This is a genomic window from Labrys sp. (in: a-proteobacteria), assembly GCF_047605565.1.
Classification (GTDB): Bacteria; Pseudomonadota; Alphaproteobacteria; order Rhizobiales; family Labraceae; genus Labrys; species Labrys neptuniae.
On sequence record NZ_JASGFM010000023.1, the window covers coordinates 57672 to 107812 of the forward strand.

The 50141-nt window shown below is 64.1% G+C and carries 52 protein-coding genes, 1 tRNA gene and 1 pseudogene; 23 read left to right on the forward strand and 31 right to left on the reverse strand.

Annotation, left to right across the window (positions count from 1 at the left end):
- The first annotated feature begins 45 nt into the window (after positions 1–45).
- The 6 genes from QM672_RS19850 to QM672_RS19875 all read left to right on the forward strand — a co-directional run bounded on the left by QM672_RS19850 (position 46) and on the right by QM672_RS19875 (position 5220).
- Positions 46–936, forward strand: coding sequence for an ABC transporter permease (locus tag QM672_RS19850; RefSeq protein WP_415084630.1), 891 nt, complete (start codon positions 46–48; stop codon positions 934–936).
- A complete protein-coding gene (locus QM672_RS19855; protein WP_415084632.1) occupies positions 933–1769 on the forward strand; it encodes an ABC transporter permease in 837 nt (278 codons plus the stop codon). The genes QM672_RS19850 and QM672_RS19855 overlap by 4 nt, the downstream gene beginning before the upstream one ends.
- A 12-nt stretch (positions 1770–1781) precedes the next feature.
- On the forward strand, positions 1782–2873 hold the full coding sequence (locus QM672_RS19860; RefSeq protein ID WP_415084634.1) for an ABC transporter ATP-binding protein: 1092 nt from the start codon (positions 1782–1784) through the stop codon (positions 2871–2873).
- Positions 2874–2921: 48 nt separating this feature from the next.
- Positions 2922–3713 carry a transporter substrate-binding domain-containing protein gene (locus QM672_RS19865; protein ID WP_415084636.1) on the forward strand — a complete coding sequence of 264 codons (792 nt, stop codon included), beginning with the start codon at positions 2922–2924 and terminating at the stop codon, positions 3711–3713.
- Positions 3714–3913: 200 nt separating this feature from the next.
- The gene (locus QM672_RS19870) at positions 3914–4582 is read left to right on the forward strand and encodes an amino acid ABC transporter permease (protein WP_415084638.1); all 669 of its coding nucleotides are present in this window, start codon (positions 3914–3916) and stop codon (positions 4580–4582) included.
- Entirely contained in the window at positions 4579–5220 is a 642-nt protein-coding gene (locus tag QM672_RS19875; RefSeq protein WP_311940062.1) for an amino acid ABC transporter permease, read from the forward strand. Before QM672_RS19870 ends, QM672_RS19875 begins: the two co-directional genes overlap by 4 nt.
- 27 nt (positions 5221–5247) lie before the next feature.
- On the opposite strand, the gene QM672_RS19880 is transcribed toward QM672_RS19875, so the two are convergent.
- Both QM672_RS19880 and QM672_RS19885 read right to left on the reverse strand, forming a co-directional pair.
- Positions 5248–6021: a siderophore-interacting protein gene (locus tag QM672_RS19880; protein ID WP_415084641.1), complete on the reverse strand. Its 774-nt coding sequence runs from the start codon at positions 6019–6021 to the stop codon at positions 5248–5250.
- 24 nt (positions 6022–6045) lie between these two features.
- Positions 6046–7485: an MFS transporter gene (locus QM672_RS19885; protein ID WP_415084643.1), complete on the reverse strand. Its 1440-nt coding sequence runs from the start codon at positions 7483–7485 to the stop codon at positions 6046–6048.
- A 153-nt stretch (positions 7486–7638) separates the two neighbouring features.
- Between QM672_RS19885 and QM672_RS19890 the strand changes: the two genes are divergently transcribed.
- Positions 7639–8550, forward strand: a complete 912-nt coding sequence (locus QM672_RS19890) for a LysR family transcriptional regulator (protein ID WP_415084645.1) — start codon at positions 7639–7641, stop codon at positions 8548–8550.
- Between the two features lie 60 nt (positions 8551–8610).
- On the opposite strand, the gene QM672_RS19895 is transcribed toward QM672_RS19890, so the two are convergent.
- From QM672_RS19895 to QM672_RS19905, 3 genes are all read right to left on the reverse strand, one after another.
- The gene (locus QM672_RS19895) at positions 8611–8874 is read right to left on the reverse strand and encodes a hypothetical protein (protein WP_311940055.1); all 264 of its coding nucleotides are present in this window, start codon (positions 8872–8874) and stop codon (positions 8611–8613) included.
- A 1-nt stretch (position 8875) separates the two neighbouring features.
- The gene (locus QM672_RS19900; RefSeq protein ID WP_376717723.1) at positions 8876–9886 is read right to left on the reverse strand and encodes a WD40 repeat domain-containing protein; all 1011 of its coding nucleotides are present in this window, start codon (positions 9884–9886) and stop codon (positions 8876–8878) included.
- 188 nt (positions 9887–10074) lie between these two features.
- Complete coding sequence (locus tag QM672_RS19905) at positions 10075–11136, reverse strand: GTP-binding protein (RefSeq protein WP_311940052.1); 1062 nt, start codon at positions 11134–11136, stop codon at positions 10075–10077.
- 311 nt (positions 11137–11447) lie between these two features.
- On the opposite strand from QM672_RS19905, the gene QM672_RS19910 reads away from it, so the two are divergent.
- Positions 11448–12905 carry a hypothetical protein gene (locus QM672_RS19910; RefSeq protein WP_415084648.1) on the forward strand — a complete coding sequence of 486 codons (1458 nt, stop codon included), beginning with the start codon at positions 11448–11450 and terminating at the stop codon, positions 12903–12905.
- Between the two features lie 170 nt (positions 12906–13075).
- Here QM672_RS19910 and QM672_RS19915 read toward each other — a convergent pair whose 3' ends face one another.
- From QM672_RS19915 to QM672_RS19950, 8 genes are all read right to left on the reverse strand, one after another.
- Entirely contained in the window at positions 13076–13945 is an 870-nt protein-coding gene (locus QM672_RS19915; protein ID WP_311940048.1) for a tetratricopeptide repeat protein, read from the reverse strand.
- Between the two features lie 452 nt (positions 13946–14397).
- On the reverse strand, positions 14398–14631 hold the full coding sequence (gene rpsU, locus QM672_RS19920) for a 30S ribosomal protein S21 (protein WP_068285423.1): 234 nt from the start codon (positions 14629–14631) through the stop codon (positions 14398–14400).
- Positions 14632–14781: 150 nt separating this feature from the next.
- Complete coding sequence (locus tag QM672_RS19925) at positions 14782–15864, reverse strand: 5-(carboxyamino)imidazole ribonucleotide synthase (RefSeq protein ID WP_415084651.1); 1083 nt, start codon at positions 15862–15864, stop codon at positions 14782–14784.
- Positions 15861–16385, reverse strand: coding sequence for a 5-(carboxyamino)imidazole ribonucleotide mutase (purE, locus tag QM672_RS19930; RefSeq protein WP_311940044.1), 525 nt, complete (start codon positions 16383–16385; stop codon positions 15861–15863). The genes QM672_RS19925 and purE overlap by 4 nt, the downstream gene beginning before the upstream one ends.
- 85 nt (positions 16386–16470) lie before the next feature.
- On the reverse strand, positions 16471–17655 hold the full coding sequence (locus tag QM672_RS19935) for an AAA family ATPase (RefSeq protein WP_394312992.1): 1185 nt from the start codon (positions 17653–17655) through the stop codon (positions 16471–16473).
- Positions 17656–17794: 139 nt separating this feature from the next.
- Positions 17795–18286: a hypothetical protein gene (locus QM672_RS19940; protein WP_394312993.1), complete on the reverse strand. Its 492-nt coding sequence runs from the start codon at positions 18284–18286 to the stop codon at positions 17795–17797.
- On the reverse strand, positions 18283–18498 hold the full coding sequence (locus tag QM672_RS19945) for a GrpB family protein (protein ID WP_415084654.1): 216 nt from the start codon (positions 18496–18498) through the stop codon (positions 18283–18285). Before QM672_RS19945 ends, QM672_RS19940 begins: the two co-directional genes overlap by 4 nt.
- 76 nt (positions 18499–18574) lie before the next feature.
- Positions 18575–20170 (reverse strand): glucan biosynthesis protein, encoded by a 1596-nt coding sequence (locus QM672_RS19950; protein ID WP_415084656.1) that lies wholly within the window; start codon positions 20168–20170, stop codon positions 18575–18577.
- Positions 20171–20336: 166 nt separating this feature from the next.
- Between QM672_RS19950 and QM672_RS19955 the strand changes: the two genes are divergently transcribed.
- Positions 20337–20912, forward strand: coding sequence for a DNA-3-methyladenine glycosylase (locus QM672_RS19955; protein ID WP_311940040.1), 576 nt, complete (start codon positions 20337–20339; stop codon positions 20910–20912).
- An 84-nt stretch (positions 20913–20996) separates the two neighbouring features.
- Here QM672_RS19955 and QM672_RS19960 read toward each other — a convergent pair whose 3' ends face one another.
- The gene (locus QM672_RS19960) at positions 20997–21665 is read right to left on the reverse strand and encodes a FecR domain-containing protein (protein WP_415084658.1); all 669 of its coding nucleotides are present in this window, start codon (positions 21663–21665) and stop codon (positions 20997–20999) included.
- 624 nt (positions 21666–22289) lie between these two features.
- On the opposite strand from QM672_RS19960, the gene QM672_RS19965 reads away from it, so the two are divergent.
- A complete protein-coding gene (locus tag QM672_RS19965; RefSeq protein ID WP_068285434.1) occupies positions 22290–22589 on the forward strand; it encodes a hypothetical protein in 300 nt (99 codons plus the stop codon).
- A gap of 161 nt (positions 22590–22750) precedes the next feature.
- Here the strand turns inward: QM672_RS19965 and QM672_RS19970 are convergent.
- Positions 22751–22826, reverse strand: a tRNA-Glu gene (locus QM672_RS19970).
- A gap of 221 nt (positions 22827–23047) precedes the next feature.
- Between QM672_RS19970 and QM672_RS19975 the strand changes: the two genes are divergently transcribed.
- On the forward strand, positions 23048–24094 hold the full coding sequence (locus QM672_RS19975) for an RluA family pseudouridine synthase (RefSeq protein WP_311940036.1): 1047 nt from the start codon (positions 23048–23050) through the stop codon (positions 24092–24094).
- Between the two features lie 7 nt (positions 24095–24101).
- Here QM672_RS19975 and QM672_RS19980 read toward each other — a convergent pair whose 3' ends face one another.
- Positions 24102–24500, reverse strand: coding sequence for a hypothetical protein (locus tag QM672_RS19980; protein WP_311940034.1), 399 nt, complete (start codon positions 24498–24500; stop codon positions 24102–24104).
- On the reverse strand, positions 24497–24862 hold the full coding sequence (locus QM672_RS19985) for a DUF883 family protein (protein ID WP_311940032.1): 366 nt from the start codon (positions 24860–24862) through the stop codon (positions 24497–24499). The genes QM672_RS19980 and QM672_RS19985 overlap by 4 nt, the downstream gene beginning before the upstream one ends.
- A gap of 536 nt (positions 24863–25398) precedes the next feature.
- Here QM672_RS19985 and rpoH point away from each other — a divergent pair.
- Together rpoH and rnk are read left to right on the forward strand one after the other, a co-directional pair.
- Positions 25399–26286, forward strand: a complete 888-nt coding sequence (gene rpoH / locus QM672_RS19990; RefSeq protein WP_311940031.1) for an RNA polymerase sigma factor RpoH — start codon at positions 25399–25401, stop codon at positions 26284–26286.
- Between the two features lie 506 nt (positions 26287–26792).
- A complete protein-coding gene (gene rnk, locus QM672_RS19995) occupies positions 26793–27194 on the forward strand; it encodes a nucleoside diphosphate kinase regulator (protein ID WP_367625431.1) in 402 nt (133 codons plus the stop codon).
- 16 nt (positions 27195–27210) lie between these two features.
- On the opposite strand, the gene QM672_RS20000 is transcribed toward rnk, so the two are convergent.
- Positions 27211–28521 carry a hypothetical protein gene (locus tag QM672_RS20000; RefSeq protein ID WP_311940027.1) on the reverse strand — a complete coding sequence of 437 codons (1311 nt, stop codon included), beginning with the start codon at positions 28519–28521 and terminating at the stop codon, positions 27211–27213.
- A gap of 306 nt (positions 28522–28827) precedes the next feature.
- Positions 28828–30117, reverse strand: a complete 1290-nt coding sequence (locus QM672_RS20005; RefSeq protein ID WP_068285624.1) for an adenylosuccinate synthase — start codon at positions 30115–30117, stop codon at positions 28828–28830.
- Positions 30118–30568: 451 nt separating this feature from the next.
- On the opposite strand from QM672_RS20005, the gene QM672_RS20010 reads away from it, so the two are divergent.
- The 4 genes from QM672_RS20010 (at position 30569) to QM672_RS20025 (ending at position 34465) form a co-directional block, all read left to right on the forward strand.
- Positions 30569–31612 carry an ABC transporter substrate-binding protein gene (locus tag QM672_RS20010; RefSeq protein WP_311940152.1) on the forward strand — a complete coding sequence of 348 codons (1044 nt, stop codon included), beginning with the start codon at positions 30569–30571 and terminating at the stop codon, positions 31610–31612.
- A gap of 71 nt (positions 31613–31683) precedes the next feature.
- On the forward strand, positions 31684–32583 hold the full coding sequence (locus QM672_RS20015) for an ABC transporter permease (RefSeq protein WP_376717722.1): 900 nt from the start codon (positions 31684–31686) through the stop codon (positions 32581–32583).
- Positions 32580–33365, forward strand: coding sequence for an ABC transporter permease (locus tag QM672_RS20020; RefSeq protein WP_311940024.1), 786 nt, complete (start codon positions 32580–32582; stop codon positions 33363–33365). Before QM672_RS20015 ends, QM672_RS20020 begins: the two co-directional genes overlap by 4 nt.
- A gap of 20 nt (positions 33366–33385) precedes the next feature.
- Positions 33386–34465 carry an ABC transporter ATP-binding protein gene (locus QM672_RS20025; protein ID WP_311940023.1) on the forward strand — a complete coding sequence of 360 codons (1080 nt, stop codon included), beginning with the start codon at positions 33386–33388 and terminating at the stop codon, positions 34463–34465.
- A 144-nt stretch (positions 34466–34609) separates the two neighbouring features.
- Here the strand turns inward: QM672_RS20025 and QM672_RS20030 are convergent, their stop codons facing one another.
- The 3 genes from QM672_RS20030 to QM672_RS20040 form a co-directional block, all read right to left on the reverse strand.
- Entirely contained in the window at positions 34610–35434 is an 825-nt protein-coding gene (locus QM672_RS20030; RefSeq protein ID WP_415084664.1) for a creatininase family protein, read from the reverse strand.
- 81 nt (positions 35435–35515) lie between these two features.
- Positions 35516–36691, reverse strand: a complete 1176-nt coding sequence (locus QM672_RS20035; RefSeq protein ID WP_415084666.1) for a DUF6600 domain-containing protein — start codon at positions 36689–36691, stop codon at positions 35516–35518.
- A 172-nt stretch (positions 36692–36863) separates the two neighbouring features.
- Entirely contained in the window at positions 36864–37043 is a 180-nt protein-coding gene (locus QM672_RS20040) for a YdcH family protein (protein WP_068285636.1), read from the reverse strand.
- 367 nt (positions 37044–37410) lie between these two features.
- Here QM672_RS20040 and QM672_RS20045 point away from each other — a divergent pair, with 367 nt between their 5' ends.
- Positions 37411–37635, forward strand: coding sequence for a YdcH family protein (locus QM672_RS20045; RefSeq protein WP_068285637.1), 225 nt, complete (start codon positions 37411–37413; stop codon positions 37633–37635).
- Positions 37636–37714: 79 nt separating this feature from the next.
- Here the strand turns inward: QM672_RS20045 and gcvA are convergent, their stop codons facing one another.
- A complete protein-coding gene (gene gcvA / locus QM672_RS20050; RefSeq protein WP_311940016.1) occupies positions 37715–38635 on the reverse strand; it encodes a transcriptional regulator GcvA in 921 nt (306 codons plus the stop codon).
- 130 nt (positions 38636–38765) lie between these two features.
- Between gcvA and QM672_RS20055 the strand changes: the two genes are divergently transcribed.
- The gene (locus QM672_RS20055; protein WP_415084669.1) at positions 38766–39056 is read left to right on the forward strand and encodes a hypothetical protein; all 291 of its coding nucleotides are present in this window, start codon (positions 38766–38768) and stop codon (positions 39054–39056) included.
- Positions 39057–39276: 220 nt separating this feature from the next.
- On the opposite strand, the gene QM672_RS20060 is transcribed toward QM672_RS20055, so the two are convergent.
- Positions 39277–39996: a DUF1013 domain-containing protein gene (locus QM672_RS20060; RefSeq protein ID WP_322434799.1), complete on the reverse strand. Its 720-nt coding sequence runs from the start codon at positions 39994–39996 to the stop codon at positions 39277–39279.
- A gap of 198 nt (positions 39997–40194) precedes the next feature.
- Between QM672_RS20060 and QM672_RS20065 the strand changes: the two genes are divergently transcribed.
- Both QM672_RS20065 and QM672_RS20070 read left to right on the forward strand, forming a co-directional pair.
- On the forward strand, positions 40195–41124 hold the full coding sequence (locus QM672_RS20065) for a DUF1444 family protein (protein WP_415084671.1): 930 nt from the start codon (positions 40195–40197) through the stop codon (positions 41122–41124).
- Between the two features lie 19 nt (positions 41125–41143).
- The gene (locus tag QM672_RS20070; protein WP_394313013.1) at positions 41144–41335 is read left to right on the forward strand and encodes a DUF1192 domain-containing protein; all 192 of its coding nucleotides are present in this window, start codon (positions 41144–41146) and stop codon (positions 41333–41335) included.
- On the opposite strand, the gene QM672_RS20075 is transcribed toward QM672_RS20070, so the two are convergent.
- Positions 41325–41954 (reverse strand): TetR/AcrR family transcriptional regulator, encoded by a 630-nt coding sequence (locus tag QM672_RS20075; protein WP_415084673.1) that lies wholly within the window; start codon positions 41952–41954, stop codon positions 41325–41327. The genes QM672_RS20070 and QM672_RS20075 overlap by 11 nt on opposite strands.
- A gap of 132 nt (positions 41955–42086) precedes the next feature.
- Here QM672_RS20075 and QM672_RS20080 point away from each other — a divergent pair, with 132 nt between their 5' ends.
- Positions 42087–43295 (forward strand): MFS transporter, encoded by a 1209-nt coding sequence (locus QM672_RS20080; RefSeq protein WP_415084675.1) that lies wholly within the window; start codon positions 42087–42089, stop codon positions 43293–43295.
- A 303-nt stretch (positions 43296–43598) separates the two neighbouring features.
- On the opposite strand, the gene rpmE is transcribed toward QM672_RS20080, so the two are convergent.
- Entirely contained in the window at positions 43599–43826 is a 228-nt protein-coding gene (gene rpmE, locus QM672_RS20085) for a 50S ribosomal protein L31 (protein ID WP_068285651.1), read from the reverse strand.
- Positions 43827–43973: 147 nt separating this feature from the next.
- Positions 43974–45347, reverse strand: coding sequence for a magnesium transporter (gene mgtE, locus QM672_RS20090; RefSeq protein ID WP_311940002.1), 1374 nt, complete (start codon positions 45345–45347; stop codon positions 43974–43976).
- Between the two features lie 333 nt (positions 45348–45680).
- Between mgtE and QM672_RS20095 the strand changes: the two genes are divergently transcribed.
- On the forward strand, positions 45681–47483 hold the full coding sequence (locus tag QM672_RS20095) for an ABC transporter transmembrane domain-containing protein (protein WP_311940000.1): 1803 nt from the start codon (positions 45681–45683) through the stop codon (positions 47481–47483).
- A gap of 10 nt (positions 47484–47493) precedes the next feature.
- Here QM672_RS20095 and QM672_RS20100 read toward each other — a convergent pair whose 3' ends face one another.
- From QM672_RS20100 to QM672_RS20115, 4 genes and pseudogenes are all read right to left on the reverse strand, one after another.
- On the reverse strand, positions 47494–47958 hold the full coding sequence (locus QM672_RS20100; protein ID WP_415084678.1) for a DUF6644 family protein: 465 nt from the start codon (positions 47956–47958) through the stop codon (positions 47494–47496).
- Positions 47959–47973: 15 nt separating this feature from the next.
- Complete coding sequence (locus QM672_RS20105) at positions 47974–48369, reverse strand: DUF6152 family protein (RefSeq protein WP_311939997.1); 396 nt, start codon at positions 48367–48369, stop codon at positions 47974–47976.
- A gap of 127 nt (positions 48370–48496) precedes the next feature.
- The gene (locus QM672_RS20110) at positions 48497–48913 is read right to left on the reverse strand and encodes a hypothetical protein (RefSeq protein ID WP_367625440.1); all 417 of its coding nucleotides are present in this window, start codon (positions 48911–48913) and stop codon (positions 48497–48499) included.
- A gap of 301 nt (positions 48914–49214) precedes the next feature.
- Positions 49215–50141 (reverse strand): annotated as a pseudogene (locus QM672_RS20115) (cell division protein FtsH); the annotation flags it as partial.

Sequence of the window (50141 nt, forward strand, 5' to 3'; positions counted from 1 at the left end):
CCCTGACCTCCGGATTGCCCGCTCCGTCTGCAGGAGGATTTCGCCTTGTCGGCCCCAGCCCTTTTGACGGCCAGCCCCACGACGTCATCGCCCAATCGTGGCGCGATACTGCTGCTCGTGCCGGCGCTCGCAGTCTTTGCCCTGATCTTCGTCGCACCGCTGATCGACCTCGCTTTGGAGAGCTTCCGTCAATTCGTGCCGGGACGCATCGGTTCGGCGGCGGATTCGCCCTTCGTACTCGACAATTATCGCGAGCTGGCCAGCCCGTCCTTCGCGGGTGTGCTGGTGGAGACCTTCCGCATCAGCGTCGCTGCCTCGCTCGTCGGCCTCATCATCGCCTTCCCGATCGCCTATGGCATCGTGCGCCGCTTCTCGCCGCGCGGGCGGGTTGCCTGCATCGGCCTGATGATCACGCTGGTGCTGCTCTCCATGCTGGTGCGTACCTATGCGCTGGAGCTGACCTTCGGCTCGGTCGGCATTATCAGGCCTCTTCTGACCCTGCTCGGCATCGCGCCCACCAGCCGCTGGTATATCGAGACCCTGGTCGGGGCAGGGCTGTTGCATGCGGTGATCCCGATCAGCGTGCTGACCTTGATGGGCACGGTGCAGAATCTCGACCCGCGCCTGATCGATGCCGCCCAGTCCCTGGGGGCGCCGGCCTGGCGCGCCCATCTCGACATCACCCTGCGGCGCAGCCTGCCGGCGCTGGTGTCGTCCTTCCTGGTCTCGCTGACCTTCTCGATCAGCGCCTTCGTCATTCCGATGGTGCTCGGCAAGGGGCGGGTGCTGTTCATCTCCAACGTGATCTACAACCGCTTTAGCGACGTCTCCAACTATCCCAGCGGCGCCGCCGTCTCGATCACCATGCTGATCCTGACCCTGATCGTCGTCTATCTGGTCTCGCTCGTGCAGCATGGCCGGAGGAAAAGCGCATGACCGCCGACGGCAATGCCAAAGTGTGGGGCGATCGCCTCGCCATTACCGGCACCAACATGGTGATCGGGCTCGGCCTGGTCTTCCTGATCGTGCCGCTGTTGGTGGCGGGGCTGCTCGCCTTCGACGCCCGCGACTATCTCGGGCCACTGCCGCCGCCAGGCCTGTCGCTGCACTGGTTCGAAAAGCTGTTCTCGCAGGATTATGTCGTTGATGGCCTGACCACCAGCCTCGAGATCGCCGTGCTGGCGACCGTCATCAACGTGGTGATCGGCACCGCGGCCGCCGTGGGGCTCGATCGCGGCGAGTTCCGCGGCAAGGGCGTGATCATGGGGGCCTTCCTGTCGCCGCTGATCGTGCCGGCTGTGGTGACGGGTTTCGCCCTGCTGCTGTTCCTCTCCAAGATCGGCGTGGTCAGCGGCTTTCCGCGCCTGCTGGCCGGGCACATCATCATCACGCTGCCCTATGCCCTGCGCGCCACTTTGGCGAGCCTGGTCGGCCGCGACAAGCGCCTGACCGAGGCTGCCCTGATCCTGGGGGCCACGGAGAAGCAGGCCTTCTGGAGCGTCACCCTGCCCTTGATCCGCACCGGCATCGTCACCGGCGCCGTCTTTACTTTCGCGATCTCGATGGATGACGTCGCCGTCAGCCTCTTCCTTACCGATCCCACCACCTACACGCTGCCGGTGGCGCTGGTGAGCAATATGCGGGCCTCCTTCGACCTTACCATCGCGGCCGCCGCCGTGCTGCTGGTTGGCATCACCGCCATCCTCATCATCATCCTCGAACGCCTCGTCGGTTTCGACCGGCTGATCGGGCAGGGCATGTTCAGGTAACAGGAGCCAGACATGGCGAACTCCGTGGAATTCATCAATGCCGTCAAGCATTTCGGCGATGTGACGGCGGTCGACGGCGTTTCCTTCTCGATCGCCGGTGGCGAGACCGTCGCCCTGCTCGGCCCGAGCGGCTGCGGCAAGACCACCATCCTGCGCATCATCGCCGGTTTCGAACGACCCGATTCCGGCGTGGTGCGCATCGCCGGCGAGGACGTCACCCGGCTCCGGCCCTATCAGCGCAATGTCGGCCTCCTGTTCCAGCATTATGCGCTGTTCCCGCACATGACCATCGCCGAGAACGTCGCCTATGGGCTGCGCTACCGGGGCTGCCCGCGCAACGAGATCGACGACCGTGTCGCCCAGATGCTGGAGCTGGTGCGCCTGCCGGATTTCGGCCATCGCAAGCCCCATCAGCTTTCAGGCGGCCAGCAGCAGCGCGTCGCCCTGGCGCGCGCCCTGGCCACGCGCCCCGGCCTGGTCCTGCTCGACGAGCCGCTCTCCGCCCTCGACGCCAAATTGCGCCAGGAATTGCGGGCCGAGCTCAAGCAGGTGCTCGCCGCCGTCGACGCCACCACCATCGTGGTCACCCACGACCAGGAGGAGGCGATGAGCCTGGGCGAGCGCGTCTTCGTGATGAAGAGCGGCACGATCGTGCAGGAAGGGCCGCCGAACGAGGTCTATGGCCAGCCCCGCTCGCGCTTCGTGGCCGAGTTCATGGGCCGGGCGAACTGGTTCCGCGGCCGCCTGGAAGCCCATGGCAACGGCCTTGCCGCCTTTGTCGGCGCCAATGGCATGAAGCTCGTGGTCTCGACACCGCATGACACCGCCGGTCGGAGCGAGGTCGATCTGTGCGTGCGGCCTGAGAGTATCGACCTGATGCCCCTGCAGGCCGCCGCCACCTCCGGCGAGCGCAACCGCATCCCGGGCCAGGTGCTCGAGGTGACGCCGCTCGGTGCCATGCGGCAGATCCTGGTCGAACTGCAGGGCGGCGGGCAGGTCCTGGCCGTCCAGCCCAACCGCGGCAGCGACCTGCATGGCCTCGGCCAGCCGGTCATCGTCGGGCTGCCGGCCGAAGGCTGCGTGGTCGTGCCGGTTGCAGCCTGAGACGTTTCCTCCAACCAGAACAAACCATCCAAGGAAAGGACTGACATCATGATCCTACGCAGTCTCCTGCGGGCCGCCACCCTGACGGCCACTCTGCTTGCTGCGACCGTCGCGGCCAAGGCCGACGCTCTCGACGACATCACCAAGGCCGGCGTGATCAATGTCGGCGTCTTCGCCGACTTCCCGCCCTTCTCCTCGGTCAATCCGGACATGAGCCTGAAGGGCTATGATATCGACGTCGCGCAGATCCTCGCCGACGGACTGAAGGTCAAGCTCAACCTGGTCAGCGTGACCGGCCAGAACCGCATTCCCTTCCTGACCGAAAAGCGCGTCGACCTCCTGATGAGCGTCGGCTACAGCGCCGAGCGCGAGAAGGTGGTCGACTATGTCTCGGCCTACGCGCCCTATTATATCGCCGTGATCGGCCCGCAGGCCCTCAAGGTCAGCGGCAAGGAAGACCTGGCCGACAAGTCCATCGCCGTCAATCGCGGCACGCTGGAGGACACCTCCCTGACGGCAGTGGTGCCTGCATCGGCCGATGTCCGCCGCTTCGACAACTATAACTCGGTGATTCAGGCCTTCCTCTCCGGCCAGGCCCAGGTGATGGTGGTGGGCAACGATGTCGGCTCGCAGGTACTGGCCAAGCGGGTGGACCTCAAGCCCGAGCAGAAGTTCCAGCTTTTGTCCTCGCCCGACCATATCGCCATCAATAAGAACGAACCCCGCCTCAAGCAGGCCCTCAATGACGCCGTCGCCAAGCTGCTGGCGGATGGCAAGCTCAACGAGATCTCGGTGAAGTGGCTGCAGAAGCCGTTGGACCCCAAGGATCTCAAGGACTGATGCCAAGGCAGATGTTCGATCTGTCATCCCCGGCGGGCCAAAGGCCCGGAAAGGGGGTCCAAGGGCCAACGCCGCCGCGATTGCCCCTGGATTCCCTTCCCCCCCCGCCTTCGGCGGTGCCGGGAATGACAAAGACATCGGTCGATCGGTCAAATGCACAGCCGTCGGTGCGGCGCGGCTTTGAGGGGAAGGGCCTTATAATGGGCAGTAGTCTCGACTTCGGCTGGCTCGGCGAGGCCTTCGCCGCAATCGCAAGGGGGGCGGGGATCACGATCCTGGTGATCCTGGTCTCGGCCCTGCTCGGCATCATCCTCAGCGTTCTCGGGGCGGCCGCCCGGCGCAGCCGCCAGGCGCCGTTGCGCTATGCGGTGACCGCCTATGTGGAGCTGATCCGCAACACGCCTTTCATCGTGCAGATGTTCTTCATCTTCTTCGGACTGCCGACAGTGGGCATCCTGCTCAATCCCCTGGTGGTCGCCATCCTGGCCGTTACCATCAACCTCACGGCCTATGGCATCGAGATCGTCGGGGCGGGGCTCGATGCCGTTTCGCGAGGGCAGAAGGAGGCAGGGCTTGCGCTCGGCCTGCGCCCCCGCCAGGTCTTCGTCAAGATCGTGCTGCCTCAGGCCCTCAAGGTGATCTTTCCCGCGCTCAGCAGCCAGATCGTCATCATGATGCTGGAATCGGCCGCCGTCTCGCAGATCGCCGTGAAGGAGCTGACCTATGAGGCCGATCTCATCCAGGCCCGCACCTTCCTGCCGTTCGAGACCTATCTGGTGGTGGCCCTGATCTATCTGGTGCTGAGCATCGCCCTGCGGCGCCTGCTGCAGTTCGGCGGCCGTCGTTACCTGTTCGGAGGCTTGGCATGATCGAGTTCACCTTCTGGGACATTGCCCGCAACCTGATGCTGGCCGCCCGCTGGACCGTACTTCTCTCGATCGTCGCCTTCATCGGCGGCGGCCTGGTCGGCCTCGCCATTCTGATCGCGCGCATCGACCGTCGCAAATGGCTGAGCCGACCGGCCGAATGGTATATCGGGCTGTTCCAGGGCACGCCGCTCCTGCTCCAGCTCTTCCTGGTCTTCTTCGGCCTGCCGCGCATCGGCCTGCGCATCGATCCCTGGCTGACGGCGGTGCTCGGCCTCACCCTGTGCGCCAGCGCCTTCCTGGCCGAGATCTGGCGTGGCGGCGTCGAAGCCCTGCCGCGCGGCCAGTGGGAGGCGAGCGCGAGCCTCGGCCTGCACTATTGGCGGCAGTTGCGCCTGATTGTCTTGCCGCAAGTGCTCTCGATGACGCGCGCTCCGACCGTCGGCTTCCTGGTGCAGCTGGTGAAGAGCACGGCGCTGACCTCGATCATCGGCTTCGAGGAATTGCTGCGCACGGCCAACGCCATCAACAACGCCACCTTCCAGCCCTTCACCGTCTATGGCTTCGTGGCGCTGATCTTCTTCGTGATCTGCTTCCCGCTGACGCGCTATGTCGATGCACTGGAAAAGCGCAGGGCGTAGAGTGGCGACACAAGCCGCCGTGCCGGCTCACTGGTCGCCGTCGCGATCCCGGAAATCGGTCTCGCCCTTCTTCCAGTAACCGGATGCGGTGATGCGGCGGCGATCGAGGCCGAGATCGAGCTGGAAGTGACGGCGCAGCGTGCGCACGGTGCCGGCTTCGGCAGCGAGCCATACCTGGCTCGCCTGCGGGGGCAGCACCGCCGCCATTATGGCATCCTGCAGAGCCGTGCCGACGCCGGCCGGCAAGCCGTGGCGAGGCAACCAGGTGAGATGAAGCTGCGCCTGCGTATGCAGGATCTGGATATCGGCGGGATCGGGGATTTCGACGAAAGCCTCCACCGTGAGACCCGCCGGCAACGCCTCGATGATGGCACCGATGGCCGACAGGGCGGTCTCGTCGCCGCCGATCAGGAGATGGCGCAACTCGGGCTCGAGCCGGAAGCCGCTGCGAGGCCCGGCGATCTGGATGACGTCGCCGGGTTTTGCCTGTGCGGCCCAGAGCGAGCAGGGGCCATCGCCATGCAGGACGAAGTCGATATCCATCTCGCCCTCGGCCTGGCGGAAGGCGCGGATGGTATAGGCGCGGCCGCTCGGCCGTTCCAAACCGGGCGTCGGTACGAAGACCTTCACCCATTGGGCGGGCTTGTTTGCCAGAAAATGCACCAGGGCCGTGCTCGCGAGGGTGATGCGCTGCATATGCGGGGTCAGTTGCCTGGTGGTGCGGACTTCGGCGACGTGCAAGCGGCGCTCGGGCGAAACCGGACGCGCTTCGGTCCGTTCATCGATGTCATGGGGTGTCATGGCTGTTGTCCTGTGGGAGGAAGGTCAGGCGCGGCGACGGCGGAGCGTGACGAGCGCTAGGAGGAGGGCCAGGACGCCCATGGCGCCGCCCCATTCGAAAACGATGCGCATGCCGTGGGCGATGGCCTCGGGCGCAGCGGTGGCGCTGTCGCCGCCGACCGCCAGGGCGAAGACGGCCCCCATCAGCGAGGCGCCGGTGACCAGGCCGAGATTGCGCGAGAGCGCCAGCAGCCCGGAGACGAGGCCGCGCTGTTCGGGGCGGGCATCGGCCATCACCGCCGTGTTGTTCGGCGTCTGGAAGAAGGCGAGGCCGATGCTGATCAGCAGGATGGCGGCGATATAGACCGGCAAGCCGTTGCTCACCGTGAGCTGGGCCATGCCGAAGGTGCCGACGGTGAACAGGCCGATGCCGGCCACCATGGTCTTTCGAGCGCCGAAACGGTCGGCGACGTAACCGGCGGGAACGCCCATCAGCGCCGCGGCGATCGGGCCGACGGTCATCGCCATGCCGACGCTGCGCGTATCCAGGCCGGCGACCTTGGCGAGGAAGAAGGGGCCGAGCACCAGTGTCGCCATCATCACGGCATAGATCAGCACGCTCATCGCCATGCTGGCCGACAGCAGCAGATTGCGGAACATCGCAAGACGCAGCAGCGGCGTGGCCGTTTTGACCTGGGCGGCAAGGAAGAGCACCAGGCCGGCAAGCGCGGCGACGATCAACTGCAGGACTAGCGGGTCGGCAAAGCCGCGCGAACCGGACAGGGTCATGGCCAGGCAATAGGCGGCGAGCGTGGCGGCGAACAGCGCCGTGCCGAGCCAGTCGAAGCGGGTGGCGGGCATCGGGTGCTTCGGCGCATCGACGGCCGTGGGCAGATAGCGGCTGATCAGCACGAAAGCCAGCAGGCCGAAGGGCAGGTTGAGCCAGAACATCGCCGGCCAGCCGAAGGCGGCCAGCGCCAGCGAGCCGAGCGAGGGGCCGAGTGCGATGCCGAACGAGACCATGGTGGAGAGCACGCCCATGGCAAAGCCGGTGCGTCCCCGCGGGAAGACCTCGCCGACAAAGGCGAAGGACAGGGCCATGATGATGGCGCCGCCGAGCCCTTGCACGGCTCGCCCTGCGATGAGCACGGGCAGGCTGGGCGCCAGGGCGCAGGTGACCGAGGCCGCCATGAAGATGACGAGACCGGCCAGATAGAGCCGCTTTTTGCCGAGCTGGTCGCCGAAGCGGCCGACGCCGACGATCAGGGCGGTGACGACGAGCAGATAGCTCACCACCACCCATTGCACCGCCCCGAAGGAGGTGCCGAACGCCGTCACCATATGCGGCAGGCCGACATTGACGATGCCGGTGCCGAGCTGGGAGAGCAGGATGGCGAGGGACAGGCCGGTGAGCACAAGGCCGCTGCGAAGAGGCCGGTGGGGTACTGCCCGGGCGGCGGGATGGGAATGAAGGGCTTGATTCATGATGGACCGCGCATTCGAGGCTCCGAGGGGAGCGGTGAGCCCGGGCGAGGCCGGGCTGATGTCGATCCGTTTGTAGGTGCCTTCAAATGATGCATACAGTGCAATGATGGAAATATATGATTGCATCATATGCATTTATGGATATCGATTCCGATGAACCGTCCTGCCCCTGTCACACCGTCGTCCCTGGTGGACATGAACCTTCTGGTCGCCCTCGATGCCCTGCTCTCGGAGGGCAGCGTGGCCGGTGCGGCGCAGCGCATGAATCTCAGTGCCCCTGCCATGAGCCGCCAGCTCACCCGCATCCGCCATTTGCTGCGTGACCCCGTGCTGGTGCGGGCCGGGCGCAGCCTCGTGCCGACCCCGCGTGCCGAGGCATTGCGCGAGCGCCTGCGGCGCCTGGTGCTCGATGCGGAGGCGGTGATCCGCGGCGAGGGGGAGATCGATCCGGCGATGTTGGAGCGCAGTTTCTGCCTGCGCACCAATGACGGCTTCGTCGCTGCCTTCGGCGCGGCGATCGCCACGACCCTGGCGCGCGAGGCGCCGAAGGTCAGGGTGCGCTTTGCACCGCAGGGCAAGGAGGATGTTGCACCGCTGCGCGAAGGCAGCGTCGATCTGGACATCGGCGTCATCGGCGTCATGGGGCCGGAGGTTCGGCTCCAGGCCCTGCTGCATGATCGCTTCGTCGGGGTGATCAGGCAGGGCCATCCGCTGGCTGGTGGGCCGGTGACACCTGAGGCTTTCGCGCGCTTTCCCCACGTCTCCGTGTCGCGGCGCGGGCGCTTCGAGGGGCCGGTGGATACGGGGCTTGCCGTTCTGGGTTTCACGCGTACCGTTTCGGTCGCCGTCGCCAATTTTGCCGATGCGCTGACGCTGGTGCGCTCGAGCGATCACATCGCCTGCGTCGCCGCACGCCTGACCGAGCCGCTGCGCGACGGCATGGTCACTTTCGACCTGCCGGTGAAGACCGACGCCGTCGCCATCTCCATGGCCTGGCACCCACGCTTCGATGCCGACCCAGCCCATCGCTGGTTGAGGTCGCGCGTCAGGGCCTGCGTCCGCTGATCCAGAGGCATGCGGCTTGGCTTGCGGTTCCAGGGAACGCCATGCCGAGCGATGCCCACCCTATCCGGCCAGCGCCTGTTCGACCTGGACTCGCTCGACCTCGACAAGCGGCGCCAGCACCTTGTAGGCCTTGGTCTTGACGCCCGGCTGCATCACCAGGATCACCGTCTCGGTTCCCGGGCAGGCGGCGTCCCCGCACTGGATTTCGCTGACGGAGATGGTGGTGTCCTCGCCGAGATCCAGGATCTCCCGCACCATCTGCTTGATGGCGGCGGCCTTGTCGCGGTCGGCCTGGCTGGGTTTGCGGAACAGGCCGAACACCACCTCAGGCGGCTCCGGGCAGAGTAAGGATGCCGGCGGCGCCATCCTCGGCGCCGAGGGCGAGCTGGGCGCCGGTCTTGTCCCAGGCAAGTGCCGTGATGCCTGATCCGGGCATGGCGCGGCGCACCAGGATTTCGGAGGCGTCCGTCAGGCGGCAGAGCAGCACGCAGCCGTCCTCATAGCCGAGCGCCAGCACCAGCGCCTTGGGGTGGAAGGCGACCCGAGTCACCTTGGCATGGCGGATGCCGCATTCGCGCGGCGCCTTGCCCATCGGGCCGTCCTTGCTCTGGAAGGGCCAGACGATGCCGGCATCGGCGCCCGAGGTCGCCAGCCAGTTGCCGTCATGCGACCAGGAGAAGGAGCGCGTCTTGGAGGGATAGCCCGACATGCGCATGTGCTTCTTCTCGGCGACCGTCCAGCCATGCAGGGTGTTTTCCTGCATGGAGGTGACGATGAAGCGGTTGTCGGGCGAAATCGTGATGTCGAGGTGGCTGCCCTTCCATTCGTAGAATTCAGGCGCTGCGCTCGAATTGGGGAACCAGGCCGAGACGCCGTTGTAATGGGCGATGGCGAGGCGGTAGCCCTTGGGCATGAAGGCCAGGCCCCGCACGCTGGACGGTGCCGTCCACTGCTTCACATTGCCCTTTTCGTCGCGGGCATAGACGGCTTTGCCCGCCGACCAGGCCGTGGCGCCGCCTGCGGATACCGCCACCGCATCGATCCATTTGTTGCCGGCTTGCCCGACCTGGCTGATCTCGCCATTGGCAGAGAGCGCCATGATGCGCCCGTCGTCGCCGCCGGCCACCAGCATATTGGCATTGGCGGTGACGGCGAGTAGGCCGGCATCGCCGAACAGGGCATCGCGCTTCTCTTCACCGATCTCCGCCCTGAGCACGGTGCCGTCGGCCAAGGCGAAGACGGGCGTGCGGCTCAGCCAATGGCAGGCCAGCACATGGCTGCCGGCCTCGATCGGGGTGACACTTTCGGACAGCGAGGGGAAGGAGGTGGTATTCAAGGCGGGGCTCATGGACAAGAGGCGGGGATGTTGTGGGGTTGCGCGGCGATTCACCCCTCATCCCCCTGCCGGGACCTTCTCCCGCGAGGGGAGAAGGAGTTTGATTCGGCTCGACACATCCCATTGAAATCCCTTCTCCCCTTGCGGGAGAAGGTGGCGGAAGCCGGATGAGGGGTGCAATCTCCTCCCTACGCCGCGCAGGCTTTGAAACCCTTCTCGAGTTCGTCGCGGTTGAGGTTGTGCCCGATGAAGACCAGGCGCGACTCGCGCTTTTCGTCCGGCTTCCAGTCGCGCTGGAGGTCGCCGTCCACGATCATGTGGACACCCTGCAGCACGAAGCGGCGCGGTTCGTCCTTGAAGGCGAGGATGCCCTTCCAGCGCAGCAGGCTCGGGCCTTCGCTCTGGGCGATGCGGTCGATCCAGGGCATGAACTTGGCCGGGTCGACATCGCCGTCGATCTTCAGCGACAGGGATTGCATGGTCTCGTCGTGATAGTGCTTCAGGCCGTGATCATGGTGATGATGGTGGTCATGGCCGTGATGATGATCATGGTCGTGGTCATGGTCATGCTCGTCGACCTCGAGGAAGGCGGGCTCCAGGTCGAGGATGCGGTCGAGGTCGAAGGCGTTGCGGCCGAGCACGTCCGCGATCGCCACGTTGGAGCGCGTCGCCTTGTGCAGCTTGGCATAGGGATTGAGGGCGCGGATGCGCATCTCGACCTCATGCAGCTCCGGCGCCGTGACGAGATCGGTCTTGTTCAGGACGATGACGTCGGCGAAGGCGATCTGGTTCTTGGCCTCGGGCGCGTCCTTGAGGCGATCCTTCAGCCATTTGGCGTCGGCCACGGTGACCACGGCGTCGAGGCGGGTCTTCTCGGCGACGTCCTGGTCGACGAAGAAGGTCTGGGCCACCGGTGCCGGATCGGCCAGGCCCGTGGTCTCCACCAGGATGGCGTCGAACTTGCCCTTGCGCTTCAGGAGGCCGTCGATGATGCGGATGAGGTCGCCGCGCACCGTGCAGCACACGCAGCCATTGTTCATCTCGAAGACTTCTTCGTCGGCGTCGACGATGAGGTCGTTGTCGATGCCGATTTCGCCGAATTCGTTGACGATGACGGCGAAACGCTGGCCGTGCGGCTCGGTCAGGATGCGGTTGAGCAGGGTGGTCTTGCCGGCGCCGAGATAGCCGGTGAGAACGGTAACGGGAATCTTGTCGGACGTCTTATCCTGCGAGGCAATCGTATCGGCCATGGCAATCTCCGGAGCGCAGGCGCGCTCTTCAGCAAAGAACAGGCGCGCGGCAAGGGGCGCTGCTACCCCGCCGCATTCGCTCAGCCTTATATTGGATCGATGCCGTCGGATGTAAGCCCCAAAGTGCGATTCTTCCCGCCGCTTCGAAGATGGAGCGTGGGTTGCCGTTCCCTGGTTTTGGGAAGCGCCTACACCCTATAGGCTCTGGGAACGGCGCAGCACACATGGCTATACTGCATTGCTCGACGGACTGCGGGTGTCGTGCAGGATCTGGGCCATGATGCATCCTTCGATTCAGCCAAAATGAACCGATGAGAATAGCGACCATCCACGATATCTTTCGTTCCAGCGTGCTCGGCATGCCGGAGGCCGATCCCGTCATCGGCCACTGGTTCTACAATCGGTTTCTCCAGATTTTGAGGCCGCTTCGAATCGAGGTCGAGCGTGTCTCAATCCTGGCGAATGGCGAGCCTTCCCTGCTCGAGGACCTCGTGGCCCGGCATGGGTGGTCGCGGGACAAGAAGGGCTGGGCGCATGTCTTTTCCCACCCGGATGTCGCCGGCCTGATCATGCCGACACTCGAGCGGCTCCGGACATTCGACCTGGTGCTGGGATTCGAGATGCCTCCCAATTTGATCCGCGCTCTCCATGCCAACGGACAAAGACTGGTTGATATCTCGGTCGATCCCATCCGCTTCTGCGAGGATTTGTTTCTGCGCATGCGCAGCAACGACCCCCTGCTTCAGGCGCGGCTGGCCGAACAATCCGCGCCATCCGCACAGATCGCTGCCGGCGCGGCAGAGCTCAAAGCCCGAATGCAGCCGTTGCCTGCCCAGCCAGAGGCCATCGTGTTCGCAGGACAGGTTCCCGATGACAGCAGCCTGATTGCCGGGAGCCGCATTCAAAGCGCAGCGCCTTTTGCCGATCGATTGAACGAGATTGCCGCCGGACGCCACATTCTGCTGAAGCCGCATCCCTACGCGCCCGGCAATCCCGACCTTGCCATGCTGCATCGCGCTTTGCCCATTAGCCGCTTCACGCGCGACAACATCTACGCCTTGATGGCGGCTCCCTGGCTTGGGGCCATCGTCACCCTTTCATCGAGCGTGGCGACGGAAGCCGCGTATTTCGACAAGCCTGCCATCCGGCTGATCAAGCCCGATGTGGAGTTTGTCGAGCCCGACGTGATCGGCCCGTTCCAGCGCATCGACGGCAGGGCTGCGAGCGCGCCTTTCTGGGGGGACCTGCTCGATCAAGCCGTTCAGATGCCGAGCCGAGCATCCCCGCTTCCCCCGCTGCGTCATCTGTTCGGGGCAAACTGGGGGCTGCCGCGGCCCATGACGGCCATTGCCCCCTTGCCGCTTTCGCGAGGCGAAACGACGACGAATATCCAGCCCTATTGCGTATTCGGCTGGAGCGGAACGGAACCGGATGGCGTCTGGAGCGACGGAGCCTTGGCGGTTCTTCAGCTGCCCGCCTGTATTGACGCGCTGGCATCGACACTGGTTCTGACGCTGAATGCGTTCGCGCCGGATGCGGCCCACCGACAGGAACTGACGATTTCATCACCGTCCGTTGGCTTCATCGAGAAAATCATATTGGCAACCGCAGAAATACGCGAATTGCGGATTCCGCTTCCGCCGGCACCGGCCGGTTCGATGCTGGAAATTTCGATCGGCATGGACACCGCGATCAGCCCGAAGGAACTCGGCATCGGTCCGGACGAACGCCGCCTCGGCATCAAGCTGCGTCGAATGGCGATTGCCTGAGACCTGCCGTCACACGGCCATCGGCCAGCAATGGGGGCTTCGAAAACTGCGTGGCGAAGCTGCACAGCCGATCGGTCCTTGCGATCGGATCGACGGCAAAGTGACACCTTCCCCGAGGCTGGGGAAGGTCGTAGCACCTCTTTCGGCGTGGTCTAAGCCTGCGGCCGTCGTCAGGCGCCGCCGCCGAGGCGGCTGAGGCCGCTCTTGGCCGCGGCATTGCTCGAATCGATCGCCAGCGCGCGCTGGAAGCTCTCGCGTGCCTTCTGGGTGTCGTTCAAGCCGGCCTGGGCATAGCCGCGGCCGGCCCAGGAGGCGGCATTGCGGTTGTTGATCTGCAGGGCCTGGTCGAAGTCGGACAGCGCCTCCTTGTATTTCTGCAGCTGCAGATAGGAGCTGCCGCGCGAATAATAGGGGGCTTCGGCGCGCGGATCGTTGGAGATCGCCGAGGTGAAGTCGTCGATCGCCACTTCATGATTGCCGCCGGCCTGGCGGATCAGGCCGCGATTGTAATAGGCCTCGGCCGTTTCGGGCTTGATCTTGATGGCCTTGTCATAGTCGGCCATGGCTTGCTGCGTCTGGCCCTGCAGGCGGTAGATATTGCCGCGGCCGACATAGGCAGGCGCATAGTTGGGATCGTTGGTGATCACCTGGCTGTAATCGGCCATCGCCTGGGCGGTCTGGCCGGTCTTGCGGTAGACCAGAGCGCGGTTGGCCAGGGCCTGCACGAAATTCGGGTCGATCTGCAGCGCGCGGTTGAAGTCGGAAATGGCCGGTCCGTACTGGTTGGAACGGGCATAGGCCGAGCCGCGCATGTTCCAGGCTTCCGGATCGTTGGGATTCTTTTCGATCACCGAGGAAAGCGAACCGATGTCGGCGGATGCCACCTGACGGCTGCTGGCATCGCCATCATCGCCACCGCCGCCGGTGGAGGCGCAGCCGACCAGGCCGAGGCCCGCAACGCCCAGCATCAGGAGCGCGGCAATGCGGGAGATGGAGGTTCTGGCTGGGGGCTCTGCCGTGGTTGTCGTGGAAAGTGTCATCTTGTCGGTCCGGGTCCATCGAGACGAATTTACAAGGGGGCCGTAAATCTGGCCAAGGTCCAACTGCTGCCCAATCCTACCGGTCCTATCCCGGCGCCCGCAATGCCGGTGTTCGGCATTGCGGCGATGCGCATCAGCGGACAGGACGGAAACTGAGCCATGGTGGTCCGGACAGATTGGAAAAAGCGATACGGGGTGCAATCTGCCGGATTAACCTTGCCGGAAAGTAAAGCCTCTCCGCCCATCTGCCCGTTGACGATGAGCCGCGCCCGCGAGAGCAAAGTGCGTTCAAGCGAAAACGCTCCTTTGCGCGAGTTCGTCGTTCGAATGCGCCTGTGCGATTCCTGCTGATTCCACCGGGTGGCGAAACGCCATGGGCAACACAAACGCAAACGCCCGGCCAAATTGCCCGGGCGTTCGTCCCAACCAGTCAATGGCTCGGAGAATCAGACTTACTTCTTCACAACGCGCGGCGTTGCGGGAATCAGGCCTTCGCGCTGCAGCTTCTTGCGGGCCAGCTTGCGGGCGCGGCGAACGGCCTCGGCAGCCTCGCGGGCGCGCTTCTCGGACGGCTTCTCGTAATGGCCGCGCAGCTTCATTTCACGGAAGATGCCTTCACGCTGCATCTTCTTCTTGAGCGCCTTCAGCGCCTGATCAACATTGTTATCGCGAACGAGAACCTGCACGCGTGCTGTCCTATTATCCTGGTGTGAATCGCTGCGGCGGCTTGGCAACAGAGAGACCCGGTGCCAAGGCACCGCCGAATTTGGAAGCGGCGTCATAACAGAAGGGATCGCCGCTGTCCATATTGATTAGCATGGATTGGTGAGATCCAATTAGCGGGACCTTGGGCTGATCCGGGTGACATGGCCCATTTTCCGGCCGGCACGCGCTTCACGCTTGCCGTAGAGATGCACCGAGGCGTTCGGTTCGGCGGCCAGACCCTGCCAGGAATGCACGCTGTCGCCGATCAGATTGGTCATCACGGCATCGGAATGGCGTTCGGTTGAACCGAGCGGCCAGCCACAGACGGCGCGCACGTGATTCTCGAACTGGCTGACCAGGCAGGCGTCCTGCGTCCAGTGCCCGGAATTGTGCACGCGCGGGGCGATTTCGTTGACCAGGACCTGGCGGTCCGAGGTGACGAACATTTCGACGGCGAGCACGCCGACATAATCGAGGGCTGCGATGATCCGGGCTGCGATGTCGCGGGCCTCGACCTCGACCAGGGCTGAAAAGTGCGAAGGCACGATCGACTGGTCGAGAATGTGGTCGTGATGCAGATTTTCGGTGAGGTCGTAAGTGCGCACGGCCCCGTCGTCGGCCCGGACGGCGATCACCGAGACTTCCGTCTCGAAGGGGACGAAGGCCTCCAGGATGGCGGGCTGGCCGCCCATGCGCGCCAGTGCTTCGGAGAGGTCGTTGCCGGGGCGGATGATGGTCTGACCCTTGCCGTCATAGCCGAAGCGCCGGGTCTTGAGCACGCTGGGCCGGCCCAGGGCCGCAACGGCGGAAGCAAGGTCGGCATGGCTGTCGACGGCCCGGAATTCGGCGGTGCCGATACCGAGCGAACGCACGAAGCTCTTTTCCGTTAGGCGGTCCGCCGTGGTTTCCAGCGCCCGCACGGCGGGCAGGACCGGCCGGGCTGCGGAGAGGATGGCGGCCGCGGCGGCAGGGATGTTCTCGAACTCGTAGGTGATGGCGTCGACGCTTTCAGCGAATGCCGCCAACGCCGCCTCGTCCTCATAGGCCGCGCAGGTGAAGCGCTCGGCGACCTGGAAGGCAGGGCTGGTATCGTCAGGGCAATAGATGTGGCAGCGTATGCCGAGCTGGCTGGCCGCCAGGGCCAGCATGCGGCCGAGCTGACCGCCACCGAGAATGCCGAGCATGCCGCCCGGGCCGACACGTACCGCATTCATGCCTTCACCGTGTCGTCGGAAACGGGGTGATCGGCGACCGCGGCCGTCTGGGCGGCGCGCCAGCGCTCGAGCCGCGTCGCCAGGGCTTCGTCGCCGAGGGCGAGCACGGCGGCTGCAAGCAGGGCGGCGTTGACGGCACCAGCCCGTCCGATCGCCAGGGTGCCCACCGGTATGCCGGCGGGCATCTGCACGATGGAATGCAGGCTGTCGACGCCGGACAATGCCTTGGATTCGACAGGGACGCCGAAGACGGGCAGGGGGGTCAGGGCCGCGGCCATGCCGGGCAGATGGGCCGCTCCGCCGGCGCCGGCGATGACCAGCTTGAAGCCTTTCCCCTTGGCCGATTTGGCGAAGTCGTAGAGGCGGTCCGGCGTGCGGTGCGCCGAGACGATGCGAGCTTCATAACCGATGCCGAGCGTGTCCAGAGTCTGCGCCGCGTGACGCATCGTGGCCCAATCGGACTGACTTCCCATGATGATGGCGACAGGTACGGCCTGCCCCGCCGCGGTGCTGGATGGCATCGGGACTCCCTTCGGCAAAAGGGGTGTCTAGAGCAAGATGCCGGATTTGGGAAGGTGGCCCGTTGCCTCCCCGTTGCCTCCTGGCCTATGCCGCCGCGCCGTCGGGCATCACGCGGCGCATGAAGGCGTCGAAGAGCGGCACGGTGAAAGCGGTATCGCCATGGGCGGGGCTGTAGAGCATGCCCTTGCCGATCAGGCTGTTGCGCGTGGGGGCGACGCTCGACACCTTGACCCCCATGGTGTCGGCGATGTCGCCGGAACGGTGCGGTCCCGGTCCGAGGGTCGCCATCGCCCGCAGATAGCGCTTCTCCGCAGGGGTCAGCCGATCGAAACGCACCCGGAAGAAGCTCGCATCGAGGTCCGCCAGGGCCGTGCGCGTTGCGACTTCGATGTCCTCGAGGGTGATGGGCGTGGCATCGGCGACATCCCAGCCATGCTTGCCCCATTCCTGAAGGAAATAGGGATAGCCCTGGGTCTGGGTGAGGATCAGTTCGAGAGCCTCGTCGTCAATGGCTTCCTCTTCACGCTCGATCGGCATGCGAATGGCATCGCGTGCGGCATCCATGTCCAGCGGCCCGACAGGAACGAACTCGAACAGGCGCTCGGCATAGGATTTGGCGCGGCCCATCTGCCCGAGCAATTGAGGCAGCCCCGCGGCGACCATCGTCACCGGAAGCTGCTTCTGGCTGGCACGATGCAAGGCGCCGATGAGCGCCGCCAATTGCTCCTCGGGCACATATTGCAGTTCGTCGACGACGAGGATCACCGCCGATTGCCGCTCCCGGGCCGCTTCGCCCACGGCCAGGACAAGGTCGGTGAGGTCGGTTTCCAGATCGCCGCTGTCGGCCAGGCCCGGTTCGGCCTCGAAATCGAGCGCGACTTCGAGATCGTCATATCGAACCTTCAGCTTGGCAAAGCCGGCAAGCGCCCGCAACGCGCGCTTGACCCCCGACGAGGCCTGTTTCATGCGATCGAGCCGAAGCAGGGCGGCCCGCAGCGCCGGGACCAGGATGCCGGGCAGCGAACGGTTCTCCGGCGCCTCGATCGCCACCACGGCCATGCCTTCGGCTTCCGCCCTGTTGGCGATTGCCGTCAGCAGCACGGTTTTTCCCACCCCGCGCAAACCATAGAGAATGCTGGGGCGCGCCGCACGGCCGGCACGGATCCGATCGAGGGCGATGGCGTTGTTTTCAAGCAGCGCCTTGCGCCCCGCGAGTTCGGGCGGCGGCGTTCCGGCACCGGGTGCAAAGGGGTTGCGTCGCGGATCCATAGGGATCTTATGGTAAGTTATCGTTTTTTTGTAAATAGCCTAATCTTGCTTGATTAGGCTTAGCGGGACTGCGTCCTGACGGGGTGTGCCGATGGAGGACTGCGTGAATTTCGCGGTTGGTGGCCCACCACCGCCGATATCAGGCCCGGTGTGGTGGTGCGCCCTCGATCGGTTCATAGAGCGACGCCGGCAAGCCGAAGAACCGAGGGCCGTGAAGCGTGCTTCCACCCAGTGAGCCGCCTTGGTCGAGAGCGTTGCCTATGGTGGCGAGAAGCCCGCTCCTGTCCGCGATGTTTTTCATTACATGCCGTGGTCCGTTGTGAAAGACATGTTGGGCAATCTCGATGGCGACGGCAAAAATGGGCTCGCGGTTGAAGGGGAACGGTTGCCAGCCTCCCTGATCGTCCTGGGCGTAGAAGCAGGTCGGAAGCGACACACCCGAGGCGGCGGGTATATGGGAAATGAGCACCAGGCCGAACGCCTCAGGGATGACGTCTGCAAGCCGGTGCATGGTCAGATCATCGTTTACGAGATGGCGGATACGCTCCTCGACGCCGTCATCGGGATAGTGCTCCTGTGCCCCGAGAAGGTCGACGGTAGCATAAATCGTATCGAGGGAAACGGGCGTCATGCTGTCCCGGGGCCTATTGTATCGATAACCTGGAATATCACGACATCGATGTCGATGATCGGTTTTGCGGCCAGACCGGGAACCGAAGTGCTGCCAATGTGCCGGATTTCACGCGCAATTGGCCCGAGAGCCATCGCGATTTCGTCTCTGATCCGCGCAAAAACCTCGGGCCAGGTCGGATCATACGGTACGATAATGACGGGGCCGACCATTTCTACAACCAATGGTCGCCCGGGGGCGCAATGCAGCCCCGGATCGCCAGAGTGTGATGTCCAGTACGTCCCGCCGCTAGGCGAAGGGGTGGTACTGATAGAGCCAGGTCTCGCTCAGCACCTTGTCACCGAGCTTGAGATAGCAGCGCAGTTCCACCGGCTCCGGTCCGGTGGCGTGCAGGTCGAACTGGGCGCGCCAATGGCCGTTGATGCCGTCGGGCACCGCCTCGGTGAAGATATAGGACAGTTCGCCGCGCGAGGCCGTGATGATCGGCTCGGGCTTGACGCCATAGGGCAGGTCCTTGAGCGGGTCGCCGAGGAATTCGATCACGAATTTGCGCAGCCCCACCGGGCGCTGCGTGCCGGGATGGCCGCCATTGCCCAGCCTCGTCGCCACCACGCGGGCGAGATTGGTGGGGAAGGGCTCGTCCGCGGCCCAATGCAGGCGGTATTTCAGCGTGAATTGCTGGCCTGCCTTGACCGGATCCTTCGGCACCCACATCGCCACGACATTGTCGTGGATCTCGTCATTGGTGGGGATCTCGATGAGCTGGACGGTGCCTTCGCCGAACGGAGCCAGCGGTTCCACCCACAGCGAAGGGCGCAGATCATATTTGACGCCGTCGAGATAGTGATCGAACAGGCGGTCGCGCTGCAGTAGCCCGAAGCCGCGCGGGTTGGTGTCGGTGAAGGTCGAGGTGGTGGTGGCCGGCACGTTGTTGAGCGGACGCCAGATATGCTCGCCGCCGCCCGTCCACATGGCCAGGCCGTCGGAATCGTGCACTTCGGGACGCCAGTCGATCGCGGTCTGCTTGGCCGTCTCGGAGAACCAGTACATCGAGGTCAGCGGCGTCAGGCCGAAGCGGCTGATGTCGTTGCGGGTGAAGACCTGTGCCTCGATGTCCATCAGCACGGCCTTGGAGCGCGTCATCAGGAAGGAGAAGGCACCGGCGACGGAGGGGCCGTCCAAGAGGGCATAGACCTTGACCTGGTCAGTGGAACCCGGGACCGCTTCCAGCCAGAACTCCTTGAAATCGGGGAATTCTTCCTGATGAGGCGGGTTGGGGTCGGCGGCATTGACAGCAAGGCCGCGGGCCGACAGGCCATATTGGTAGAGTTCGCCGATGGCGCGGAAATAGGAGGCGCCCAGGAAGGCGACCCAGTCGTTCTTCTTCCAGTCGACGGAGCCGGCGCGAGGCTCCTGGAAGCGGAAGCCGGCAAAGCCGACGCCGTCGGGCATGGCCTGGGCAGGGCTGTCCGGCGGCATGTCGAAGGAGGCCTTGCGGTAGATGATCTCGCTGGCGTTCTTGCCTTCGACCACATTGATGGTGACCTTCTTCTGGAAGAAGGTGCCGAGATGGAAGAAGGTGACCGGGAAGGGCGCCGGACCGTTGGCCCACAAGGCGTCTTCGGTCTTGAACTTGATCTTGCCGAGTTCCTCATAGGTCAGCTTGGAGGTGATGTCCGGTGCCGGCTTCTCTGTCGGAACATAGGCCTCCATCGCCAGCTTCTTGGCGCGCTCGACCAGACCCTCGAAGGAGAAAGGCGCAGGCGGACCGAAGGTCAGCACGCCCTCGTCGGCGAATGCTGCGGTGGGAAGGCCCAGTGCCATCAGGGTCGAGAGACTTACGGCTCCCTGGAGGAAAAGCCGCCGGTCGAAAGCGTCGTTCATCAAAAAGTTCCTAACTTCTACTGCGTCCGCAAGCTAAACAGGGATTATCGCCTGTCAATGCCGTGGCGCTTCAAACCACGTCGATTTCGTGACAATAGATTAATTTGACTGATGATTTTGCGCAAAAAAGCGCAAAAGAGCCCAATAATCTTTCAAAATCTGAGAAATGCCCGATTCCGCCCTGGTCTATGCTCCCGCCGCGTTCTACAGGCGCGACGTTCTCGCCGTCGCCGAAGATCTGATCGGCATGACTCTTCTGGTCGACGGTGTCGGTGGCGTCATCGTCGAGACCGAAGCCTATGATCGCGACGATCCGGCCTCCCACACTTTTCGCGGGCCGACGCCGCGCAACGCTGTGATGTTCGGCCCGCCGGGCCACATCTACATCTATCTGTCCTACGGCATGCATTGGTGCGCCAATATCGTCTCCGGAGAGCCCGGCCGCGCCAGCGCGGTACTGCTGCGAGCGCTGGAGCCGACGGTGGGCCTGGATCGCATGGCGCAGAGGCGAGGGCTCGACAAGCCGACCCTGTTGTGTTCCGGACCCGGGCGGCTTTGCCAGGCCTTGGGGTTGACCGGCAGCCAGAACGGGCTGGCGTTGACGCAGCCTCCCCTCGAACTGCTGCGCCGATCCCATGAGCCGCCCATCGTTTCCGGGCCACGCATCGGCATCAGCAAGGCGGTCGAGCGGCCCTGGCGTTTCGGCTGGAGCGGCTCGAAATTCCTCAGCAAGAAGTTCTGACATTCCGGCGCCCAAACGGAAACGGGCCCCGCAGGGGCCCGTCAAACGCGCATTGCAATGGCCTGGCTGCTTGGCTCGACGCCCTTACTTGCCGCCGAAGGTGTCGCAGATCTTGGAATTGGGCGTACCCGTGCAATGCTCGGTGGGCGAACCCGCGGCAGGCACGATGCGGATGATGCGGTCTTCGCCGACCAGCGCGGTCTCACCCGGCTTGACCAGCTTGCAGTAGCGGATGGGGCGGCGCGGTGGGCAGATGAAGGTCTTGCCCTCATAGAGCGTGATGGCGCTGGTAGGGGTGCGCGAATCGACCTGGAATTTGGTGCCGCGTACGCCGATCGAGGCTTGGGGAGCGTGGATCTTGTAGGCGCTCTTGGCCGAATCGCCGGTGGCGAAGCGGAAGGCGCCCTTGGCGAATTGCAGCACGACCGACTTGGCCTTGCCATTGCCGGCATAGACGAAGCTATCGAGCGTGACCGACGACTTCGAGCCGAGCATCAGATGGGTGTTGTCGAGAAAGCGCAATTCGATCACGCCGCTCGGTCCGGTGACGATCTTCTCGCCCTGATGCACGCTGGAGCCGATTTCCAGGCGCCCGGACATCGAACCGTGCACGGCCGGCGTCAGGCCGACGACGTCGCCGATGACTTCGGGTCCCTGTTTCGCCGGGGCGGTCTGAGCGGTGGCCGTCTGCGCGGAGAAGGCAGCAAGCAGGGTGAGCAGCACCGGTGCCAGGCGGAGGAAACGTAATGTCATGACAAATATCGAACCGTTACTCGAAGGTGGGATCAACGCGGTATCCAATTGAAACGATCATAGCGCTGCGGCAGCTGAAAAGTGAAGGCTTATTAAGCATGTTCCGAGCTCATCCCTTGGAAATCGGGCGGCCTGTTGCGTTTTTGCATCGCGATCTAGCGCAATCTATCGCGTTGCGATCAGATGGTGACAGGTGTTCTGATAGCAGTAGCTACGGAAACGCTCGGATTAGAATTGTCATGATTAGGTGATTTAGGGAGGGGGTTTTCTAGAATTCCATTGGGTCATTCATCCTTTTTGGGTATTTCTTACGCAGAGGTATTTGAGGCGCAGTGCCTCCTTGCGTCGTCTGATCCCGCCCTAATCACGCATGGGTTGCTGAATGAGGTCTCGCCGTCGTCGATGGTACTTTGTTTGGCCGGAAATTATTGCTGACCCGGCTGGAGAGACGTGCCGGACATCCCTAAGGCAGCGGCATTGTTCGTACAGGGCTGGCGGCGTCCGGGGCGCGGTCGTCCCAACATTTGCCGAAATTGCAACGCATAGCTGCTCAGCCTTTGTTGCACTGCAACATTGCGCGAATCCTGCTATGGTGCCGTCAAGTGAAAGAGAAGGCATAGATCCGTGAGCGAGACCTGGAACACGAAATTCGGCAGCAGGCGCGTCAAGCAGGCCCTTCCGACCATCGAGGAAGCCTTGTTCGCCGCCGAGTGCCTCAATGACGACTTCGACCAGCAGGTCGAGATTGCCGCATCGCTGCTCGGTGTCGGTGTCGAGGAAGTGCGTGCGGTCGCCAAGCGGTCGGTGAAGCCGGTCGAGCGCCGTCTCAGCCTGCCGATCGCCAAATCCCCCCGTGCGGCTGTCGCGCCGCGCGCCGTGGTGGTCGAATATCGTACGCCCAAGCGCCTGGTCGGCATGCGCTGAGGCGCTGGCTGCTTCCCATCCCTGACGAAAATCTACCGGGCGCCGTGGGAAACCGCGGCGCTTTTCATTTGCGCATGCAATGAGCAACCCCAAGGCGCCAGAAGGCGCAGCAAACCGGTGGATGCAATGGAAATACTTGCTCAGGCGCCTGAAAAAGCGAATGGCGCTCCCAAGGGGACTCGAACCCCTGTTTTCGCCGTGAGAGGGCGACGTCCTAGGCCACTAGACGATGGGAGCAGCGGCAAGGAGTGCGCCTATAGCGGCAAAAAAGGCCGGCGGCAAGCGGCAATCTGTGCGATCGGCGCATTTGTGGTTTGAATTCCTGGCATTGCTGGTTTTCCGCGCCGGGCACGGCATGCGATCCAACGGAATTGCGAGAATTGCAAAGGCGCGTCGAAACAAAGAGTTAGAGAAAAATCACGTTTCCACTCAGCCCCATTTTGCTCTAGTACCCGCCCATGAACAGCATCGACAGCAGTGCCGAAGAGACGTTTTTCGAGGTCACCGAAGCCGGCGAGCGCATCGACCGCTTCCTGGCTCGCCAATGCCAGGCGGCCGATAGCAGGCCCGACCTGCAGCCCTTGTCGCGTACGCGCATCAAGGCCCTGATCGAGGCCGGCCATGCCAGTATCGACGGCCGGGCGGTGCTCGATGCCGGCCAGATCCTCAAGCCAGGGCAACGGGTGGCGCTTCGGGTGCCGGAACCTGAGCCTGCCGAACCGCAGGGCGAAGACATTCCCCTTGCCATCGTCTATGAGGATGACGATCTCCTTGTCATCGACAAGCCGGTCGGTCTGGTGGTGCATCCGGCCGCCGGCCATGAGAGCGGCACGCTGGTGAATGCGCTCATCGCCCATTGCGGTGATTCGCTCTCGGGCGTGGGCGGCGTGAAGCGGCCTGGCATCGTGCATCGCCTCGACAAGGACACGTCGGGCCTGCTGGTGGTCGCCAAGAACGACAGGGCGCATCAGGGCCTGGCGGCCCAGTTCGCCGATCACGGCCGCACGGGACCGCTGGAGCGGGCCTATCTCGCCTTCGTGTGGGGTGCGACGCGCCCGCACGGCACGATCGAGACCGGCATCGACCGCTCGACCCGCAATCGCGAGAAGATGGCCGTGGTGGCGCTCGGCCGCGGGCGGGAAGCCATCACCCATTATTCGCTGGTCGAGGCTTTGGGCAGCCAGCTTTCGGGCAGCCACGGCGGCCAGCCGCTGGTCAGCCTGGTGGAGTGCCGGCTGGAGACCGGCAGGACCCACCAGATCCGCGTGCATATGGCCCATCTCGGCCATCCGCTGCTCGGCGATGCGGTTTATGGCAGCGGCTTCAAGACCAAGGCCGCCCTGCTGCCGGAGGCCCCCCGCGCAGTGCTCGCCGGCCTCGGCCGCCAAGCGCTGCACGCCCGGCTGCTCGGTTTCGAGCATCCGGTCAACGGCAGGCATCTGGTGTTCGAAAGCCCACTACCGGCCGATCTTGCGGCCTTGGCCGAGGCCCTGCGCAACGGCTAAGAGCTATTCAGCGTTTGCGGCCGAGCCAGAAGCCACCGGCCAGGGCTGCGAGCGCCAGGGCGCCGCTGACCGTCTTCTTGTCTGGCAGGCTCTCCTGCACGACGCCAGCCGCCGTCACCATGGTCGCAGCCAGGAGCCGGCGGCGCTTGGCTTTCTTCTCGGCGGCCTGGGCCACCACCAAGGCAAGGACGGCGAGCACCGCAAATCCGCCGCCGAGCGCTGCGTCGGCCCAATAGGGACCATAGGTTTCAGCCAGGAAGCGGTGCAGGCTGATCAGCCCGATGATCGCCATCGCGACAAGGCAGCAGCCGGCGACGAGGCGCCAGAGGATGACGGTCCCGTACTGACGCAGGACGGCGCTCAACTCCTCCTTGGCGAGGGCGCCCAGGGCAAGAAGACGGGTCACGAACGCCCCTTGCTCCACAAGCCGAGGATCAGGCCAATGCCGGCGGCGAGCGCTACCGATTGCAGCGGCTTGCGGGTGATGTAGTCGAGTGTCGCCTTCTGCAGGTCGGATGCCTGTTCCTGGGCGGCACCGCGAAGTTCGCTGGCCTTGGCCCCTGCCTCGTTCACCTTGTCGTCGAAGACCTGCCTGGCATGCCTGGCTTCTTTGGACAGGAATTTCGACCAGGAGCTCTTCTCCGCATCGACATAGGCGCTGAGCTGTTCGGTCAGGCGGGCAACTTCGGCCCTCAAAGCATCGAGGTCCTTGCCGAGGCTTTCGGAAAGATCGGCCTTGGCCTGAGCGGTGCGCTTGTCGCCGTCCATACTGGTGTCTCCTGTCTGGTCAACAGTGAAGGGCCGCGCCGGTTTCCGATCGCGGGTTGCGATGGCGGAAGGCATTCCTGGAAGAGTTAAGCCGGCTGGCCGCAGGTGCAAGGTAAACAAAACGTTACGGTAAACGCGGCGGGGCGGGCGGCGGTTCCCTCCGCCCGGAAATCGATTAACATCCCTTAATTTGACAATGTTACCGAGCTGTCACATTAATGCATGGCCGCCCGCAAAAGATTGCAACGCGAAATCGCCGCAATCGGGCGCATGATAGTTCGGGTGATCGGGATTGGTCCGTGCCTCAGCGGCCTGGGTGACGAATGTCCCATGGCAGGCGAGATGTCCTCGGTGGAAGCAGGTCAATAGATTTGCCGGGGTGGCACATGCGGGGCCGCTAGATATCGCGCTTTGGAAGGTCCGCCAGGGTCTTCACAAAGGCCGGTGTCGTCCCCATATCACGTAGGCGCCGTCTGCTCTGAAGGAGGGATGGCGATTTGAACCGCCCTCGATGGGGGTTCAGAGGAGAGGAACATATGGCTTCTGCCGCGCTTCCCGTCTTGGCCACCGAGAGTGGCCTGTCGCGTTATCTCGATGAAATTCGCCGCTTCCCGATGCTCCAGCCGGAGCAGGAATACATGCTTGCCAAGCGTTGGCGCGAGCATGGCGATCGTGAAGCCGCACATCAATTGGTGACCTCGCATCTGCGGCTCGTGGCCAAGATCGCCATGGGCTATCGTGGCTATGGCTTGCCGCTGGGCGAAGTGGTCTCGGAAGGCAATATTGGCCTGATGCAGGCCGTCAAGCGCTTCGAGCCGGAGAAAGGCTTTCGGCTCGCCACCTATGCGATGTGGTGGATCCGGGCCTCGATCCAGGAATATATCCTGCGCTCCTGGTCGCTGGTGAAGATGGGCACTACCGCCAACCAGAAGAAGCTCTTCTTCAACCTGCGCAAGGCCAAGAGCCAGATTTCGGCGCTGGATGAAGGGGATCTGCGTCCCGACCAGGTCAAGTCGATTGCCAAATCGCTCGGCGTGCAGGAGCAGGAAGTGGTGGAGATGAACCGCCGTCTCGGCGGCGACGCTTCGCTCAATGCTCCCGTGCGCGAGGAAGGCGACGGCGAATGGCAGGATTGGCTGGTGGATGATACGGCCAACCAGGAGACCCGTCTGGCCGAGACGGAGCAGAGCGAGAACCGCTCCACTGCTCTGCGCCAGGCCTTGAACGTGCTGAACGATCGTGAGCGCCGCATCTTCGAGGCGCGCCGTCTGGTCGACGATCCCATCACGCTGGAGGAACTCTCCGACGAGTTCGGGGTCTCGCGCGAGCGTGTGCGCCAGATCGAGGTGAGAGCCTTCGAAAAGGTGCAGGCGGCTGTGCGCTCCGGCGTCGCCCGCCTCGAAGCGGCGCACGCACCGGCCTGATCCGCTTGTGATAGCCGAATGGGGAGCCGCCTTCGGGCGGCTTTTCCTTGAGCAGAGTGCGGTGCGAGCAATTCGCGTTTAGGCCCGACTTCCTTGTCCTGGCCTATTTTCGGGATCAGGAAGCCCGGTCGCCGCATCAGAAAATGCCTCCGGCCTCGGCATTTCCGGCCGGTGAAGAGACATCGTTCGAGCCGGCTTGACAGGATCGGCATCGACCAACATGGTGGAACCATGAGCACCGTGGTCAAAATCACCCTTCGTCTCTTCCCGATCGCGGAAGCGTAGCCCCGGGCTCGGCCATTTGCGCCCCGAGCTGCGGGGCACGCCGCTCCTCATAGGGTGCGGCCTATCATCCGGCGCATGCTCAATCCGTCAAATCACACACCATAGCCGCCAGGTTCTCGCCACGCGCGAGGGCCTGTGCATCCCTTCTTGTCGTCATGCCCGGTGGCTAGCCGCGGGCAGGCGGGCGCGCTGCGTCGCGCCCGATTTTGAGGTATCCAGTCATGAATCAACCCCTGAAGAACCAGGCCAAGCCCAATATCATCGTGAACGAGGTCGATTTCGAGCGCCTGACCCAGCTCGCGACCTCTGCCCTCGATCGATTCCCGGAGGTGGCCGAGGCGTTGCTCGGCGAACTCGACCGGGCGGAGATCGTTCCCGCGCTGCAGGTTGGCAACAACGTGGTGCAGATCGGCTCCGTCGTCACCTTCGAGACGGAAGGCGGTGCCCTGCGCGAGGTGAAGCTGGTCTATCCGGGTGAGGCCGATATTGCCGAGGGCAAGGTCTCGATCCTCACGCCGATCGGCACGGCCTTGCTCGGCCTGTCGCCGGGGCAGTCGATCACCTGGAAGGCCCGTGACGGTCGCGAGCACGAATTGCGCGTCACGGTCGTGAAGGCGTCCTGAAAGGGGCGCTTGAGACCTATTGCGCCGCCGCAGCGTCGGCGTTCCAGGCGGCCATGGCGTCGTTGAAGGCCTTCTCGCCCGTCGGTCCCTTCTCGAAGGTGAACACGGCGTTGCGGCCATTGGCGAAGGTGAATACCAGATCGAACCACTGATTGGCCTGCAACATCTTGGCGTTGCGGCCCTTCTCGTCGGGCGGGTCGAGCAGGCCCATCAGGAAGACGCCGGTCGTGACCTTCATCAAGGCACCGTCGAGCTGCAAGCCCGGGACCTGAGGGTCGGACTTGACGTTGACGCTCTTGACGTCGCCGACGGCGCCGCTCGGGTAGTCGGCCGGCACGCTCATCTGGATGTTCAGGAGGTAGTTCGCCGGCAGCGAGCGATCGGAATTATGCCTGAGGGTGAGCAGCACCTTCATCTTCCGGTCGGGAACATTGATCTCGCCGACGACGACGGTATCGAGCGGGCCATTGGTGCCGCTGGCCTGCGATTCAGTGCGCCAGTTCACGGTACCTTCGAAGAGGCGGCCCTTCATCGGGGCGCTCGGATCTTCCTCCATCAGGCGCGCACGCTGTCCCTCCGGCGCCTCGGATTGGGTCGAGGGCAGCAGTGGTGCCGGAGCAGACGGAGCCTGCGGAGCCGGCGCAGCAGGTTCCGGGGGCGCTGGCGAGGGAGCCGGGGGCGGGGGATTGCCGGTAGCCACCTCGGTCTGGGGCGTGCCCGGCGTGCCGCCGAGGCGGTCATTCAGCTTGCCGGGTTCGGGCGCCGGCTTGGGCGCCGTCTGCGGTGCGGTTGCCTGTTGAGGCACCAGGACGGGGCTGTCGTCGCTACCGCGCAAATAGAGTGCGGTGGCGGCGCCTCCGCCAATGATGACGGCCGCCGTCGCGGCCATGATGGCATACCGCCTGAGATTGCCGTTGGATCTGGTGCGGCGAGGTGCCTGGGGCCGTCGCTTCTCGGCCCTGCGCTCGGCAAAAGCCGGAAGGCCGTTGGATCGTGGCGAGGCAGAGGTCGATGCCTCGTCATCGGTCGCGTCACCATTGGCTGGCTCGTCGTCGGACTGAGACTGCGGGGCGGCCGGGCGCTCGGAGACCACCGGTTCAGGTGTGAATTCGGCCTCGTCATAATGGTGCTCGACGCGTCGGATCGCCTCTTCGAGCAGGTTGCGTTCCCTGGCAATCTGTCCTTCGGTCAGCGCGGGATCAGCGGCATTAAGCTGGCGGAGAAGGGCGGAGCGGGCTTTCTCATAGAGCGCCTGGCGGGTTTCCTGCGTATTGGGGGAAAGACCCTGCACGGCTCGCTGAATGGGAGGAAAATAGTCCGTCGACACGCGTTCTGGCTCGATCTCTTCACAGAAGCATTTTCTGGAAAAGTCGATGGACTTTTCAATCAAGAAAATGCGTCAAAACAAGACGTTAGAGCAAAATACGATTCGGAGGAATCGCACTTGCTCCGGGCCCATGGTCCGCTGCAGACAGGCCTGCCCGCCAAGATGTGGCAGAAGCCACGCCCGATCCTGCCCCGAAGGACAAGATCGCCGCCGGACAAGCACGGCGCCACGCGGATCGCAACCCGCGCAGTGCCATCGCAGCAGATCACGCACTAATGCCCGAATCTGACGGGATTAGGTCTGCTCTTAGACTTGAAAGGGATTTTGCACAAGGATCGTGTCGTCACGGTCGGGGCTGGTGGAGAGCACGGCCACCGGCGCTCCGATCAGTTCCTCGATGCGGCGGACATATTTGATCGCCTGCGCCGGCAGGTCCGCCCAGGAGCGCGCCTTGGCCGTGGTTTCCTGCCAGCCCTCGATCTCTTCATAGATGGGTTTCACGCGGGCCTGGGCAGCCTGGCTGGCCGGCAGATAGTCGATTTCACGACCATCGAGCTCGTAGCGCACGCACACTTTGATGGTTTCGAAGCCATCGAGGATGTCGAGCTTGGTGAGGGCGATGCCGGTGATGCCGGAGGTGCGGATGGTCTGGCGCACCAGGGCGGCGTCGAACCAGCCGCAACGGCGGGCCCGGCCGGTGACCGTGCCGAATTCGCGGCCGCGCTCGCCGATCAAGCGGCCGGTCTCGTCGGTGAGCTCGGTCGGGAAGGGGCCTTCGCCCACGCGCGTGGTATAGGCCTTGGTGATGCCGAGCACATAGTCGAGCGCACCCGGCCCGAGGCCTGAGCCGACGGCAGCCTGCCCCGCGACCGTGTTGGAGGAGGTCACATAAGGATAGGTGCCGTGGTCGATGTCGAGCAAGGCGCCCTGGGCGCCCTCGAACAGGATACGGCTGCCGGCCTTGCGCTCCTTGTCGAGCAGGGCGCCGACATCGTCCATGAAGGGCAGAACCTGCGGCGCGACGTCCGCCAGTTCCTGATAGAGCGCTTCCGGATCGATTTCGCTCTGGCCGGTGCCGCGGCGCAGGGCGTTGTGGTGGTTGAGCAGGCGGGCGATCTTCGGGCGCAGGGCGCCGAGATCAGCCAGGTCCATCAGGCGGATGGCGCGCCGGCCCACCTTGTCTTCATAGGCGGGGCCGATGCCACGCCCGGTCGTGCCGATCTTGGTGCCGTCGGTCGCCGACTCGCGCAGGCGGTCGAGGTCCTGGTGCAGGGAGAGGATGAGCGGGGTGTTCTCGGCGATGCGCAAGGCTTCGGGCGTCACGGACACGCCCTGCTCCTTCAGCTTCTTCACCTCGGCGATGAAGGCGCGCGGGTCGAGCACGACGCCATTGCCGATCACCGAGAGCTTGCCGCGCACGATGCCCGAGGGCAGCAGCGACAGCTTATAGACATTGTCGCCGATGACGAGAGTGTGGCCGGCATTGTGCCCGCCCTGGAAGCGTACGACGACGTCGGCCTGTTCCGACAGCCAGTCGACGATCTTACCCTTGCCTTCGTCGCCCCATTGCGACCCGACCACGACGACATTGGCCATGGTGATCTCCCTTCTCTCTCTGGCCCTCGGCCCCGAAATTCCCGAGAGCAAAACGCGTTCAGATGGAAACGCCGTTTTGCCTCCGTTCGTTCGCTTCGACGCGCTTTGCGATTCTCGGCGGATCCACCAAAATCGCGAAACGCTTTCGTGCGGAATTCCAAAACCCGGACACGCAAAAGCCCGGCTCATCCGATGGCCGGGCTTTTTCACTTCCTAACGGATCGGACGGGCGTCGTAAACCCGTAAAAATAGCTGCAAACAGTGAATTTGCGGGCTGTCATATATGACAGCCGCTATTGACACAAAAGTGTCAACCGTCATTGATACCAGCGCCGCTGTAAAAACCCTTACGGAGAAAATGGGCCTTGCGGCACCATCAAGGAGTTGGACAATGAGCAGGAAAACGTGGCTGGGTATCGCATCGGTATCCGTGCTGGCTGTGGCGGCTTCGATGGGCAGCGCGTTTGCCCAGAGCCAGGAGCTGATCGACGCCGCCAAGAAGGAAGGCCAGCTCACCACGATCGCGTTGCCGCATGACTGGTGTGGCTATGGCGCCATCATCGAAGGCTTCAAGGCCAAGTATGGCCTCAAGGTCAACGAGCTCAATCCGGACGCCGGTTCGGGCGACGAGGTCGAGGCCATCAAGGCCAACAAGGGCAATACCGGCCCGCAGGCTCCCGACGTGATCGACGTCGGTCTTTCCTTCGGCCCGACCTCCAAGAAGGACGGCCTGATCCAACCTTACAAGGTGGCGACCTGGGATACGATTCCGGACAATGCCAAGGATGCCGACGGCCATTGGTATGGTGACTATTACGGCGTGCTCGCCTTCGAGGTGAACAAGGACATCGTCAAGAATTCGCCGAAGGATTGGTCCGACCTGTTGAGCTCCGACTACGCCAATGCCGTGGCGCTGGCCGGCGACCCCCGCACCGCCAACCAGGCGATCCAGGGCGTCTATGCCGCCGGTTTGTCGGCCGCCAAGGGCGATGCCAGCAAGGCTGCGGCCGAAGGCCTGAAATTTTTCGCCGAGCTGAACAAGAAGGGCAATTTCGTGCCCACCATCGGCAAGGCCGCCTCGCTGGCCCAGGGTGCGACCCCCATCGTCCTGCGCTGGGACTACAATGCGCTCACCGATCGCGACACGCTCAAGGGCAATCCGGACGTCGACGTGGTGATTCCGGCCAGCGGCGTGGTTGCCGGCGTCTATGTCCAGGCCATCAGTGCCTATGCACCCCATCCCAATGCCGCCAAGCTGTGGATGGAGTACCTTTACTCCGACGAAGGCCAGATCGGCTATCTGAAGGGCTATTGCCACCCGATCCGCTTCAACGACCTCGTCGCCAAGAAGAAGATTCCGGCCGACTTGCTGGCCAAGCTCCCGCCGGCCGAAGCCTATGCCAAGGCCGTGTTCCCGACGCTTGATGAGCAGAGTGCCGCCAAGGCCGAGATCACCAAGGATTGGGACAGCGTGGTCGGCGCCGCCGTCAAGTAAGATCGTTTGTCATCTCCTGCGCGTCCTGCCCGGTTTCTCCAGGCGGGACGCGTGCTATTGTGGTCGCCGCGATGAATACCACCGCAAACACTGCCCCAGCTGCAGCTCCAGGCTCGGTCAGAGCCAGTGGAGGGCTGGCCGTGCTGGGCATGGCGCCCTTCGTCCTCTTCGCCCTGCTCTTCCTGGTGGTTCCGACGGCCTTGCTGCTGGTTGGGGCTTTCTTCGACCGGGAAGGGCATTTCACCTTCGGCAACATCACCGAACTCTTCACCAATCCGGCGATCGTTTCCTCCTTCTGGCTCAGTATCAAGATCAGCTTCGCCTCAGCCCTCGGCGGTGCCTTCATCGGTTTCTTCGTGGCCTATGCGGTCATTCTCGGCGGCCTGCCGGAATGGATGCGCGGCGCCGTGATGACATTTTCGGGCGTTGCCTCGAACTTTGCCGGCGTGCCGCTGGCCTTCGCCTTCCTGGCGACGCTGGGGCGGGTGGGGCTCGTCACCGTGCTGCTGCGGGACTGGCTCGGGTTCAACCTCTACTCGACCGGATTCAACATCCTCAGCTTCACCGGTCTGACCCTGGTCTATCTCTATTTCCAGATTCCCCTGATGGTGCTGGTGATCGCGCCGGCCCTGGACGGGCTGAAGCGCGAATGGCGCGAGGCCAATGCCGTGCTGGGCGGCAGCAATTTCCACTATTGGCGGCATATTGCCTTGCCGATCCTGCTGCCGAGCATCTTGGGCGCGACGCTGCTCCTGTTCGCCAATGCTTTCGGCGCGGTGGCGACCGCCTATGCGCTGACCGGCTCCAGCCTGCCGATTATTCCCATCCAGCTCTTCGCCCAGATCCGCGGCGACGTGCTCAGCAATCCCAATCTGGGCTACGCCATCGCCTTCGGCATGGTGGTGATCACCAGCATTTCCAGCGGCGCCTATATCTGGCTGCGCAGCTATAGCGAGCGGTGGGTGCGATGAAAAAGTCCTCCGTATTATCCTGGCTGATCATCCTCCTGGCGATCAGCTATTTCATCATCCCGCTGCTCTCCACCTTCGAGTTCTCGCTGCGCATGCTGCGCGGGCAGTACAGCTTCGAAGCCTATCGCGTGGTGTTCGCCCAGGCGGAGTTCCAGCATGCCTTCATCCGCTCGATCCTGCTGGCGCTCGCTACCATCGTGCTGAGTATCGTGCTGGTGGTGCCGGCAGCCTATCTGGTGCGCCTGCGCCTGCCGAGCTGGCGCTCGCCGGTCGAGTTCGTCACGCTGCTGCCACTGGTGATTCCGGCGATCATCATCGTCTTCGGCTATATCCGCATGTTCAACTCCTCGTCCTGGCTGCCGCTGACCGACAGCGAGTGGACCACGGACCTCCTGCTGACCTTCGGCTATGTCGTGCTGGCGCTGCCCTACATGTATCGTTCTGTCGATGCGGGTCTGCGCGCCATCGACGTCAAGACACTGACCGAGGCGGCCCAGAGCCTGGGGGCGAGCAGCTTCACCATCCTCTGGCAGGTCATCCTGCCGAACATCCGCTCGGGCGTGCTCAGCGGATCCTTCATCGCCTTCGCCATCGTCATAGGCGAATTCACCTTTGCCAGCCTGCTCAACCGGCCGGTCTTCGGTACCTATCTGCAATTGATCGGCGCGAACCGGGCCTATGAGCCGTCGGCGCTCGCCATCGTTGCCTTCATCATCACCTGGGCCTGCATGGGCCTGCTGCAGCTCGTCGGCCGCTCGCGCGGCGCGCGGGCGGCGCGTTGAACCAGCACTGGGAGGCCAGCATGTCCTTTCTCGAGATCACCGGGCTGCAGAAGAGCTTCGGCGCCAACCAGGTGGTGAAACGCTTCGATCTGTCGGTCCAGAAGGGTGAATTCATCACCCTGCTCGGCCCGTCCGGCTGCGGCAAGACCACGGTGCTGCGCATGGTCGCGGGCTTCGAAACACCGTCCGCCGGCTCGATCCGCATGGACGGCAAGGAGATTTCGGGGCTGGCGCCTAACCAGCGCAATGTCGGTATGGTGTTCCAGGCCTACGCCCTGTTCCCCAACATGACGGTGGCCGAGAATATCGGCTTCGGGCTGAAGATCGCCAAGAAGCCGCAACCGGAGATCGATGCCCGCGTCAAGCAGATGCTGGAGATGATCAAGCTGCCGCAGATCGCCGATCGCTATCCCTTCCAGCTCTCCGGCGGCCAGCAGCAGCGCGTGGCGCTGGCGCGGGCGATTGCGGTGCGTCCGAAGATCCTGCTGCTGGACGAGCCGCTCTCGGCCCTCGACGCCAAGATCCGCGTGTCCCTGCGCGACGAGATTCGCGTGCTGCAGCAGGAACTCGGCATCACCACGCTCTTCGTCACCCACGACCAGGAAGAGGCGCTGTCGATGTCCGACCGCATCGTGGTGATGAGCGCCGGGCAGATGGAACAGGTCGGCACCCCCTTCGAGATCTACAACTTCCCCAAGACCCGCTTCGTCTCCTCCTTTGTCGGTACGCTCAACTTCCTCACCGGCGCGGTCGTCGATGCCGCTGCCGGGCGTTTCTCCGTCGACGGGCAGGAAGTGATCACCAGCCGCGGCCTGCAGGGCGCCAGCAATGGTGAGACGCGCACGCTGGCCCTGCGCCCGGAAGCGGTGGTGCTGGGCAGCGGTGGCGAGGGGCGCAACAGCCTCACCGGCCGCATTGAGCTCGTCAGCTTCCTCGGTTCGATCGTACGCATCCGCGTGCGCTTCAACGAGAATGTGGTTTCGCTCGATACCTTCAACAATCCGGGCGCCCCGCCGCCGCAGATGGGCGAGGACGTTACGGTATCCTTCGGCCGCGGCGACCTGCAATTGCTGGAAGAGGCCGAGAAGGTCGCGGCTTGAGAATAGAGCTCCCTTCTCCCCTTGTGGGAGAAGGTCCCGGCAGGGGGATGAGCGATCTTGGGACCCTTCCTGATCACCTTCCGGGGAGCCGCCAATAAAGAGAGGTTTCATCAACCCCTCATCCGGCGCTTGGCATCACCGCGCTCAGTCTTTCAGCGGCCCGTTCCTCAGCCGCGAGAGATCGAAGTCGCGGATATCCCTGAGCAGGTCGACCAAAGCCTGTGCGCCGAACTCTGCCGAGAGCTGGCCATTTTCGGGCGTCGCCTTGCTGGCGTCGCCCGCCGCCCCCTCGGGGCGAATGTCCTGGGCCATCCAGCCGAAGCCGCCGGGGCGGCCGGTGCGCAGATATTTGAAGATCTCTTCCATCTCATAGGTAACAGGGCGGAAGTCCTTGGCCTTGTCCATGCGCACGAGGTCGGGGCGGAAGGCGAGCATCAGCGCCGTCTCGATCTCGCCGGCATGGATGCCCAGGCGGGTTTCGTCGTCCGAGAAGGCGCCCTTGGGGTAGCCGAACATGTGCCAGGACGTGAAGGCGACCAGCATGCCGTGGCGTACGCGCAATTCGCGGGCGACGATGTCCATCGCCGACATGTTGCCGCCATGGGAATTGACGATCAAAAGCTTGCGGATGCCGGCCCGATGCACGCTCTCGCCGATCTCGGTCCAGGCCCGGATCACGGTTTCGGCCGAGAGGCTGAGGGTGCCCGGGAATTCCAGGTGCTCGTTGGACTTGCCGATGGTCTGGATCGGCAGGAAGGTCGCCGGAATGTCGGCCGGGATCAGCGGGATGGCACGGTCGAGATAACCCCGCATGATCATCGAGTCGACCCCGACCGGCAGATGCGGGCCATGCTGTTCCACGGCGGCGATCGGCAATACTGCGATCCAGTTGGCGGTATCGCCGGTGCGGAAATCCTCCGTCGTCATCTCGAACCAATGGCGGCGGGGCAGGGAAGCGGTGGTGGTCATGATCGAATCCAGGGCGGGAACTGCCTGAACCATAGCGCTGCGAGGCGCCATTTCAACGCCCCGCTTGCTGCGATCATCGAATCACCACCCGGATGACGGAGCGCTGTCGGGGGTGGGCCGCGGGCGCCAGCGATAGCGCTGACCGGAATTGGGCTTGGTCGGGTTGTTGGAGGGGGTGATCACCGGACCGGGCCTCGGATAGCGGGGCGGCCTCTGGACCACCGGCCCCTCGTTCCAGACGGGTGGGCGGCGCCGGCGCGGCGGGATGTAGATCGGCGGTTCGTCGCCATAATACGGCCCGGGCTCGTCATAGACCCGCCGTCGGCTACGGGGGGCGTCCGGGATCATGGTCTGGCGTACTTCCCGCCGCCTGCTGGAGCGGGGTGGCGGCGGGCTCCAGGATTTCATGCGGGGCGCGGCGGGGGCGGGCACGGCGATGGGCGTGGCCATCGGCGCCGCCGGGGGTGGGGGAGGTGCGCAGGCAGCGAGACTATCGCCGACGCTGAGCGAGGCGGCGGAGGCGGCGGTGTTCAGCCAGAGCAGCCATTCGCCCAGGAATTCACTCGACCAGGACGCCACCGGGCCGGTGTCGTAATCGACGATGAGGGTCGGCGGCGGCAGCACGAACACGGCGATGCCCCGTACGATCTTGAAACGCGTCACCGGGGTCGAGCCGGCGAAAGTGCCGGCTGGCGCGGCGGAAGGCCCGTCGTCGCAGCGATTGCCGAGCTTGACCGTCTCGATGAAGGTCCATTGCCTGTCGACGTTGAAATTGGCGAGGCTGATCTCCTGCTGGTCGCTTGCAGGTGGTGTCGGCGCCCAGCCGGTCCAGTCACCACCGCTGCGCCAGATCACCCAGGCGGGGCTCCACTGCGTGCCGGGCACCCAGACCCAGCCATTGCTGCCGTCCGAGGCCCAGCGTCCATAGTGATGGACAATCTTGCCCCAGACGGAGGGATCGTCATACGTCCAGCCGTAAGTGCGGTCATAGACCCAGCGGCAGGCTGGATAGGGATGCCAGCCGGCGGGGACCACCGAGGGTTTCCAGACTTCGCCGTAGCGTTCGGAATAGATGTATTGGCCGTAGCCCGACAACACGGCCTTGAATTCGTCGAGGCTGGGCGCCTGCGCCTGGATGGCGGCGACGGGCGCAGCCCGGGCCGGGTCGGTCAGAGCGCCGGGAGCGGGCAGGACGGCGCACGCCAGCAGGAAAGAAGAAACGAGGCCAAGCCCCCAATGCCGACTCGTGCTGGCCATAGCAAACCCCTCCATGGGTTATTGCTTCGATCGCAGCCGATCCTGAACCTGTCTGGGGGAGACGTCCGTATCAATTGGCACGTGGATCAACTGAGATCCGGCCACAAAATGAAACCGCCGGTACCGGATGATGCTCCGGTCCGGCGGTCAACATACACCAGCGGTGACTGGTTCAGTGCAGCCTCTCGGCGCTCTTCAATCTTGCAATTTCGTCTTTGAGAAGGAGTTTCTTACGCTTCAGCTCTGCGATTTTGAGGTCATCCGAGGAGGGATGAGCCAGTGCGATGGTGAGTTCTGTTTCAAGAGCGTGATGTTTGCGCTCCAGTTCGACCAAATGCGACTGCACAGGCATTAACGGCTCCTTGTGTCACAGTTCCGACATTCAACGTTCTCACGAAAAGGCGCGCATGTCGAAGGAAAATCGCGGATTCCGACGTTGAATCGATTGTGCAAAGCAACAATAAATTTAGTCAGAACAATAGCTTACCGCACGGTAATGCAGTGTGGCCGGGCCAAAAAGAATGCTGGATCAAAGGCCTAGGAAGGGCTTGTGAAAGTTGTCCGGCAAGCTTCGCCAAACGGGTGTAAATAGATGGCGATATCTTGCCGCAGCGCTTGCGGGCGAGGAATCGGCTCGGCATAGTTCGGCACCGTGCCCGGATGGGCATGGAGCGGCAGAATGGTCGAAATACCGAAGCTGCCATTCGGAATGGAAGGGTATGGGCTTGTCAAATCCGCTCACCGAGGAGGAGGAAGCCGCGATGGTTGCGGAGCTGGGGCAGCTTCGCCAGGAACACCGCGATCTCGATGCCGCGATTGCCGCTCTGGAACAGGTGGGAACGCCCGACCGTCTGCAGCTTCAGCGCCTGAAGAAGCGCAAGCTCCATCTCAAGGACCGCATGTCCCTGCTCGAGGACCTGCTGACGCCGGACATCATCGCCTGACGCTTGATCGCCTGACGCTTGTGATCGTCGGGCATGGCCTCGGCGTGGCTTCGACGGGGATGGAAGGCGATCCGGACGATCAAACCGCCTTGCCGCTGGCGATTTCGGCGAGCACCCAGTCCCGGAACGCCTTGATCATCGGCTTGTCCGCCTTGGCCCTCGGCGCCACCAGGTGATAGGCGAATTCCGGCGCGATCTTCAAAGACAGATCGAAGGGGCGTACCAGCCGGCCCGCAGCCAGGTCGTCGCCCACAAGGCTGGTATTGCCGAGCGCTACGCCCTGGCCGTCCACGGCCGCCTGCAGGGTCATGATCGACTGGCTGAAATGCAGGCCGCGCGTGGGATCGGGCTTGTCCGCCTTGGCGGCCATCAGCCACATGCGCCAGTCCGGCCACATCGAATCCTGACTGTGCCAGTCGAGATGGATCAGGGTGAAATATTGCAGATCGTCGGGTTCCCGCAGGGGCACGGGCCCGTGCAGAAGCTGGGGGCTGCAGATCGGAAAGACGTCCTCGACGAACAGGCGATCCGAGCGCAGGCCGGCATAGGCGCCGCGGCCGAAGCGGATGGCGACGTCGATTTCCTGGCGGCTGAAATCGGCGAGCGTATCGGAAATGTCGATGCGCATGTCGATATCGGGAAATTGCTGGCGGAAGCGTGGCAGGCGCGGCACCAGCCATTTGGCGGCGAAGGATGAACCGGAAGAAACGGTGAAACTCATGCGCTGGGTGGTGTTGGCGGCCCGGCGCAGCGCTTCGTCGATGGTACGCAGGGCGCCGCTGGTCGATTCGAGCAGCTCTTCGCCGGCATGGGTGAGCTTCATGCTGCGGCTGGTGCGGAAGAACAGCCGGGTGCCGAGGCGGTCTTCGAAAGCGCGGATCTGGCTGCTGACCGCAGCGGGGGTCACATCGAGCTCGATCGCGGCCTTGGCGAAGCTCAGATGGCGAGCGGCGACGGCAAAGGTCCACAGCGCTCCCAGACCGGCTCCCGATTTGCTCATGCTCACCCTATGATCATCAAGCTTTTGTTGATGGTGAAGAAAGGTCATCCCCGTTGATAACCTAGCATAAACCATTGAAAATAGGAAACATATCGCAAGAGCGCATTTACTTTTTGTTGAGGGTACGAGTATGTCGAGCGTCGAATTCCACGAAGATGAATGGGGCCGGCACTGGAGCTATGCCCCGGCCCTGCACGGGACGCAGGTGCGCCTGCATTATTCGATCGTCGCCGCTGTGGTGGGCGCCACCAACGCCGCCGTCGAGGCGGCCTCCACCGGCCTGGCGCAGTTCAGGAGGCAGGATCAGGCAGCCGCGAAGGCGGGGCGCCAGCGCGACCTCTATGGCGACGACGACGTACCGCCTGTCGGCTATGTCCGTTACGAGGGCGTGCGGGACGAATTCGGGCGTCCGCTTCCATAAGCGTAGAGACCGGTAATTCGGTGGGATATGAGGGCGTGATCGTCGATCGCGCCCTTTTCCTGTTGCTGGTACTGCCGGGATTCGACGCAGCAGGGGCCGGCGAAGAGGCGCTGCGCCGGGGATCGTGGGCACCGTCGATGGCTTACGCAAGCAAAAGGGCCTTTCCGCCCCGGCGGAAAAGCCCTTTTCGATGACGGAGTTGGACTGGCCGGCGAGGGCGTCAGTCTTCCTTCTGCTTGATGCCCTTGAGCTTGGCGAACACGTTGGCGACGTCGAGTTCGTCCTCGTCTTCCGTCTGGCGCGGCTTGTTGCCGAGTGAAGCGAAGGGGTCGTCCTGCCTCTGGCTCCGGTCGGCTGCCGGCCCCGTGGTGATCTCGGCAGGCAGCAGCGTGGCGCTCTCGGCCTCGGGCGGCCGGTCCTTGGAGGCCCGGGCGACTTCGAAGTCGAGGTCGATCTGGGTGCACAGGCCCAGCATGACCGGATCGGCCGGGGTCAACTGCGCGGTGTTCCAATGGGTGCGGTCGCGGATGGCTGCGATCGTCGTCTTGGTGGTGCCGACCAGACGCATGATCTGGGCGTCCTTGAGCTCGGGATGGTTCTTGACCAGCCAGAGAATGGCGTTGGGACGGTCCTGGCGCCGCGAGACCGGCGTATAGCGCGGGCCCTTCTTGACCTTGGCGACGGCGATCTTGACCTTCGGTTCGGCCAGTCGGAGGCGATGATGGGAATCGCGCTCGCCGCGGGCGATCTCCTCACGGGTGAGCTGGTTGGAGATCACGGGATCCTGGCCCTTGATGCCGGCCGCGACTTCACCGTCGGCAATGCCCTTGACCTCCAACGGATGCAGTTTGCAGAACTCGGCGATCTGGTCGAAGGTGAGGGCGGTGTTCTCAACCAGCCAGACAGCAGTGGCCTTCGGCATCAGCGGGGCGGTCGACATTTGCATCTCCTCGGAAAGCATGGGCTCGCTGCCGCCTCGCTCCAGCCTCCTGGAACGAAGCCCGACGCGAGCTGATTGTCGGGATTCAACACTTCATATAGTCGTCGTCGGCTCGAAAGGAAAGCCTGTTACGCCGCTTTCTCGCCAGGATTGTCGAGAAGGAACCGTCCTGGCTAAGGTGATCGCCTCGAGGGGCTAATGCGCGAGGGCGTGATGACGAGGCGGAGCCAGGGCGGAATCGGGCGTCGTCGGGTGCTGCAAGCAATATTCGGGCTGGCCGCTGCCGGCGTCACAGCCGTGGCGGCGCGCGCCGACGAAAGCTTTCGCGAAGAGGTGGTCGCCCTGCTGCGCCGACGGCGGCCTGCTTTGGCATTCACGCTGCCCGGCGATGATCCCGAGGGTATTCATGTCAAGGTCGGCGGGAATACGCTCCAGGTCTATCTCGGCAATCTGGAGCGTCAGCTCGGCAAAGCGAGGGGGATGGACCGGAAAGGGCAGATCCTCGACTTTTTCGACCGTATCGTGGCAGTCAGGCCCGCCGATGACGAAGAGCGCGCGCGCTGGCAGGAGGCGCGAACCAAACTGCGCCTGCAGGTCGTGCCGATCGAATATCGCCGGCAGACCAAGGAACTGGTCTCACGCGACCTGGCGGCCAGGGTGGTGATCGCCTATGCGCTCGATCAGGGTGGGCGCTATGCGCTCGTCACCACGGATGACCTGAAGACATGGGGCGTGGCTGCCGATGCGATCCATGAAGCAGCTCTGGCCGGGCTGGAGGCCGCCTCCGGCAAGCTGGCGATCGAGGCAGAGAGATCGGCGAAAGGTCGGGGCGCCTACGCCACCATCCTGACCAATGATGGTTATGATGCCGCCCGCTTGCTGTTGCCCTCGGTCCGGCAGAGACTGCTGCAGGCGTTGGGCAGTGACCTGGCCATCGCCGGCATTCCCAATCGGGACTTTCTGGTGGCCTGGACGCCCGATTTTTCAGCGCGGGCCGGTTTTGCCGCAAAAGTGAGCGAAGATTCCAAGTCGCGCTCACATCCGCTCACCGATGAGCTTTTCGTAATCGAGGCGAATGGGTTTAGAGTGGCCACCGCGGCCGAGCTCGTCGAGCAGCGCCGCATATGATGGGAGGTGAGGAGACGAGATGGCGATTTTCGATGAAGAGCCGCGAAAGGTGACGGTGGGACATCAGATCGGGCAGGACCTCTCGACCCTGTCGCTGCATGAACTCGACGAACGCATCGCGGCCCTGAAGCAGGAGATCGCGCGCCTGGAGGAAGCCAAGGCCAGCAAGGCAGCCTCGCTTTCGGCGGCGAGCGCCTTTTTCAAGAGTTGAGCCTTGCAGGAGAGCTCCGCCGGTCAGCGGGATGACGCAGTAGGCCGTTCAGTAACGCATGAAAGGCCTTCACCGCCTGCTTTGACGCTGCCTTGGGATCGGCGGCATTGGCGATCCATTGCGAGGCATGCCAGGTGGCGCCATTGACCAGCCGGGCCGCAGCCTCCGGGTCGACATCGGCCAGAACCCCGTTCCGCTTCAGCGCGATCAATGTCGCACGCATCGTGGCGATGCAGCCATCCTGGCTCGGCCATTGCGAGGGATCGCCGAGGACGGCCGGACCGTCGCGAAACAGGATGCGCTGGATCTCCGGCTCCAAAGCCATCTCGATATAGGCCGAGCATTCGGCGATGAAGCCCTGCCAGGGATCTTCGGTCTGGGCTGAAATTGCGGAGAGGCGCTTGGACATTTCGGCGTCGAGTTCCGTGATAACCGCTGCGAACAGGCCCTTCTTGTCGCCGAAATGATGATAGAGCGCGCCGCGCGTCAGGCTGGCCGCCGCGGTGAAATCGTCCATCGACGCTTGCGCATAACCGACAGTGCCGAAGGCCGCGCGCGCTACGGCGACCAGTTTGGCGCGCGTCTCGGCGATCATCTGGGTTCGCGGCCTACGGGCCATGGCATCTCCTTCGCAGCCAATCATCTCCTTCACATACGTTGTGTATATTATTTGACATACGAGGCGTATGCAACTATGTCGAATACATACGTTGCGTATGTCAATGCATCCTCTTCCGCTTTGGAGTGACCGATGTCCAATCCTTACAGCCAGATTTTTCGAGCGCGGGGGGCAAAGGCCTTCGCGGCTGCCGGATTCCTGGCGCGACTGCCGCTCGCGATGGTGACCATGGGTATCGTCGCCATGATCTCTCAGACACACGGTGAATATTGGCTGGCCGGCGCCGTATCGGCCACCTTCGCCCTCGGCAATGCCTTCATGTCCCCGCAGATCTCCCGCATGGTGGACCGCTACGGCCAGAGCCGAGTCCTCGTTCCCGCCACCAGCCTATCGGTTGCCGCTTTTTCGGTTCTGCTGCTGGCCGCCCATTTCCACTGGCCGGCCTGGATCCTGTTCGTCGCGGCGCTGTTCGCCACCACCATGCCCAGCATGCCGGCCATGGTCAGGGCCCGCTGGTCGGAGCTCTATCGCGACACGCCGCAACTGCACACGGCCTTCGCCTTCGAATCGGTGGCCGACGAGGTTGTCTACATGGCTGGATCGATCCTTTCGGTCGGCCTGAGCGTGGCCTGGTTCCCTGAGGCCGGTCCCTTGGTCTCGACCGTGTTTCTTGCCGTCGGCACGGCGCTTTTCGTGGTGCAGAAATCCACCGAGCCGCCGGTCCGCTTCTCCGAAAGCGGCGGCTCCTCGGCCATCCGCCTGCCGTCGGTGCAGATCCTGACCTTCGTCCTGATTGCCATCGGCACCATCTTTGGAACGGCCGAGGTCACGGTGATCGCCTTTACCAGGGAATTGGGGCAGGCGACGGCGGCCAGCTTCGTGCTCGCCGGCTATGCCGCAGGCTCGCTCATCGTCGGGCTGGTATTCGGGGCACTGAAGCTCGGCATGCCGCTCGAGCGTCAGTTCGTGATCGCCATCGCGGTGGCCGCGGCCACCACCGTGCCGCTGCTGTTCGTTTCGAATGTCGCGATGCTGGCGCTGTTGCTGTTCTTGTCCGGCGTGTCGATCTCACCGACGCTGATCACCGCCATGGGCCTGATCGAGCGGCATGTCCCGGCAGCCAGGCTGACGGAAGGGATCACCTGGGCGATGACCGGCATCGGCATCGGCATGGCGGTCGGCTCTTTCGCCTCGGGCTGGGTCATCGACCGCTTCGGTGCCGCCGACGGCTTCTGGATCTCGCTTGCGGCCGGCATCGTTGCGTTGACGGCTGCGCTGCTGGGCTCGTGCCGGCTGACGCCGGTATCGAAGGAGGACAGGCTCTGCGCGGCCGCCGCCTGATCGGGACCGGGCGTTAACCGAATATCAAGACTTCTGCGATAGCCTCGCTGCCATTCCAGCTTGCTGGATGTTCGAGTGGCTCCTGTTCACTCTGTTTGACGCCTCCCTGTTTCGACTTGGACAAGCCGCGATATCTTATCGCGGCTTCTTTTTGTGTGTGTGGGCGGATCTTCGGATCCGCCTGGAGACACGAGGCTCGATGAGAGAGCAGGGCGGGTCTGAAAACCCGCCTCCATAACCAAGACAGCCCAAAACAAAAGCGGGCCCGAAGGCCCGCTTGCGTCGATATCCGAATGTTCGTGCTCAGCGCTTGAAGCTGATGCCAGCGAAGCGCTGGTTGAACTTCGACACGCGGCCGGCGCGGTCGAGAAGCTGCTGCGAACCGCCGGTCCAGGCCGGATGGGTCTTGGGGTCGATGTCGAGCTGAAGGGTGTCGCCTTCCTTGCCCCAGGTCGAATGGGTGTAGAACTCGGTGCCGTCGACGAAGACAACCTTGATCTTGTGGTAGTCGGGATGAATGTCGGCCTTCATGGGGTCAAATCCTGCTCTGTGCCGGAGCGCTACCCCGGTCGGACAAGTCAAATTCGAATGAGTGGGCGGCTCGATAGCGCAATTTCGGTCCGGATACAAGCACTGGCCCCGCATTTCTCACATGCGGAAATCACCTTTCTGCACCGTCTACAGCAACGTTCCTCTCAGAATGACCAGGGCAACGGTGAAGTAGATGACGAGCCCGGTCACGTCGACCAGGGTCGCGACCAGCGGTGCGGAGGCGCTGGCGGGGTCGAAGCCGACCTTCTTGAGGATGAAGGGCAGCATGGAGCCGGTCAGCGAGCCGAAGGTGACGATCGCGGTGAGGGCGCAGCCGATGGTCAGGGCCAGCAGGGCCCAATGCGGCCCGTAATCGTAGAAGCCGGCCTTCTGCCAGACCACGATGCGCACGATGCCGATCAGGCCAAGGATGGCGCCGAGCACGACGCCGGTGGGCAGCTCGCGCAGGGCCACCCGCCACCAGTCCTTCAGCTTCACCTCGCTCAGCGCCAGGGCGCGGATGAGCAGGGAGGTTGCCTGCGAGCCGGAATTGCCGCCCGAAGACATGATGAGCGGGATGAACAGGGTGAGCACCACCGCCTTCTCGAGTTCGCCCTCGAAAAATTGCATGGCGCTCGCCGTGAGCATCTCGCCGAGCAGCAGCACGGACAGCCAGCCGGCACGCTTCTTGATCATCGACCAGAAGCCGATCTGGTCGTAAGGGTCGTCAAGCGCCTCCATGCCGCCGAACTTCTGGGCGTCCTCGGTGCCTTCGGCCACGATGGCGTCGATGATGTCGTCGAAGGTGCAGATGCCGATGACATGCATGCTGTCGTCGACAACCGGCACGGCCAGGAGGTCGTATTTGGCGATCAGCCTTGCCACTTCCTCGCGGTCGGCCGTGGGGGCGACGGTGATCGGCTTGTCGAAACGGGCGGCCGTCAGCACCGAGGATTTGGGATCGGCCGTGATCAGCCGGCGCAGCGCCACGGCCTTCAGGAGCTGGCGGGTCTTGGGATCGAGGACATAGACCGAATAGATCGTCTCGCGCGTGCGCTCGACCCGGCGGATGTGATCCAGCGTCTGCTCCACCGTCCAGGACGAGGGCACGGACACGAATTCGGTGGTCATCAGTGCGCCGGCGGTGTCCTCGGGGTAGGACAGCAGCCTGTCGAGCGAGGCGCGGGTCTCGGGATCGAGCCGGTTGAGCAGATCGGTGCGCGGCGGATCGTTCATGTAGCGGAAGACATCCGCCACACGGTCCGAGGACATGCCGGCCATCAGCTTGAGGGCCCGTTCGGCAGGAAGGGCCTCGATCAACGCCGCCGGATCGTCCAGGCCCGGCTGGTCGAGCACTTCGATCGCCCGCTCGTCGGGCAGGTGTACGAGGACATAAGCCTGTTCCTCGATCTCCTGCTCATTGAGCAGTTCGACGATGTCGGCTACGTGCTCGAGGCCAAGGCACACCTCGAGGATGTCGCGGTCGGCGACGTCAACGGTCTTTTCAGCCAGGTCTTCCATGGCTCTTCCTTCCTCTCGGCCGTTGCCGGCCGGAAGGACGAGCCCGCGAGCGGTCAGTCCTTACAGGCCGTCAACGGCGCGAACATTCGACTGCTACTGTCGCTTGGCATGATCTCGTTGATCTCGTGGGGCCCGGCCAGGACGATTCCTTTGGAATAAATCCAAAGGCCGGAACAATCGCGACTTGCGCCTCTCAGCCGTCGCAGTCAAGCGCTTTTTTGCACTGCGCGATAATATGGAGAGCGCGGCAAACTGAAGCGGTTTGGGCCGGTGCGATTGCAGCCGCGCCCACAGCGGGGCATTGTCCCGCGCGCTCGAAAGGAAGAATAGTACGTGGCCACGGAAACTGACCCGAAAACCCGAGAAAATACCGCGGAATCCTCCAGGAATAGCCGGACCTTGCGCCCGCTGATGGCGTTGGCACCCTATGCCCTGGCCTATCGCGGCCGCATCGTGCTGGCTTTCCTGGCTTTGACGGTGGCGGCGGCGGCTACGCTGGTGGTGCCGGTCGCCATGCGCCGCATGATCGATTTCGGCTTCTCGGTGGGACATGCCGCCGCCATCGATTCCTACTTCCTGGCCATGACAGGCGTGGTGCTGATTCTCGCCTTGGCCAGCGCGGCCCGTTACTATCTGGTGATGACCCTCGGCGAGCGCGTGGTCGCAGACGTCCGTACCGCCGTCTTTGCCCATCTCACCCAGCTTTCGCCCCTGTTCTTCGACACGGTCAAGACTGGCGAAGTGCTCTCGCGCCTCACGGCGGACACCACGCAGATCAAGGCGGCTTTCGGCTCCTCCGCTTCCGTTGCCCTGCGTAACCTCTTCCTGTTTGCCGGCGCCGTGGTGATGATGGTGTGGACCAGCCCCAAGCTTTCGGCGCTGGTGCTGATCGCCATTCCGCTGATCGTGCTGCCGCTGGTCGCCTTCGGCCGGTCCGTGCGCACGCGCTCGCGCAAGGCGCAGGACACGCTGGCCAACGCCTCCGCCTATGCCAGCGAGATCATCGGCGCGATGCGCGTGGTGCAGGCCTTCACGGCCGAACGGCTGGCCATCGGGCGTTTCTCGGGTGAAGTGGAAAATGCCTACCAGGCTGCCGCGACCTCGACCCGCTCGCGCGCGATGCTGACGGCGATCGCACTGTTCCTGGTGTTCGCCTCGGTGGTCGGCGTGCTCTGGCTCGGCGCCCATGACGTGGTCGCCGGCACGATGACAGCCGGCACCTTGTCGCAATTCGTGCTTTATGCGGTATTCGGCGCCGGCGCCCTTTCGGAGCTCGGCCAGGTCTGGGCGGAGATCGTACAGGCAGCCGGCGCCGCAGAGCGCCTGGGCGAGCTTCTCGGCGAAAGGCCGGCGATCTCGGCGCCCGCCCGGCCGCTTGCCCTCCCCGAGCCGGCGCGCGGCGCCGTCGCCTTCGAAGGCGTGACCTTCGCCTATCCCGCCCAGCCCGACAAGCCGGTGCTGCACGATGTCGATCTTGCCGTGAAGGCGGGCGAGACGGTTGCCATCGTCGGACCGTCCGGTGCGGGCAAGAGCACGCTGTTCCAGCTCCTGCTGCGCTACTACGATCCCCAGTTCGGGCGCGTGAGGCTGGACGGGGTGGCGCTGCCGCAGGCCGATCCCAAGCGCGTGCGCCAGCGCATAGCCGTGGTGGCGCAGGACCCGGTGGTCTTCGCGGCGACCGCCCGCGACAATATCCGCTTCGGCCGCCCCGATGCCAGCGATGCCGAGGTGGAGGAGGCGGCCCGCCTGGCCGCCGCCGACGGCTTCATCCGCGCCATGCCGCAGGGCTATGACACCCCGATCGGCGAACGCGGCGTGACGCTGTCGGGCGGCCAGCGCCAACGCATCGCCATCGCTCGCGCCATCCTCAAGGATGCCCCCGTGCTGCTGCTCGACGAGGCGACCTCCGCACTCGATTCCGAAAGCGAGAAGGCGGTCCAGGCAGCCCTCGATGGCTTGATGACCGAGCGTACCACGCTGGTGATCGCCCATCGTCTGGCCACGGTGCAGGCCGCCGATCGCATCATCGTGCTCGATGACGGTCGCATCGTCGAAGAGGGCACGCACGAAGCCCTGGTGGCGCGCGGTGGCCTGTATGCGCGGCTGGCGCAGCTGCAATTCAGGGATGCAGCCTGAGCGAGGTCGGCTACAGGAAACCGATCCAGCGCCCGGCCACCAGCACCGAGAGCCAGAGCAAGGCTGAGACTAAGGCCGATACCCGCACGCTTGCAGCCAACGGCCCGCCGGCGAGCGCAGCGCGGAAGGCCGGGCGACGGTGCTGGAGGCCGACATTGATCAGGGCCAGCATGAGCAGAACGAGCTTGGCCTGAAAGGCGGCATTATCGGCATAATGCCCTGGGCGCACGCTGAACAGCCACAGGCCGCAGGCAAGGGTGAGCCCGAGGCCAATGGCGGCCACGCGTGTCAGGAACGGCCCGATGAACGCGATCGGCACCGCGGGCCATAATCCGGCAAGCCGCAGATCGAGTGGCAGGATGGCGCCGAGCAGCAGGCCGATACCGAGAATATGCCCGGCATTGACGAAGATATAGGCCGTGGGTGTCTGGCGCAGCAGCACCGCGCCTGGCCAGGCAGCGAGAACTTCCAGCATGGCGGGCCGCCGGGTTCAGCGTGTCTGGATCCGATCGGGATACATGTCGTAATTCTTGCCGGCGATGGTAACGCGCACGGCCTTCATCCAGGCCTTGCTGCGATCCTTGGCGCGGTTGCCCAGCACAGTGACCGTGTCGCCCGGCCTGGCGGTGTCGCCGCTAAAGCCGGAGCGTTGCGTCTGGCCGGGATTGGCGAGGTCGACCCGCCAAAGCACGCCGTCCTCGGCGGTGACGTCCAGCGAAGGATGGGGCGGAGCCATCGAAACCGCCTTGATGGTGCCCTTCAATTCCATCTGTTCGCCTTCGGCCCATGACCAGCCGTGATGGGCAAAGGCCTTGGGCGCAAAGGTGATGACGGCTCCCGCTCCGACGAGACGGAGAAAAGCGCGCCGTTCGACCGCAATCGTCATCGATGCCCCCTCGTGCCGGCTTCGGTTGACGGAGAGTGGCCGGCGAATGAGGCGGAAATCATGCGCGGATCATCAAAACCCTGTGTCCAGCCTCGCGGTCCGGCAAACGGGCCCGGTGCCACGCATGCTAACGGCCCGCAGCGTTCACGACGCGGCAGATATGGGAGCGCAGGGCGTCCTGGGTGGCGATCTGGCCGGCCTGCACATGGAATTGCAGATCGATGCGGGTGCCGCCGCCGGCCTTGCGGGCGGTGACGCGGATGGTCTGGAGACGGCCGTTGTTGGCGCTGTCCTGGTCGGCGATCAGTACGCCGGCCCGCTTGTCGACACTGACGACATCGATGCCTTCGGCGGACAAGGCGCGGCCGACATTGTCGAGGGCCTTGGCGGGAGCGACCTTGGGAAAGACGGCCCAGGTCGAGTAGGTCAGGCCGGTGAGCAGGGGAACGCCGGAAGTCTTGAGGTTCTGCGCGCAGCTCTGCGCCGCGGCGGGCGATGCGGCGAAGAGGGCAAGCGCGGCGGCGCCGGCGAGATATTTCAGCATGGGACGGTCTCTGTCTGCCGCCTGGGCGGCTGGGCTGGAGGAGGTCGCCGCTAGGCCTGCAGAGGCACTGCGACATTGCTGCATAGTTCACCGCCCTGAAGCTGAACAGTGGCAATTCGAGGCGAGGAGAGGCGTTGTTTCGCCGGTGACACCATTGGAAAGGATTTGCCGGCTGCCTCTGCGATTTGCGCCAGCGTGGCATCCATCAGGATGCTGCGGGCCGGTCCCTGCTGGAGGCACCCACAACATGAAAAGGCCGGTCTCGCGACCGGCCTCCATCAATATTGGATATCTTTGGCCCTCAGGCCGAAGGAGCAGGCTCCATGCCGCCTTCCGGCTGCGGTGGCGGGCGGCGCGGCTTGCCGGCAGAGATGGCCGAGCCGCGCGTCGTCTGGGGCTCCTCCAGCGGATCGCGGGATGGCGGCTTGCCGTCGAGCAGGTCGCGGATCTCGTCGCCGGTCAGCGTCTCATATTCGAGCAGCGCCTGGGCCAGGGCTTCGAGGTCGTCCCGCTTTTCGGTGAGGATGTGCTTGGCGTCGTCCCAGCCCTGGTTGATCAGGCGGCGCACTTCGGCGTCGATCTTCTGGGACGTCGCTTCGGACACGCTCTGCGTGCGGCCCATGGACATGCCGAGGAAAACCTCGTCCTGGTTCTCGCCATACATCACGGTGCCGAGCTCGTCCGAATAGCCGTAGCGGGTGACCATGGCCTTTGCCATGCGGGTGGCCTGCTCGATGTCGCCCGCGGCGCCGGAGGTGATGTTCTCCTTGCCGAAGATCATCTCCTCGGCCACGCGGCCACCCATGGCGACGGCGAGCTGGGAGGTGAACTCGATATATTTCATCGAGTAGCGATCGCCCTCGGGCAGGAACTTCACCATGCCGAGCGCGCGGCCACGCGGGATGATCGTGGCCTTGTGCACCGGGATGCCCTTGGGCACGTTGAGGCCGACGATGGCATGGCCCGCCTCATGATAGGCGGTGAGGCGCTTTTCCTCTTCCGACATCGCCATGGTCTTGCGCTCGGCACCCATCAGGATCTTGTCCTTGGCGTCCTCGAACTCGAGATGGGTGACCATGCGCTTGTTGCGGCGCGCGGCGAGCAGGGCCGCCTCGTTGACCAGGTTCATCAGGTCCGCGCCGGAGAAGCCGGGCGTGCCGCGGGCGATGATCTTGAGGTCGACGTCGGGAGCGAGCGGCACCTTGCGCACATGCACGCGCAGGATCTT

What these genes read in the sequence shown, in the direction of transcription:
- QM672_RS19855 (WP_415084632.1), top strand. Translation starts at nt 933, where the DNA reads ATGACCGCCGACGGCAATGCCAAAGTGTGGGGCGATCGCCTCGCCATT.
- QM672_RS19860 (WP_415084634.1), top strand. Translation starts at nt 1,782, where the DNA reads ATGGCGAACTCCGTGGAATTCATCAATGCCGTCAAGCATTTCGGCGAT.
- QM672_RS19865 (WP_415084636.1), top strand. Translation starts at nt 2,922, where the DNA reads ATGATCCTACGCAGTCTCCTGCGGGCCGCCACCCTGACGGCCACTCTG.
- QM672_RS19870 (WP_415084638.1), top strand. Translation starts at nt 3,914, where the DNA reads ATGGGCAGTAGTCTCGACTTCGGCTGGCTCGGCGAGGCCTTCGCCGCA.
- QM672_RS19875 (WP_311940062.1), top strand. Translation starts at nt 4,579, where the DNA reads ATGATCGAGTTCACCTTCTGGGACATTGCCCGCAACCTGATGCTGGCC.
- QM672_RS19880 (WP_415084641.1), bottom strand. Translation starts at nt 6,021, where the DNA reads ATGACACCCCATGACATCGATGAACGGACCGAAGCGCGTCCGGTTTCG.
- QM672_RS19885 (WP_415084643.1), bottom strand. Translation starts at nt 7,485, where the DNA reads ATGAATCAAGCCCTTCATTCCCATCCCGCCGCCCGGGCAGTACCCCAC.
- QM672_RS19890 (WP_415084645.1), top strand. Translation starts at nt 7,639, where the DNA reads ATGAACCGTCCTGCCCCTGTCACACCGTCGTCCCTGGTGGACATGAAC.
- QM672_RS19905 (WP_311940052.1), bottom strand. Translation starts at nt 11,136, where the DNA reads ATGGCCGATACGATTGCCTCGCAGGATAAGACGTCCGACAAGATTCCC.
- QM672_RS19910 (WP_415084648.1), top strand. Translation starts at nt 11,448, where the DNA reads ATGAGAATAGCGACCATCCACGATATCTTTCGTTCCAGCGTGCTCGGC.
- QM672_RS19915 (WP_311940048.1), bottom strand. Translation starts at nt 13,945, where the DNA reads ATGACACTTTCCACGACAACCACGGCAGAGCCCCCAGCCAGAACCTCC.
- QM672_RS19925 (WP_415084651.1), bottom strand. Translation starts at nt 15,864, where the DNA reads ATGAATGCGGTACGTGTCGGCCCGGGCGGCATGCTCGGCATTCTCGGT.
- purE (WP_311940044.1), bottom strand. Translation starts at nt 16,385, where the DNA reads ATGCCATCCAGCACCGCGGCGGGGCAGGCCGTACCTGTCGCCATCATC.
- QM672_RS19935 (WP_394312992.1), bottom strand. Translation starts at nt 17,655, where the DNA reads ATGGATCCGCGACGCAACCCCTTTGCACCCGGTGCCGGAACGCCGCCG.
- QM672_RS19940 (WP_394312993.1), bottom strand. Translation starts at nt 18,286, where the DNA reads ATGACGCCCGTTTCCCTCGATACGATTTATGCTACCGTCGACCTTCTC.
- QM672_RS19945 (WP_415084654.1), bottom strand. Translation starts at nt 18,498, where the DNA reads ATGGTCGGCCCCGTCATTATCGTACCGTATGATCCGACCTGGCCCGAG.
- QM672_RS19950 (WP_415084656.1), bottom strand. Translation starts at nt 20,170, where the DNA reads ATGAACGACGCTTTCGACCGGCGGCTTTTCCTCCAGGGAGCCGTAAGT.
- QM672_RS19955 (WP_311940040.1), top strand. Translation starts at nt 20,337, where the DNA reads ATGCCCGATTCCGCCCTGGTCTATGCTCCCGCCGCGTTCTACAGGCGC.
- QM672_RS19960 (WP_415084658.1), bottom strand. Translation starts at nt 21,665, where the DNA reads ATGACATTACGTTTCCTCCGCCTGGCACCGGTGCTGCTCACCCTGCTT.
- QM672_RS19975 (WP_311940036.1), top strand. Translation starts at nt 23,048, where the DNA reads ATGAACAGCATCGACAGCAGTGCCGAAGAGACGTTTTTCGAGGTCACC.
- QM672_RS19985 (WP_311940032.1), bottom strand. Translation starts at nt 24,862, where the DNA reads ATGGACGGCGACAAGCGCACCGCTCAGGCCAAGGCCGATCTTTCCGAA.
- rpoH (WP_311940031.1), top strand. Translation starts at nt 25,399, where the DNA reads ATGGCTTCTGCCGCGCTTCCCGTCTTGGCCACCGAGAGTGGCCTGTCG.
- rnk (WP_367625431.1), top strand. Translation starts at nt 26,793, where the DNA reads ATGAATCAACCCCTGAAGAACCAGGCCAAGCCCAATATCATCGTGAAC.
- QM672_RS20005 (WP_068285624.1), bottom strand. Translation starts at nt 30,117, where the DNA reads ATGGCCAATGTCGTCGTGGTCGGGTCGCAATGGGGCGACGAAGGCAAG.
- QM672_RS20010 (WP_311940152.1), top strand. Translation starts at nt 30,569, where the DNA reads ATGGGCAGCGCGTTTGCCCAGAGCCAGGAGCTGATCGACGCCGCCAAG.
- QM672_RS20015 (WP_376717722.1), top strand. Translation starts at nt 31,684, where the DNA reads ATGAATACCACCGCAAACACTGCCCCAGCTGCAGCTCCAGGCTCGGTC.
- QM672_RS20020 (WP_311940024.1), top strand. Translation starts at nt 32,580, where the DNA reads ATGAAAAAGTCCTCCGTATTATCCTGGCTGATCATCCTCCTGGCGATC.
- QM672_RS20025 (WP_311940023.1), top strand. Translation starts at nt 33,386, where the DNA reads ATGTCCTTTCTCGAGATCACCGGGCTGCAGAAGAGCTTCGGCGCCAAC.
- QM672_RS20030 (WP_415084664.1), bottom strand. Translation starts at nt 35,434, where the DNA reads ATGACCACCACCGCTTCCCTGCCCCGCCGCCATTGGTTCGAGATGACG.
- QM672_RS20035 (WP_415084666.1), bottom strand. Translation starts at nt 36,691, where the DNA reads ATGGCCAGCACGAGTCGGCATTGGGGGCTTGGCCTCGTTTCTTCTTTC.
- QM672_RS20040 (WP_068285636.1), bottom strand. Translation starts at nt 37,043, where the DNA reads ATGCCTGTGCAGTCGCATTTGGTCGAACTGGAGCGCAAACATCACGCT.
- QM672_RS20045 (WP_068285637.1), top strand. Translation starts at nt 37,411, where the DNA reads ATGGGCTTGTCAAATCCGCTCACCGAGGAGGAGGAAGCCGCGATGGTT.
- gcvA (WP_311940016.1), bottom strand. Translation starts at nt 38,635, where the DNA reads ATGAGCAAATCGGGAGCCGGTCTGGGAGCGCTGTGGACCTTTGCCGTC.
- QM672_RS20055 (WP_415084669.1), top strand. Translation starts at nt 38,766, where the DNA reads ATGTCGAGCGTCGAATTCCACGAAGATGAATGGGGCCGGCACTGGAGC.
- QM672_RS20060 (WP_322434799.1), bottom strand. Translation starts at nt 39,996, where the DNA reads ATGTCGACCGCCCCGCTGATGCCGAAGGCCACTGCTGTCTGGCTGGTT.
- QM672_RS20065 (WP_415084671.1), top strand. Translation starts at nt 40,195, where the DNA reads ATGCGCGAGGGCGTGATGACGAGGCGGAGCCAGGGCGGAATCGGGCGT.
- QM672_RS20070 (WP_394313013.1), top strand. Translation starts at nt 41,144, where the DNA reads ATGGCGATTTTCGATGAAGAGCCGCGAAAGGTGACGGTGGGACATCAG.
- QM672_RS20075 (WP_415084673.1), bottom strand. Translation starts at nt 41,954, where the DNA reads ATGGCCCGTAGGCCGCGAACCCAGATGATCGCCGAGACGCGCGCCAAA.
- QM672_RS20080 (WP_415084675.1), top strand. Translation starts at nt 42,087, where the DNA reads ATGTCCAATCCTTACAGCCAGATTTTTCGAGCGCGGGGGGCAAAGGCC.
- rpmE (WP_068285651.1), bottom strand. Translation starts at nt 43,826, where the DNA reads ATGAAGGCCGACATTCATCCCGACTACCACAAGATCAAGGTTGTCTTC.
- mgtE (WP_311940002.1), bottom strand. Translation starts at nt 45,347, where the DNA reads ATGGAAGACCTGGCTGAAAAGACCGTTGACGTCGCCGACCGCGACATC.
- QM672_RS20100 (WP_415084678.1), bottom strand. Translation starts at nt 47,958, where the DNA reads ATGCTGGAAGTTCTCGCTGCCTGGCCAGGCGCGGTGCTGCTGCGCCAG.
- QM672_RS20105 (WP_311939997.1), bottom strand. Translation starts at nt 48,369, where the DNA reads ATGACGATTGCGGTCGAACGGCGCGCTTTTCTCCGTCTCGTCGGAGCG.
- QM672_RS20110 (WP_367625440.1), bottom strand. Translation starts at nt 48,913, where the DNA reads ATGCTGAAATATCTCGCCGGCGCCGCCGCGCTTGCCCTCTTCGCCGCA.